Origin of the sequence: Methylomonas stagni (genome assembly GCF_050154735.1) — a bacterium.
Taxonomy (GTDB): domain Bacteria; phylum Pseudomonadota; class Gammaproteobacteria; order Methylococcales; family Methylomonadaceae; genus Methylomonas; species Methylomonas koyamae_A.
This window is the reverse complement of the sequence record NZ_CP189557.1, coordinates 4,123,774-4,180,860: the sequence shown is the minus strand read 5'-3', so window position 1 is coordinate 4,180,860 and position 57,087 is coordinate 4,123,774. Positions and strand designations below refer to the sequence as shown.

Sequence of the window (57,087 nt, the reverse complement as noted above, 5' to 3'; positions counted from 1 at the left end):
TGGTGTCGTTGTTGGACGAACAGGGGACGCCGCTGCCGGTCGAACGCGCCTTGATAAAGCCGCCGCGCTCGCGGATCGGCCCGGTCAGCGACGCCGAGCGGCGCGAGACGCTGGCCGCATCGATCATCGCCGGCCATTACGAAAAACAGATCGATCGCGAATCGGCCTACGAAATCTTGAAACAACGGGCCGGAAAGGCAGAAGCCTCGACGTCCGGCGGCGGATTCGATTGGGGCCAAGTGCTGCCGGGCGGCGGCCAATCCGGATCGCGGCGGCGCGGCGGCCAAAGCGTCCTGGAAGCCGCCGCGAAAAGCGCCGCGCGCAGCATCGGCCAGGAACTTGGCCGCCAAATCATCCGCGGCGTACTGGGCTCGTTGCTCGGCGGTCGGCGCTAGCGCTAAAACACTGCTGACACCACGCTGTCAGTAGCGCTGGTTTAGCATGACCGCTCTTTTAACTGCAACGAGGAGAGCATCATGAACAACAATCTAGCTACTTGGTTCGAACTACCCGCCGCCGATCTTGGCCGCGCCCAGGACTTTTACCGTCACGTGTTGAATTCGACGTTCAAGCTGGAAGAGATGAATGACATGAACTTGGCGATTTTCGAAGCCGAGGAAGGTGCGGTCAGCGGCATGTTGGTGCAGGGCGAGTGCTATCAACCCTCCGAGACCGGCGCGGTGGTGTATTTCAACGGCGGCGCCGATTTGAACGAGCCGCTGGCAAAGGTCGAAGCCGGCGGCGGCCGGGTGCTCGTGCCGAAAACGCCGATTCACGACGGCGACTGCGGTTACTTCGCGCTGTTCATCGACAGCGAAGGCAACCGGGTCGGCTTGTATTCGCCGGCTTAGCGAGGCCATCGACCGCACATGCGCCGAGCGGACCGCCTATTTCAGATCGTCCAGATTCTGCGCAACCGACGTTTGGTGACCGCCAAGGCGCTGGCCGAGCGGCTGGAAGTCTCGGAGCGCACGATTTACCGCGACATCCAGGTGCTCAGCCTGTCCGGCATTCCGATCGAAGGCGAAGCCGGCGTCGGCTACGCGTTACGGCACGGCCTGGATATTCCGCCGATCATGTTCAGCGCCGCCGAACTGGAGGCGCTGGTGGTCGGCGCCAGGATGGTCAAGACTTGGGGCGGCACAGAACTGGGCCGCTCCGCGCAGTCGGTGCTGGACAAGGTCGCGGCGGTCGTACCGGCCGAATTGCGCGACCGCCTGGACCGCTCCAAACTGTTCGCGCTGCGCTTCTCGCGGCGCGACGATTTGGATGTCACCTTGGACATTTGTCGCGAAGCGTTGGACGCCAAACGCGTACTACAGATCGATTACCGGCGCGGCGACGGCGAATTCAGCCAACGCCGGATTCGGCCGCTGGGCTTGTATTTTTGGGGCAACGTCTGGAGCCTGGTCGGCTGGTGCGAACTGCGCGGCGATTTCCGCAACTTCCGCCTGGACCGCATCGAGCACGCGCGGGTGCTGGACGAAGCTTTCACTGAAGATCCGGGCCAAACCTTGCAGGATTTCATCCGGCGAATGCATTGCCAGCCGCAGTGAACCGTCGCTAAAACAAAACTCATCTGCAGACTTTCTGCAAATAGACTGGTCATTCGCTATAGTAGTCCCCAGTATTTGTGTTTTATTTGCGGATTTTTTACATGTTGATAGAGTTCTCGGTCAGTAACTTTCGCTCGTTTCGCGAGAAACAGACCTTTTCGATGGTCGCGGCACCAAGATTGCGAAAGCGGGAGAATTTGATCAAACCAGCGGTCAAAGGTGAGAAATTGCCTGATTTGCTGAAAGTGGCAGCAATTTATGGGCCAAATGCTTCAGGGAAAAGTAATTTAATTAAGGCATTCGATGTTATTCGTGAAGTTTCCAATCGTCAGCCAATGGCGCATCCTGTGCCACTTCCGGTTGCTCCTTTTCGGTTTGACGCCACGTTAATTGACAAACCGACAAGAATTGATGTGCATTTTATTGTCTATGAGCAGCGCTATCAATTTGAGTTGGCATTAACTGAAAAGCGCATCATTGAAGAACGTTTAGTTATATTTCCCGAAGGTAGAGAAACTCTTTTATACGAAAGAAAGCATCAAGCTGGAGGAGATATTTATCGTTTCGGTGCGGCGTTAGAAGGTGGAATAGATTTGCATGAATTATGGCGGAAAGCGACGGGGCCTCAGACCTTATTTATTTCTCAAGCAGTTGCAAATAGTAGCGAAGAATTAAAACAACTTAGAATACCGCTCTTATGGTTTCAGGGGGATTGTCGGTTTATTTTACCCATAGCACTCCGGAATTAGCCGAAATTGCTCAGCAACGAGCCGAAACAGACGCCACATTTGCAGAAGCACTGTCATCGTTTTTGCGAGAAGTCGATGTCCCGATCACAGATATTCGATTTGATGAGCTTGAATCGGTTTCTACTAATTTATCGCGTACTTTTTTAGACTCGCCAATGGCCGGAAGACAAGCTAAAACTGTATTTACTCATCGAACTACATTAGGTGATGCTGAGTTTAATTTTGATGAGGAGTCAGATGGGACAAGAAATTTGATAGGTTTCTGGCTGCTGTGGCAATTACTTACTCTCGTTTCGGAACAAGGCTTGGCGTTAATTTTCGATGAACTCGATACGAGTTTACACCCTGAGATTGTCATCTCTCTAGTAACAAAGCATCTGTATTCCGAATCGCCAGGGCAACTCATATTTACCACCCACGACACCCACTTAATGGATGCCAAATTATTGCGCCGAGACCAATTCTGGCTAACCGAGCGCGATGCCAATGGCGCAACCCAACTGCGCTCCATCCACGATTTCGAGGGCCGGGAAGGCGAGGATCTGGAAAAGCGCTATTACGAAGGCCGCTATCGTGCACTACCGATAATCCGCCGGAGTTAAGAATGGCTCGCAACGCCGCGTCGTTTAATCGAGCCAAGCCGCGTTTCAAGCCACAACCGACGGTTTTGGTGATTTGTGAAGACAGCAAATCGGGTAAGCGCTATTTGGAAGATGCCTGTGGGTATTTTCGGATAAAGGTGCAAGTCGAAATCTGTCACTGCGGCAAAACCGATCCGACGAGTATCGTCAACGAAGCGATTGGCAGAAAAGGCAAATTCGACCGGGCGTTCTGCACGATTGATCGCGACTCTCATGCCAACTTCGAAAAAGCTTTGGATGCAGCGAAAAGCCAGCCTAAGATTGATGTGGTGGTTTCCTATCCCTGTTTCGAGTTTTGGTTGTTGCTGCATTTCGGATATAGCCGCAAGCCGCAATCGCCTGAATCTGTGATCAAGGAATTACGCGCTTATCCTGAATTCGCGGACTACGATAAAGGCAATGAACGAAATATCTTCCGGAGCCTAGAAAGCCGCTTTCCTGAAGCCAGACGTTTAGCCCCAAAAGTCTTAACCGAAGCAATCGACAGCGGCGAGATGAATCCGAGTACTCGTTTGCATGAGTTGCTGGCGTATTTTGAAGAATTATCTCAACCGCAAAAAATCCGTTAAATTCAACTTATCTCAATATCCCATGACGACAATCAACATCCAACAAATGATGGCCGACAGCGGCGTGGCGTTCGGCACCAGCGGCGCGCGCGGCTTGGTTAGCCAAATGAGCGGCGAAGTCTGCGCCGCGTATACGCTGGCGTTTATCCACGGCTTGCAGCTGACCAAGCCCGGCCAAAAAATCGCGCTGGGCATGGATTTAAGGCCGTCCAGCCCGGCAATCGCCCAAGCGTGCGTGGCCGGCATTCGCCAAGCTGGCTGCGAAGTGGATTTTTGCGGGGTATTGCCAACGCCGGCGCTGGCGTTGTATGCGCTGGCGCAAGGCTTGCCGGCCATCATGGTCACCGGCAGCCACATTCCGTTCGACCGTAATGGCATCAAGTTCTACCGGGCCGACGGTGAAATCAGCAAAGCCGATGAGACGGCGATGACCGGCGCGACCGTGGAAGTCGTAGCGGTGGACGCTGAATTGCCGGCCGTCAATCCGGCCGCGCTGGCGCAATTTCAGCAGCGCTATACCCGTTTGTTCGCCAACAATTTGTTGGCCGGCTGGCGAGTCGGCGTTTACGAACATTCCAGCGCGGCCCGCGACGTGTTGAAGGAAGTCTTGGCCGAATTGGGCGCCGAAGTCGTCGGATTGGAGCGCACCGACACCTTCGTGCCTATCGATACCGAAGCGGTCGGCGAGGCGGATCGCCAGCGCGGCCGCGACTGGGCGGCACAATACCAACTGGACGCGATCATTTCGACCGACGGCGACGGCGACCGGCCGCTGATCGGCGACGAGACCGGCGAGTGGCTGCGCGGCGACATCGTCGGCCTGCTGTGCGCGAAATTTTTGGGCGCCGATACCGTCGTCACGCCGGTCAGTTGCAATACCGCGATCGAAGCGTCCGGCTGGTTCAAGCAGGTGATTAGAACCCGAATCGGTTCGCCCTACGTAATCGCCGGCATGGAGCAGGTCGCGACGGGCGGCGTGGCGGGTTTCGAGGCCAACGGCGGCTTTTTGGCCGGCAACGGTTTATCGGTAAACGGCAAGCCCCTGGCGGCCCTGCCGACTCGGGATTCGCTGTTGCCCGCGTTGGCGTTACTGGCAATGGCGCGTGGCCAAGGCGTCAAGCTGTCCGGCTTGCTACAAGGCTTGCCGCAACGCTTCACCGCCAGCGACCGGATTCAGGAATTCCCGACCGCCAACAGTCGCGCCTTGCTGGATCGCTTGCAGGCCGACGCCAGCGCCTATCGCAGCCTGTGGGGCGATAGCCTGGGCGCGCCGGTCGATAGCGATACTACCGACGGCCTGCGGCTGACCTTCGCCAGCGGCGACATCGTCCACCTGCGGCCGTCCGGCAATGCCCCGGAATTACGCTGCTATGCCGAATCCGACTCGGTGGACCGAGCGGGCCAGTTGGTCACGGAAACCTTGCGCCGCATTGCCGGACGTTAATCGTCGGTTAAGTTGGGACGGCTAATCTGCAAGCTCCTAATAATGAACGACCAGGATAAATCCATGAAAACCAGCATCGTTGTATTGAGTTCCTTCGTATTGGCTTCTTCAGCCGCCGTGGCCGACACCGGCTTGTTGGAAGCGGTCGGCAAGCAGGCGGTCCAAAACAGCGCGAACGCCGTCGCGCCCGACGCGGTCAAGGGCGTCGAGGCGGCCGGCGCGGCGGTCGATAGTGCGAAAGCGGTCAAAGCCGGCGTCGAAAACACCCCGGCCGCCGCGAAACAGCAAGTCGAAGACGCCGCCAAACAAGCGGTCAAACAAAAAATCGAGCAAGCCACGCCGGAAGAATTGAAACAAGGCGCGCAACTCTTGAAAGAGAAAAAACAAGCCGTTAAACAATTGAAAAGCCAGGTAGAGCAAGCCCCAAACGCCGAACAAGCGATCAAGGCCGGCAAAGCCAAGGCCAAGCAAAAAGCGGCCGAGAAGGCCTTGGATTTGTTGCAATAACCGGCCAACGCCTCGGCTACGCGGAGCCCCGGTGCTTAACCACCGGGGCTTTTTTGTGTTGGATCGACCGCGCCGCTCGCCACATAGCCCCCTACCCGAGGCATAAATCCCCGCCGAAACTCGCGCGCCGAGCGCAGCCAAGAGCAACAAAGAATGTGCGGACTTGATCGATCGCGCCATCGGTCATCGTTCTGACACAATCGCCAGGCACACTTATCTGAATTACTAGACCAAGGAGATAGTTATGCGCTTGAACGGCTTATTCGTGGGACTCTTGGTTTTGTCGACGTCCACCGCCTATGCGTCGGCAACGTCCGAAGTGGAAGACGTTCAACGCTTGGACCTGCGGTCCTCAAGCAGTCGAGCGATCAACCTCGGCCCCAGTACCTCGTTGACCAGCGTCTTTCCCAGGGTAATCTTTCCTTATCAGTTGACTAAGACTGATCTAAGTCAAGCAACGCCTATAGAAATCAATCCCGCGCCGGCCGCGACCATTCTCACGGGCGGAAGTATCGATTTGACTACCGTGACGCTGACGGGCGCCAGGTCATCGGCCGGCTGGAACATCTCCGCGAGAAACGATATAGATTTGACGGCAAGGCTTGCGCCCTCGATCACGATATTCACGCCAATCTATGTCCCAGTGGGCGGCAATGTAAACCTATCACCGGAGCGGGCGATAGACTCCATCAAGATTACCCAACTCTATCCTGAAGTTCGCTTTCAAATAACCGGCTCCCCAATCACACCGACCAATATTCCGCTCCCAGCTTCGTTTTTACTGTTTTTAAGCGGGTTGACGCTGCTGAGGTCAAATTCCGGTCAGCCAATTCGCGGCGCATAACAAACGGCCTTTCGCGTTCCCATGCGACGCATGGGAACAGCCGCGCGGCTTAGTGAACCACGCTACGATTCTTCAATGCGTCGTAGATTTCGTCGATGGTTTGCCGGTCGGCATCGAAGGCCAAATCCGCATGTTCGGCAGCCAAGCCCGCACACAGGCAGATTAGGCCGGCATGCTTGATCGCGGCGGCCAGATTTACGTCGCCGTGTTCCAACACCGTTGCGGCGTGGCCGGTGTCGAACAAGCGGCGCTCCAAGTGATAAGCCATGGTTTTAGCGTCGGCACCAGTTAAAGCGACGATGCTGGCGGATTGGCCGAAACGGCTGGCGCGTTCCTCGGCGCTAACCGGCGTCCAATCCTCATCATTCGCTTCGCTGACGATCATACCGGCGCCGACCGTGACGTTGGTCAAGCGGTCTATGACGATGAACGAACCGGTGGCTTTATTACGCTTGTAAGGTTCGAAGACCACCGGCGCATTAACGGCTACCGTGCATAGGCCGATTTCGTTCAGCTTCAATTCGTCGGCGTCGTGGTGTTCCAGGGTGTTGACGTCGATGCGGTGGTGTATTGTCGCCACCGAACCGGATACGCCGCGAGTCGCCAGTTTGATCACGTATTGACGGCCGGGTAGCATGGCTTGTTCGGTCATCCACACGATATTGGCCTTGAATTTGTCGGCGACGCTGGGCGCGGTTTGCTGTCCGCCGAGCACCACGTCGCCGCGGCTGATGTCGATTTCGTCGTTCAGGGTCAAGGTCACGGCCATGCCGGCGAAAGCTTGCGGCAAGTCGCCGTCGAAGGTGACGATGGATTTGATCGTGCTGGTCTTACCGGACGGCAACACGGTAATCGCATCGCCTTGCCGAAACAGGCCGGACGCGACGGTGCCGCAGAAGCCGCGAAAATCCAGGTTGGGCCGGTTGACGTATTGCACCGGGAAGCGGGCATCGTCGAAATTGTGGTCGCTGGCGATTTCGATGCTATTCAGCAACTCCATCATCGGCAGGCCGGTAAACCAGGGCATGTTTACGCTGGGATTGACCACGTTGTCGCCGTCCAACGCCGACATCGGAATGAAATGGATGTCGTGCAGATCCAGGGTTTTGACAAAGGCCATGTAATCGTCGCGAATCTTTTCGAAAGTTTCCTGGCTGTAACCAACCAAATCCATTTTGTTGACCGCAACGATGATGTGCTTAATGCCCAGTAGCGACGCAATGAAACTGTGGCGTTTGGTCTGCGTTTGCACGCCGTAGCGGGCGTCGATCAAAATCACCGCCAAGTCGCAGGTCGAGGCGCCGGTGGCCATGTTGCGAGTGTACTGCTCATGGCCCGGCGTGTCGGCGATGATGAATTTGCGGGTCGAGGTCGAGAAATAGCGGTAGGCTACGTCGATCGTAATGCCTTGCTCGCGCTCGGCTTGCAGACCGTCGACCAGCAAGGCCAAGTCGATCTTGCCGGCGCCGGTGGTGCCGGATTTGACGCTGTCGGCCTGCACGGCGGCCAACTGGTCTTCATAGATCATTTTCGAGTCGTGCAACAAACGGCCGATCAAGGTGCTTTTGCCGTCGTCGACGTTGCCGCAGGTCAAAAACCGCAATAGCTCTTTGCGTTCGTGTTGCGCCAGATAGGCGTTGATGTCGGTGGCGATAAGGTCGGATTGGTGGGACATGGTTTTAGGTTCAAGGTAAAAGGTTCAAGGCACAAATATTTATTGGCACCACTGGCTCTCGCACGGAATGCCGTCGTTGTCGCCATCCATTTTGGTGTCCGGGCAGTGATTGATGAAGTACGTCGCCTCTTCGCACGATCTCATCTGCGAGCAATAGACGCGGCCGTCGCAAACGAAGTTCTGCGCATTGCGCTCCGTGGAACTGGCCGTTGCATTATTCGGCTCTGGTTTCGGTGCGCTTTCGAAAAGACCTTTAACTTTGTCGGTTAGTTTTGAGGAAAGTGGCTGCTCCGCTTTAACTTCCGCGAGCGGTTTCAAATCCGGTATCTTGCGATCGGCTTTGTGATCGCAAGCGGTATCGGAATAGACTACATGACCTTTTGCATCGGTACATTTGTACACACCGGCCAAGCTATCCACGGAGTAAAGCAGGATAAACAAGCACAAGAATTTCTTCACTATTCGTGTTTCCTCGTTCGCTAACGGTGTAAACCTTCAGAAGTAACCTTCGCGTTTCTTCTGCTCCATGGAGCCGGCTTGGTCATGATCGATCAAACGGCCTTGACGCTCTGAGGTAGTGGTCAGCAGCATTTCCTGGATGATTTCCGGCAGTGTGGTCGCGGTCGATTCAACGGCCCCGGTCAAGGGATAACACCCAAGCGTGCGGAAGCGCACCATCTTCATTTCGACTTTGTCTTCCGGGCCGATCGGCATGCGCTCGTCGTCGACCATGATCAGCATGCCGTCTTTTTCGACGACCGGGCGCTCTTTGGCAAAATACAAAGGTACGATGGGGATGTTCTCTAAATGGATGTATTGCCAAATGTCCAGTTCGGTCCAGTTGGATAGTGGGAAGACGCGGATGGACTCGCCTTTATCGACTTTGCCGTTGTAAATGTTCCAGAGTTCGGGGCGTTGGTTTTTCGGGTCCCAGCGGTGATTTTTATCGCGGAACGAATACACCCGTTCCTTGGCGCGGGATTTTTCCTCGTCGCGGCGGGCGCCGCCAAACGCCGCGTCGAACTGGTATTTGTTCAAGGCCTGTTTCAGTGCGTCGGTTTTCATCACGTCGGTGTGTTTCTTGCTGCCGTGAGTGAACGGGCCGATGCCTTGGGCGACGCCTTCTTCGTTGATATGCACCAACAAATCCCAACCCAGGTCCTTGGCCATCCGGTCGCGGAATTCGATCATTTCGCGGAATTTCCAGGTGGTGTCCACGTGCAACAACGGGAACGGCGGCTTGCCGGGGAAAAAGGCCTTGCGGGTCAAGTGCAGCATCACGGCGGAATCCTTGCCTATCGAATACAGCATCACCGGTTTTTCGAATTCGGCCGCCACTTCGCGGATGATGTGGATGCTTTCAGCTTCGAGCTGTTTGAGATGGGTCAGTTTATAATCGGTCATCAAATCTCGGGGCGCGGGGCCAATAGAAGTCAGGTGTCGGCGGGTATTTTACGGACAAACCCCTAGCGACGCCATCGACAAAGCTTATGAGACACTACCACGGCTTGGAAACCCTTCTGGAGCAACTCCCCGGTCGGCCGACCACCGCGCGGCTGGCCGAAGCCTTACTAGCGGATTTGCAAACCTGCCGCTGCACGATTTACGGCTGTATCGGCGACGACGACCGCATTGTTCTGGCGGAACTAACATTGGTGACCGATAGCTTGGCTTACGATTCATTCGACCGGCGCATCGATCTCAGCGTGGCCGGCCCCATTCTGCGCGCCGATTGCATACCGTTAACCTTCCGGCTGTTCGGCCGGCAATTCGCGATCACCGGTCGTTGTTCGGCCTTGCCGCACGTCTGCGGCCGGGATTTGTATCTGAGCGCTTACAGCGGCCGAATCGGCGACGTGGTTCGGCAACGCTTCGCGATACCGCTGAAATCCTTAATAAACTGATCACCGCCGCAAGCGCCGGATTTCCTCGGTATTCCGGCTAAAGTGGGGTACGATGGCGCCATGCCCCCGGACTAGACGTCGGGCCTTCCCTGGCGGTTTGCGCCAACGATGGAGTGGAACCCCGATGAAACACTACGACCGCAGCCGCAAATTATGCGAATGGGAGCGTCTGGACGAATGGCGGAACAAGGTACGGGCCAGTTTGGCCGCCAATGAAAGCAGCCGGATTTCGCCTTTCCATTTGTTGTCCTTACCCGGCATCAGTGCCGCCGAACAACGACAATGCGCCGATTTGTGGTTGCTGGCCCGGCTCGCCGCCAGTCAAGCCGAGCGGGACGACTTGGCGTTCCAATTCGTCGGCCCGGCCAGACCGAAAATTCGGCTGGGCTATTTATCCTGCGATTTCCACGATCACGCCACCGCGTATTTGTTGGTGGAAATGCTGGAAGCCCATGACAAGGACCGGTTCGAAATCTACGCTTACTCCTACGGCGCCGACGACGGCGGCGACATGCGCCAACGCCTGCTGCGTTGCTTCGACCGTTTCGTCGATTTGAGCGAGTTATCGATCGCCGACAGCGCCAAAGCCATTCATGCCGACCAAATCGACATTCTGATCGATTTAAAGGGCTATACCCGCGGCACCCGCACCGAAATCCTCACCTACCGGCCGGCCCCGATTCAGGTCAATTACCTGGGTTACCCCAGTACGCTGGGCGGCGATTTTTGCGATTACATCGTCACCGATCCCTACCTGACGCCGCCCGGCAGCGCCGCCGACTACAGCGAGGCCTTCGCCTACCTGCCGGACAGTTACCAGCCGCACGGTCGGCACGCCGAAATCGGCAAGCTATCCAGCCGCGTCGAGCAGGGCCTGCCTGAACACGGCTTTGTGTTTTGCTGCTTCAATCAGGCTTACAAGATCATGCCGGAAATTTTCGACGTCTGGTGCCGGCTGCTCTACAACACGCCGGGCAGCGTACTGTGGTTGTTGAAAAACGCCTCCGCCAAGGGCCGGCTCAGAAACGAAGCCTACCAGCGCGGCATTGTGCCCGACCGACTCATCTTCGCCGACGAGCTACCGCAAATCGAGCATCTGGGACGCTTGGGCCTGGCGGATTTGGTGTTGGATACCGCGCCCTACAACGCCCACACCACCGCCAGCGACGCACTGTGGGTCGGCGTGCCGATGATTACCTGCGCCGGCGACACTTTCCCATCACGGGTAGCCGGCAGTCTGTTGCGGGCGATAGGCTTGGACGAGTTGATCGCGACCGATCTGGATACCTATTACACGCTGGCTCACGATCTAGCCAACTGTCCCGAGCAGTTGGCCGACGTCAACCGCAAGCTGGCCGCCAATCGCCTGAACACCCCGCTATTCGATACGCTAGCCTATACGCTGCATCTGGAGGCGCTGTTTCAAGCCATGTGGCGGCGTCATCAGGACGGCCTGCAACCGATCACGATCGAAAGCCATTGATGCGCTGGACTTAGACCGGCAAGCAATGCCGGTGTGTTCCTCGAGCCGGATGTTTGACTACCCGCGTAGGCTGAGCGTAGCCGAAGCCAGCCCGACCAGCGGCGCCAACCGTCAAACCAAATGACTTCTCGTCCAGCGCAGGATGTCCTGTAGCGACATCGCGCCGGCTTCGCGCGCAATTTCTCGACCGTTCTTGAACAAAATCAGCGTCGGAATGCTACGAATGCCGAAATCCTCGCTTAGATAGCGGTGACGGTCGGTGTCCACCTTACCCAAGAGCACCGCCGGCTCCAGCATTTGGGCGGCTTGGGCGAAAGCCGGCGCCATCATCTTGCACGGCCCGCACCAGGCGGCCCAAAAGTCCACCAGCAACGGAATTTGGCTTTGGCTCAGATACTTGGGGAAATTGGCTTCGGTCAACTCCAACGGATGGCCGGTAAACAAGGCTTGATGGCATTGGCCGCACTTGGGCTGTTGGTTCAGACGTTCCGTTGGAACGCGGTTGACGGCCGAACAGTGCGGGCAAACCAGATGTAAAGCGTCGCTCATGATGTCCTCGAAAAATGAAGCTTAATGCCAAAGGCCGCCGATCCGCCAACGTGGCTGGCGCGCGACCGGTTGCAGCGGATAGGCGAATATCGGGGCGTGAATTTGCCACGGTGCGGCTGGCGCCAGGGCTTGCAACCGGCGAATCCGCTCATCGGTCGGCGGATGGGTGCGCAGCCAGGACGGCTCCGGGTTGCCCCAGCCCGGAAACAGCATCGACAACCAGCCCCGGCTGGCTTGCTCGATATGGGCCAAGGCTTGCGCCAAACCCAGCGGATCGCCGGTCAGCGTCGCCGCCCGCAGGTCGGCATCGTATTCGCGGGTTCTGGACAAACCCAACTGTATCAACACAGCCAGATGCGGCGAAAACAACAACAATATCACTCCCGGCCAATTGACCGTAAACGCCACGTCGCCGAAAAACAGAGCCGGCAGGCTCAGCAACAAGAATAATTGGCCGGCGCTGGCGAACAGCGCGGTAATCCGGCTGACCGCATCGGCCAAGCCCATCACCCGCAGGTCGTTATTGGCGATATGCGCCATCTCGTGGGCCAACACCCCGGCCAACTCGCGGGTCGACAATCGTTGCAGCAAACCGTCGCTGAGCGCGATCGCCGCCTGCTGCCGATTGCCAACCGCGAAGGCGTTGATGATCGGACTGGGCACGTAGTAGGGTTGCGGCACGGTCGGCAATTCGGCGCGTTCAGCCAGCGTTTCCAAAAGTTGCCACAACACCGGCGCCTGGCGCGGCGAGATCGGCCGGGCCCGGTAAAAACTCAAGGTCAGGCGCCAAGCGGCAGCCGGCGTGATGACCAAGCCCAACCCGGCGGCGATCAACGCCATCCAGATGCCGTCTTCACCGAGCAGCAATTGGCCGGCCAACGCGCAAATGCCCAGCAATGCCGCGATCAATAGAACGGTTTGCAGCCGATTGGCCCAGCGGTGATTGTGGACGATGGTGTTTTGCATGCTCACTCCAAACCGGCTCGACGCAAACGGCGGCGTAGTCCGTCGATTTCTTCCTGCATGTCGGCCACGAGCGCCGCCAGTTCCGGAACCGCCTCGAAATCGCGCTCCAGCGCGGCGATGCGCCGAACCCGTAGCAGCATCGCGCTGGAAAACCGCCATTCGCCACCGTGCCGCTGCGGCGCGAGTTGGCCTTCGGCAATATGCCGGCTGACCCATTCCAGATCGACTTCGCCAAGCGAAGTTAGTTGTTGCAAGGTCAGGCCGTGTTCTTCGAGAACCGCATCGAGTGGGGACAGGGCTTGAGACATAGCTTAACTCCTGTGGCTTGCGCGCGGGTCGAAGGCCAGTTCGCGCGCCATGGTTTCGTAAAGTTGCTTGGCCTTGTCAGAGTTGGCGGGCGGCAGCACGATTTGAATATCCAGCAACAAATCGCCTGGTGTGGCGCAGGGAATACCCTTGCCTCGCAGGCGCAATTGTTGGCCGCTTTGCAGGCCTTGCGGAATCCTAACCTTCAATTCGCTATCGAATAGATTAATCGTTACGACGCCGCCCAGCGCGGCTTCCCAGGGCGCGACCGGCAAACTCATGTGCAGATTGCTGCCGTCCACCCGGAAGCGCGGATGCGGATTGAAATGGACTTCCAGCAACAAATCGCCAGCCTTGCCGCCACCCAGGCCCGGTGCGCCCTGGCCGGCCAGGCGAATGATTTGGCCTTCGTAAACGCCTTTCGGGATTTTGACGTTCAACGTGCGATTGTTCAAAACCACCCGGCCGTCGGCATCCATCGTCGGCACCCGCAGGCTGATTTGCCGGGAGGCGCCGCGAAAGGCGTCTTCGACGTCCAGCAACACCTTGGCGTGATGGTCGTCGCCCTGCGCCCGAAAACCACCGGCTTGCGCCTCGAACGGCCCACCGCGCCGGCCGGCGCCCATCCGGCCGAACAATTGGCTGAAAAAGTCACCGAAATCGCCGGCATCGCCGCTGGAAAATTCGAAGCCGGCATCCCAATTCGGCGGCGGATGAAATTCCTGGCCGGACCGGTAACCGCGACCCAGTTGATCGTAGGCAGCGCGCTTTTCGGTGTCGGACAACACCGCATAAGCCTCGTTGACGTCCTTCATCCGGGCTTCGGCGTCCGGCTCCTTGGAAATGTCCGGGTGGTATTTGCGCGCCAGCTTGCGATAGGCCTTCTTGATTTCCGGCAAGGCCGCTTCGCGTTCCACGCCTAGAATCTGGTAGTAATCTTTGTATTGCACGCTGCTCTCCGTCGGCGCACAAGGCCGGCAAGGATGGATAGCTGTTCTTAATCCGAATTACTTCTACTTTGTCGGATTTGTTCAAGACCGTCATGTCCGCCGGGAAGCTGGCGCCCAGTGCCATGGATGGTATGGCTTAAATCCGTCCATAGCGTCTGGATTCGCTCCGCGCTCTAACGGGTCCAGCCATCCGTGCCGGAATGACGATGCTTATTTGTAATCCGACAAAGTAGAATTACGCAAGACATGAAATGGGCGCGTCAATCCAAAATTGCAAGCCCCAATGAGCTACCTGCCTTACCGGGCGGCACGCTAGCCGATTTATAGCGAATCGTACCGCTGAGAACAACTACAATTTCGCCAAGCGAAATTCGCGTTTGCCTCGACCGGCGGGGACTTGAATTTGCCGGACCCGCATCCATATTGTTAGCAACTGTCCCGCCGCTTTGATAGAATGACCGCTCTTGGGGGTGACATGGCTTCGACGTGGGTAGCAAAACCTCAGGTGCATGCCGAGCACAGTACCGCTCGTAAAACCTACTGAAAAAAGTATTCGCAAACGACGAAAACTACTCAGTGGCTATCGCAGCTTAAAACCTGCACCACTTCTCTGACCAGATGTACTTATGCGTCTGGAGTTCCTCTCGGGGAGCGCTCAGGGATCATATTACATAAGATCGCGCCAGGGCTTAGTTCGGAGCCTAAAGCGCTAAATCCAATCGAAATCGCTGTTGATCCTCTTGGCCCGACGGGTAGTCAACAGTTAAATTAAAAGCGCGGGATAAGCATGTAGAGCTTGTGGCGGAGTGCTTGCGGACGCGGGTTCAATTCCCGCCACCTCCACCAAATACCAAACCCCAGTCGGGTGACCGGCTGGGGTTTTTTATCGCCTGTCGCCAGCCGAATCAAATACGGTACACTCCAACCTCACCGGCGGGATTTGCAGATGATATATTGCCTCGGTTTGTTGAACGGTTAACTGAACCGCGGCCAGCAAAGAATCTGTTTGAGAGCTTCCACGACATGAAAACATCTTTCCGTGAGCGTTACTTGAAACCAGCGCTTGCTCTGGGACGGATCGAAATGACCGTTCCCGACAAAACTAACAGCCGTTCGCAACCATATCGTTTGACCGACTCTAGCTGGACATTTGCCGCCACGAAACTCGGTCAATAAATCTCGGCACGGCAACGATTGATCGACAAGGTAAACGCCGTTGGTGGTTTGGCCGGGGATAATCGGCTTTGAATATTTATAACGCACCGATATTGGCCGGTATTTATAGCGCGTGGAGAACTCGTTGAAACCCTCTTTTTCGATCTGAGTTATGCCGACTTAGAGACGATAGTCGAACGGCAGGGCTTTAATAACTCGGTGACGCCGACGCTGTTTAATTGGTATTACAAGAAAAAGCAAAATTCGCCTTGTCATAATCTAATATCCAAGCCGGCCTTGGCGTTTTTTGAACAGTATTACGACTTTTCCTTACCTGAAATCGATACGGTTTACGAATCCGAAAAAGACAGGACCGTGAAGTTTCTGTTTAAATTAAACGACGGCCAAAAAGTCGAGACGGTGCTGATTCCGTTCAATAACAAATATTCGATTTGTCTGTCGTCACAAGTCGGCTGCGCGATGAATTGCGCTTTTTGCTTTACCGGAGAACAAGGCCTTAAACGCAATTTGACCACCGGCGAAATGATCGGACAGTTCTTAAAAGCCTGGCAGTGGCTGGCCGAAAACCGGCCTGGAGAAGAACGCATATTAAATATCGTATTCATGGGTCAGGGCGAGCCCTTGCATAATTTCGATGCGGTTAAAAAAGCGTGCGAAATATTTTTATCGCAATTCGGATTTTCAGTCGGCGTTCAGAAAATCACGATTTCCACGGCCGGTTATCTTCCGGGACTTAAACGTTGGAACCAGGAAATGCCTGGCGTCAATCTGGCTCTGTCGCTGCATTCGCCGTTCTCGGAAAAACGCGACGAGTTGATTCCGATCAATAGAAAATATCCGCTCGGCGAGGTGCTGACGTATATCGACCGCATAGCATTAAACAAAAAGCAATTCGTGACTTACGAATATATTTTGATCAAGGATTTCAACGACGGCCCGCTCGATGCGGAGAAACTGGGTACCTTGCTGGCGGGAAAAAGCGCTTATATTAGTTTGATTCCGTTCAATCCCTTCCCCGGGTCGCGCTACCGGCGGCCGGATTGGCAGACCGTGGAAAGGTTTAAGGCGGTATTGGATACCTTCAGGATTCCAACTTTGATTCGCGGGGTTAAAGGTGACGACGTGCTGGCGGCGTGCGGGCAACTCAATTCCAATGGGTGATAGGATTCAGCGCCGGAACGGCGGAGGCCGTTTTATCCTGGCAGATTGAGCACTGTAAAGACCGTCATCGGCGCGACCGTATGGGCGCTAAAATTCGCCGCGATGTCACTTCATAACGACCGATTTTTTTCAAGCGACGATGCCTAAGCAGCTTTTCGGCCACCCGCCGGGTTTGTATGTCTTGTTTCTGACCGAGATGTGGGAGCGGTTTTCCTATTACGGCATGCGGACCTTGCTGGTGTTGTACATGATCCAGTATTTGATTCCGGCGGTGAACGACGGTGCCGATATATTCGGCTTCGCAAGCTTGCGGGCCGGGCTGGAATGGCTTTACGGCGGCTTGGACATCCAGCCGCTGGCTTCGCAAATCTACGGCTTGTACACCGGCCTGGTCTATCTGACTCCGCTGTTGGGCGGCTATTTGGCCGACCGTTGGTTGGGGCCACGCAACACGGTAGCGCTCGGCGCGGTGTTGATGACCGCCGGGCATTTTCTGATGGCACGGGAAGCCTGGTTCTTGCCGGCGCTGGCCTTGCTGATCGCGGGTAACGGTTGCTTCAAACCCAATATTTCGACCCAGGTCGGCAGCTTGTATCCTCCCGGCGATCCGCGCCGCGACGGCGCGTTCACGATTTTTTACCTGGGCATCAATATCGGCGGTTTTTTCGCGCCGTTGGTCTGCGGCACGCTGGGCCAGCGTTACGGTTGGCATTTCGGTTTCGCGGCGGCCGGGGTCGGCATGACGATAGGCTTGTCGATTTATTTGGCCGGCCAACGCTTTCTGGGCGGCGATGCCGCCCTGCGCGAGACTCGGGCGCCGATACCGGAAACGCCGATCAGCGGCGAGGAATGGCGGGCGATTTTAAGCTTGGCGGTGTTGGCGACGATCAACGTGGTGTTTTGGGCGGTCTACGAGCAGCAAGGCAATACCTTGCAATTGTTTGCCGAGCAGCGGGCCGATTGGCGGGTGTTGGGTTGGGATATGCCGTCCACCTGGTTTCAATCCTTGAATCCGGCCTTCATCTTTTTGTTGACGCCGCTGATGGGCGGCATGCTCTGCAAGCCCTCCAAGCCGCGTTCCAGCGTCGTGAAAATGGCTTGGGGTTGCGCTTGGCTGGCGGCCTCGTTTCTGGTGTTGATCGTCGCGGTGTCGCTACACGGCCCGGACCAAAAAATCAGCGGCCTGTGGCTGGCCTTGTGTACCCTGATTTACACGGTCGGCGAGCTATATCTGTCGCCGGTCGGCTTGTCGCTGGTCAGTAAAGTCGCGCCGGCCAAGGCGGTCGGCTCGGTGATGGGACTGTGGTTTTTGTCGGTGTTCTTCGGCAATTATTTGGCCGGCTATATCGGTAGCTTTTACTCGACGATGTCCCATGCCGGCTTCTTTCTGTTGTTGGCTGGGCTGGCCTGCGGCGCCGGTTTGGCGATATTTGGATTAAGAACGTTTTTGGAAAGCCGACTGGCCGGCAAGGACTGTTGATCCGGCCGGCATGGCATTGTGGCGGAATTGGCTTTATAGTCTGAACCGAAGACCCGCTGCCCGCGCGAGAAACCGCCGGACGCGCATCTGTATATCAAACGTTTGGCGATGACAGGAGATTCCCGTGGCGACCACAAAACCCCAAACTTGGCATAGGATCGCCCTGACCCGACACGAATACGAGTCCGGGGAGATAGGCGTTTTGTTCGGCTCGTTTCGGGCCGCGTTTATCGCCAAGAACGGGCCGGCCGGCATGGCGATGTTCGGGCATTGGACGGAAGACGGCGAGCGCTATTTCGTCTATGTTTCGCCGGCGGCGGGCCGCTATATCGTCCCGTTATTGATGGCCTATTCGGCCCATCCGACCGGCGCGCCCGACCCCGCCGGCCTGACCCTGCTCTACGGCGACGAAACCAGCCGGTCGGCGTTCATGGCGGGCTTCGAAGCTTAAAGGCCTCGACTGCCGATGCCGGCGGATCGGCCGACTGACTCGTCGGAGCAAACCGGCTCCGGCATTTTCGAGGCATTCAATTCGAAGCGATGCGCTGACCATAGCCGCGATTTTCACTTTTCCATACTCACTCAACATGCGCGAATTTACCGATAAAGAACTTTACTTGGGCTTGGAATATGCCAAAAGCCTGGATCAAAACGCCGGCCATACCATCCTGACCCGCTTTCAGAACGAGCAACCGGTATTGGCGCAAACCCTGTTTGGGGTGTTTCCTTCGCTGATTGCCGAGCAGGATCAAAACGTCGCCCACCTGTTCATGGATCTGGTGTTCGACGTTATTTGCGTGTTCGAAAAAACCTCCGGCACCCTGCCCAGCCAACAAACCCTGGGCACGGCCTGGCTACAGGAAAAAGCCGCGTTGGTGGACGCCGAAATGACCGCGATGATGTCCGGCAAACCGCATTCGGAAAGCGTGTTCGAAACCGACGAGCAAAAAGGCTTGGTGCAATTCCTCCACGATTGCATCGATGAATATCTGGCCGAACATCCGGCACCCAGCGACGCGGTGCGGATGATCAAGACCTTGATATTCGTCACCGTGCAATTGTTTTGCAGCCTGCACGACGCCGCCGGCGCCTCCAAGACGCTGCATTGAGCGGCGACGGCAACCGACATGACGAATCGATCAGCGCTCTCGCACCGCGCCCGCCTGCGGAATATCTTCAGCGGCTCGATCGGCAATCTGGTGGAATATTTCGACTGGGCCATTTACGCCGCTTTCGCCCTGTACTTTGCGCCGGCATTCTTTCCGGAAACCGACCAAACCGCCCAATTGCTAAACAACGCCGCGATCTTCGCGGTCGGCTTTGTGTTTCGGCCGCTGGGCGGCTGGTGGCTGGGCGGTTTGGCGGATCGCAAGGGCCGCAAGAGCGCACTGCTCTTGTCGGTCGGCCTGATGTGCCTGGGCTCGTTAATCATCGCCTGCACGCCGGGCTATGCGGTGATCGGCGCCTGGGCGCCGGCCTTGCTATTGCTCGCCCGGATGTTGCAGGGTTTTAGTATCGGCGGCGAATACGGCAGCTCCGCCACCTATCTCAGCGAAATGGCCAGCGCCGACCGGCGCGGCTACTACTCCAGCTTTCAATACGTCACCATCGTCTTGGGCCAAATCCTGGCGCTGGGCTTGCTGATGCTGTTACAGCGCTGCTTTTTGACCGACGCGCAACTGCACGATTGGGGATGGCGGATCGGCTTCGTGGTCGGAGGCTTGCTCGCCGTCGTCGCGGTCCGGTTGCGCGGCAATATGGCGGAAACCAGCGCTTTCGTCGAGCAACACACCGAATCGGCCAAGCAAGCCAATCCGCGCGAGTTGCTCAACTATCCCAAGCAAATCTTCACCGTCGTGGCCTTGACCGCCGGCGGCACCCTGTCTTATTACACCTTCACGGTCTACATGCAGAAGTTTTTGGTGAACACCACCGGCTTCGCGAAGGACGACGCCACGCTGATCTGCGCCATCGCGCTGTCGGTATTCATGCTGGTACAGCCGCTGTTCGGCTTGCTGTCCGACTTCGTCGGCCGCCGCTGCATGTTGATCGGCTTCGGCGTCTGCGCCAGTCTGTTCACAGCACCGATCCTGAGCGTTTTGTCACAGCCGCAAAGCCTGACTTCGGCGTTGTTCTGGTACATCTGCGCGCTGCTGATCGTTTCCGGCTACTCGTCGGTCAACGCCATCGTCAAAGCCGAACTGTTCCCGGTACACATTCGGGCGCTGGGCGTGGGATTTCCGTATGCCGTGACGGTGGCCTTATTCGGCGGCAGCGCCGAATACCTGGCGCTATCGATGAAAAGCCACGGTCATCCGGAATGGTTCGGTTACTACGTCAGCGCCTGCAGCGCACTATCGCTGGTCGTCGCGATCGCGATGAAAGAACCGATGCGGGTCTCAAGCTTGAATCGGTAAATCGCGCCGACCGCCGACCAGGTAGGGCTTGCGAAAGCGGCGCTCTAACCCGGCGGCCAATGCATTGCTCGGCCGGCCAGCAGGTGCAGGTGCAAGTGAAAAACGGTTTGACCGCCGTCGGCGTTGCAATTCAACACGGTGCGGTAACCGCTGTCGGCATAGCCCAGCTCCTTGGCGATTTTCGCGGCGGTTTGCAGCAGGTGCCCGCCCAACTCGGCATCGTCCAGATCGTTTAAGTTAGCAATGTGACGTTTCGGAATCACCAACACATGCAGCGGCGCTTGCGGGTGCAAATCGCGGAACGCCAACACCTTATCGTCTTCGTAAACCACGTCCGGCTTGATCTCGCCGGCGACCATCTTGCAGAACAAACAATCGCTCATCGTGCCTCCTAAAGTTCTCTACGCCCGTTAAAAGCCGCCGACAGCGTGCCGCTGTCGATGAATTCCAGCTCGCCGCCCATCGGTACGCCGTGGGCGATGCGGGTGGCTTGTATCCCATGTTTGGCGGCAACTTCGCCGATAAAATGCGCGGTGGCCTGGCCTTCCACCGTGGAATTGGTTGCCAGGATGATTTCCTTTAGCGTGCCGGAGGCCATGCGCTGCTCGAGCAAGTCGAAACCGAGCTGGTCGGGCCCGATGCCGTCCAGCGGCGACAAGCGGCCGTGCAACACAAAGTATTTGCCCTTGAACGTGGTGGCCTGATCGACGACCCAAACGTCGGCGGCGCTTTCGACGATACACAGCGTATCGTTCTCCCGGAGCGGATTGGCGCAGACTTCGCAAATCTCGGCTTCGGTCAGGGTGCGGCAGTCGCGGCAATAGCCGATTTCGGCAACGGCCTTTTCCAGCAACTGACCGAGCTGGCGGGCGCCTTCGCGGTTGCGCAGCAGCAAATGAAACGCCATCCGCTGCGCCGACTTGGGTCCGACGCCGGGCAGACAGCACAGGCTCTGGATCAGTTCCTTCAGCAGCCCCTGATTAGCCATGATTTAGAACGGCATCTGAAAACCGGGCGGAATCGGGATGCCGGCGGTGACGTCGGCCATTTTTTCTTTCTTCATTTTGCCAACCTTGTGGACGGCGTCGTTGATTGCCGCCGCCACCAAATCTTCCAGCATATCCTTGTCGTCGCCGACCAGCGACGGATCGATACTGACCTTACGCACTTCGCGCTTGCCGGTCATCAGTATCGTCACCAAGCCGCCGCCGGACTCGCCCAGCACCTCCATGTTTTCGAGTTCTTCCTGGGCCTTTTTCAAGTTTTCCTGCATTTTCTGGGCTTGTTGCATGATGCCCGCGAGTGCGTTTTTCATAGTGTCTCCGAAATCAATTAATAGGCTCTATGCTGCCAGGCAACACCCTGGCGCCGAAGGTATCTTTTAAGGCCTGCACGGTAGGATCGGTCTGGATGCTCTCCACCGCCGCCTGTTGGCGATCTTCCTTGGCTTTTTGCATCTGCAGCGCCGGCGTCATCAGGTCGCCGGCCCGAGCGGCGATCACCAGCTTGATCGGCCGACCGAAGTACTGTTGCAGCGAGCTACGTAAGGTATCCTCGGCCCGAGTGCCGACTTGATGAAAACTCGGGTCCAGCAACAACCGGCAAGTGTGATCGTCGATGCCTTCCAGCACGCAGTTGTTGGCCAACTCCCTGGCTCGGCCGCCGATGTTCAATGCGGCGATAATCTCCGGCCATTGTTCCGGTCGGAGCGAGTCCGGCGAAACCGAGCGCATCTCGGGCTTCGGCTCGACGGCGGCCGGTGGTTCCGCCGCAACCGGCGCCGCGGCGGGCGTCACGACAGCCGCCACCGGATCGGAAACCGACCCAGTTTCCTTGGCGGGCGTTGACGGCCGGACCGTAGTTATCACCGGACCGGGCGGCGTCTCTTGCCGCTGGTCCACCGTCTTCGGCCGGAAAGCCAGCATTCTCAGCATCGTCATTTCGAAGCCGGTACGCGGATCGGGCGCCAGCGGCAGATCGCGCTGGCCGAGCAAGCCGATCTGATAATACAGTTGCACGTCCTCGGCGGTCAGCGTCCGCGCCAACAGACCGATCAATGCTTGATCGAACTCGGCGTCGACGAAATCGGGAATTTGCTGCAGCAGCGCGACGCGATGCAGGACCCGGAGCATTTGCTGCAAGATGTCGGCGAAATCCGGCGACAGTTCGGCGATATCGCCGATCTTGGCCAGCAAGGCCTTGGCGTCGCCGGCCGCCAGAGCCTGCAACAAATCGTCGACCGGCTGTTGCGCCACCGTACCCAGCATGCCGGTTACCGCCGCATGCACGACGCTGCCGCCGCCGTAAACGATGGCCTGGTCCAACAGGCTCAAGCCGTCGCGCAAACTGCCGTCGGCCGCGCGAGCCAAGATTTTCAAAGCCGGGATTTCGAAGCCGATCTGTTCCTGCTCTAAAATGAACTGCATCTGCGCGGCGATTTGATCCGGCAGCAGACGCTTCAGATTGAACTGCAAGCAGCGAGACAATACCGTCACCGGAATTTTGTGGGGATCGGTGGTAGCCAGCAAAAACTTGACGTGAGGCGGCGGCTCTTCCAGCGTCTTCAATAGTGCATTGAAGCTGTGGCCGGACAGCATATGGACTTCGTCAATCAAATAGACCTTGTAGCGCCCCTGATTCGGCGCGTATTGGACGTTATCGAGCAAGTCGCGAGTGTCTTCGACCTTGGTGCGCGACGCCGCATCCACTTCGATCATGTCCATGAAGCGGCCCTGCTCGAACGCCAGACAAACCGGGCATTCGCCGCAGGGATTGAAATCCTGGAGGTTTTCGCAGTTTATGGCCTTGGCGAGAATTCGAGCCACCGTGGTTTTACCGACGCCGCGGGTACCGGTGAACAAATAGGCATGATGCAGGCGGTCGTGGCGCAAGGCGTGTATCAGGGATTGGCTGACATGCTCCTGGCCGACGAGCTGGGAGAAGTTGCTGGGACGCCATTTTCTGGCGAGGACCTGATAAGCCATTGGCAGCGCGGGTAGGCTAGGTTTGGGCGGCTACCGTGCCAGCCGCATCCCGGCACACGAATCCGCTGCTACCGTTGCTTCCTTCCGGACCTGGCGGGGTTTACAGCGTATCGTTGCGAGAGGACCGACACAGTAACCATAAAACATCAGCCGTGGGCTGAAGAGCTGCGCATTATCCTTAAAACCTCCGGCCAACGCAACACCCCGAACGATATTTTCCGGCAAGCCGAACCCGGCGACCGTCATTTGCAATTCAGGGACGGACGCGGTAGTGTTGGCCACCTAAACTTCGCGTTACCGCGTTCCGACCGAGGCCTCACGTGATAACTCCCGCCAGCACAGAACCCGCCACGATACTGATCGTCGACGACATGCCCGAGAACCTGCACATCCTCGGCACCTTGTTGCAGGGCGCCGGCTATCGGGTCAAGGCCGCCAATTCCGGCGCCGCCGCGCTACGCTATGCCAACCAAACCCCGAGCCCGGACTTGATCCTACTGGACGTCATGATGCCGGAACTCGACGGCTATCAAGTATTGACCCGTTTGAAAGCCTCGCCCGGCAGCGCCGACACTCCGGTGATCTTCCTGACCGCGCTCGACGACGCCCGCGACGAACAGTACGGTCTGCAACTCGGGGCCGCCGACTACATCGCCAAGCCCATCCAGCCCGCCGTGGTGCTGACCAGGGTCGCGGCCCAGCTCGAAGCCAAACGAGCGCGCGACTGGCTAGCCGATCAAAATGCCTTTCTGGAAAATGAAATCGGCAAGCGCATGGCGGAAAACGAACTGACCCAAAACGTCAGTATTCTGGCCTTGGCGCATCTGGCTGAAACCCGCGACCCGGAAACCGGCCAACATCTATTGCGCACCCAAGGCTATGTTCGAACCTTGGCCGAATGCTTGCGGGATCATCCTCGCTTCAGCCAGACGCTGACCCCGAATTATATTAAATTGTTAACGCGTTCCGCCCCGCTGCACGACATCGGCAAAGTCGGCATTCCCGACTATATTCTTACCAAACCCGGCAAGCTGACCGCCGCCGAGTGGGAAATCATGAAAACCCACGCCAAGCTCGGCAGCGACGCCATCGAACGCGCCGAACGCGACGTTCGCGCCTCGGCGGCGTTTTTGGCGCTGGCCAAGGAAATCGCCCACTGGCATCATGAAAAATGGGACGGCAGCGGCTACCCCGAAGGCCTGCAAGGCGAGGCGATACCGGTGTCGGCCCGCATTATGGCGTTGGCCGACGTCTTCGACGCGCTGATATCCCAACGCAGCTACAAACCGCCGATCGATTTCGGCGAAGCCGCCGACATCATCATGGCCGGCCGGGGTCGGCATTTCGATCCCGATATTGCCGACGGCTTCGCGCACTGTCTGGAGAACTTCAAAATGATCGCAACCGAATTCCGGGACCCGCTTTAGCGCCAACCGGCGGCCCAATCCAACCGGACAGCAGCATGCCTCCCAACGCCGCCAGACCCTTCTCGCAAACCCAACCCGCGGTGTTGAGCCGGGGCCAGATCGGCAAAATCGTCGGTTTATACGCGCTGACTGGGTTCTTATGGATACTGTTCTCGGACGAAGCCATCGTCGCGCTATTTCCGGAGCCAGCGCGATTCGCCTTCGTCAGCACGGTAAAAGGCTGGATTTTCGTGGCCTTGACCACCTTGCTACTCTACCTGCTATTGACCCGTTACGGCCGCCACGCCGACGCTTTAGCCCCCGCGCCAGCCGAGGTTCGCCCTGGAGCGCTTCGCTTAGTACTGGCCGGTTTGTTGCCGGCCCTGGCGGCCGGCGTCCAATGGAGCCTATGGAGCATCGTTTCGCCCTATGTCTGGTTTCTGATGTTTCCGGCCGTTTTCTTTTCTGGCTGGCTGGGCGGCTGGCTCAGCGGTTTACTGGCGACGCTGCTCGCGATCGGCCTGGTTTGGTACATCTTCATCCCGCCGCCATTCTCGTTCGAATTGGCCGAGCCGGCCCAATTCGTATCGATGACCTTGTTTCTGACCATGGGTGTTTTATTCAGTTACTTCCACCATCGTCTACACCAGCTGATCGCCACCAACCGCCAATTGTTAAACGCCAGCGAATCCGGCTATCTGACGACCTTGCAAAGCATCGGCGACGCGGTCGTCGCGGTCGATGCGGCCGGCCACATCGAATTGCTGAACCCCGCCGCCGAAGCCCTAACCGGCTGGCGCGCGGCCGACGCCGTCGGCAAGCCGCTGGCGGCGATCATGACCATCGTCACTGAATCCGGCCGGAGCCCGCTGAATTTGACGCCGGTGTTGACCGGCAGTGGTTTCGTCTCCGACAGCGGCGACTGGCTGCTATTCCGTCCAAACGGCGCGGATCGGCCGGTTCGCCTGTGTTGCGCACCGATTCTCGGCACGAACGGAGAACGACTGGGCGCGGTGTTGACGTTTTCCGATCAAAGCATTCAACGCGCGGCCGAACGCGAGCGCGAAGCCAAATTACGTTCTCTGCAACTGCTGGACGCGATCGCCAACGGCTCGAGCGACGCCATCTTTGCCAAGGACTCGGACGGCCGTTACCTGCTCTTCAACCGCGCGGCGGAAATCATTACCGGCAAAAGCGCGGCGGAAGTGATCGGCCGCGACGACGCGTCGATTTTTCCCGCCGACCTGGTCGCCGAACTTAAATCCAACGACCGTTTAATTCTCGACGCCGGACAGCGGGTCACGGTTACCGAACACCTACCCACCAATGACGGCGAAGCAATTTTCATGACGACCAAGGGGCCTTTGCTGGCCGACGACGGCCGAATCGTCGGCCTGTTCGGAATTGCCAGGGACATCACCGAACTGAAGCGCAGCCAGGACGAACTGCGCCAAGTACACGACCGCAACCAACGTTATTTGGATACGGTGCAAACCTTGATGCTGGCGCTGGATATGGAAGGCCGCGTCAAGATGATTAACCGGGCCGGCTGTGCGCTGCTCGGCCGCGCCGACACCGACATGGCCGGCCGCGATTGGTTTTTGGACTGCGTCCCGCAACCGCAAGGCCAACGCGATCTTTACCCGCGCTTTCGGAAGGTATTGACCGGCGTGCAAGACGCGCGCTTGGACGACGAATACCCCATTCTGACCAAAACCGGCGAAACCCGGATGATACGTTGGCATCACAAACTATTGACCGACGCGGACGGCCGGTTAACCGGCCTGCTCAGTTCCGGCGAAGACTTAACCGAGCGCTTGCAAACTCAATCGACCCTCGACGAAAAAGAAACCTTGCTGCGCAGGCTCGGCGCGATGGCTAAAATTGGCGGCTGGCGCTATACGCCGGCTTCCGGCGCATTGACCTGGACCGACGAAGTCGCCGACATCCTGGCCTTGGCGGCCGACGCAAAGCCCGAGCTGGATACCCTGTCGAGCCGTCTGGCACCGGCCGAACGGCACATCCTCGATCAAGCGCTGCGCGACGCGGCTCGGCACGATACCGCGTTCGATTTGGAGTTGGCCGCCACCGGCACCCACGGAAACACCCAATGGTTCAGAGTCACCGGCCAAGCGCTCCGCGACGGCACGCAAATCGACGGCACCCTGCAGGACATCACCGAACGCAAACACGCCGAACTACAGCTGCTCAAACTATCGCAAGCCGTCGAACAAAGTCCGGAAAGCATCGTCATCACCGACCTCAACGCCAACATCGAATACGTCAATCAAGCTTTCGTACAGGCCACCGGCTTCGAGCGCGCAGAAGTCCTCGGCAAAAACCCCAGGATTCTGCAATCCGGCAAGACCTCTCCAGCGGTATTTGGCGACCTGTGGCAGGCGCTGCAACAGGGGCTGAGTTGGCAGGGTGAATTCATCAATACCCGCAAGGACGGCAGCGAATACGTCGAGCTCGCCAGCATTAGCCCGATTCGCGACGCCAATGGTCGGATCAGTCATTATCTGGCTATCAAGGAAGATATCAGCGACAAAAAACGCCTGTCGGAGGAATTGTCGCGCCACCGCCGCAACCTGGAAGAATTGGTCGCGGAACGCACCGCCGAACTGCGGCTGACCGGCAATTACCTGCAAGCGCTGATCGACAACATTCCGCAACTGGCTTGGCTGAAAGACATAGACGGTCATCTCCTGGCCGCCAATCGCGCGTTGGCCGACTTCAGCGGCATGTCCATCGTCGACATACTCGGAAAAACCGATGCCGAACTGTACCCTCCCGAGATTGCCGAACGCAATCGCCACATGGAACAGCGGGCCATCGAAACTCGCGCCCGCCAAACGATAGAAGAATATTTACCTTGGCAACCCGGCCGGATCCACGAAACCAGTCGAGCTCCGGTCATCGATGCCGACGGCCGGGTCCTGGGTACAGTCGGATTTTCCCGGGACATCTCGTCCCAAAAAACCTGGAACGCGAACGCGAGCGAGCACGCCTGGCCGCCGAGGCCGCCAACCGCGCCAAAACTGCGTTCCTGGCCAACATGAGCCATGAAATCCGCACGCCGATGAACGCCATCATCGGCTTGACCCACTTGTTGCAAGCCGCCGAACCGACACCGAGCCAATCGGAACGGTTGACTAAGATCAACGCCGCCGCCGACCATCTGCTGAATATCGTTAACGACATTCTCGATCTGTCCAAGGTCGAATCCGGCCGGATGACGCTGGAACAAACCGAGTTTTCAGCCCACGCGCTGCTCGACCATGTCTATTCGTTGATTTACGACAAGGCCAAAACCAAGGGCTTGGCCGTTTACATCGAATGCGATCCCGTGCCGGCATCGCTGTCCGGCGACCCGACCCGGTTGCGCCAGGCCCTGCTGAACTACGCCGGCAATGCCGTCAAATTTACCGAGACCGGCCAAATTACCTTGCGTTGCCGGCTGTTGAAAACCGACGCCGACCGGGTTTTATTGCGTTTCGAAGTGGAAGACACCGGAATCGGCATCGATAGCGCCAACCCCGGCAAACTATTCGATGCATTCGAGCAGGCGGACGCCTCGACCACGCGCCGCTTCGGCGGTACGGGTCTGGGACTGACCATTACCCGCCGCTTGGCCGAGCTGATGGGTGGCGAGGTCGGGGTCGATAGCCGGCCGGGCCTGGGCAGCCGATTTTGGTTTACGGCTTGGCTGAACCTGGGGCGCGGCGTTGTTCAGCAGGAGCCCGACCAACTCAATGGCGTTCAAACCCGCCAGAAGCTCAGCCAAGTCAACGCCCGCGTATTACTGGCCGAGGACAACGCCATCAATCGCGAAGTCGCCGAGGACTTGTTGCGCGGCGCCGGACTAAGCGTCGACAGCGCGGAAGATGGCGAAGCGGTTGTCGCGAAATTCGCCGCCGCCGACTACGATTTGATCCTGATGGACATGCAAATGCCGAAAATGAACGGCCTGGAAGCCACCCGCATCATCCGCGCCAGCGACAAGGGCCGCACGGTACCCATCGTCGCCATGACCGCCAACGCGTTCAATGAAGATCGTCACACCTGTCTCGCCGCCGGTATGAACGATTTCATCGCCAAGCCGGTCGAGCCCGACACGCTGTATGCCACGCTGTCGCGCTGGCTGCGCGCGCCGCTGCCGCTACCCGACCCGACCAACGCGGAAGCGGCCGCCGACTTAGCGGCGCTTACCGACCTTGACTGGCAACGCGGCCTGGCTCTGTTGCACGGAAACTTGGAAAAATATCGGCGACTGCTGCGATTGTTCGCGGACAACCACCGCGCCGATCCAGCGGCTTTACTGGCTTGGCTGGAGGCCGGCGAAGTCGCCAAGATCGCCGATCTTGCCCATCTGTTGAAAGGCAGCGCCGGCTCTCTGGCGCTGATCGGAATCGCCGACCCGGCGGCCGACTTGCTGCGAGCGGCCAGAGCACGCGAACCGGCCGAAACCCTACTTGCGCGCATCGAAAGTTTGAACGCGGCCCTGCAGCGCTTCGTTGCCGAAGCCGACACTCGGTTACCGCCGCCGGCCATCGAGCCGACGCCAAGCAGTATCTCGGCCGCCGACTTGTTGCCCCGCTTGCGGTCGCTGTTAGCGTCCGGCGACATCCAAGCCAACGAACTGGCTCTGGAGCACCGCGCGGAGTTAAGAACCGCGCTCGGCGATCAGGTCTTACCGCTACTGCGCGCGATTGAAAACTTCGATTACGATGCGGCGTTGACACGGTTGGAAAGTTTCGACCAACCTCCGCGGGACCCGGATTAAATCCCGGCATGACGCTAGATGCCGCGCGATTGTCGCGAACGTATGCCTATAAGCTTAGCCGGAGTAGCGTCAAGGCCGACCTCAGGTGCGGCGCTTCACTTTATGAGGCGATGCGACGACGCGATAATCGATACGCTAAACGCCGGCGAATCCGCGCCATGCCCAGTGGCGCGCCGACACGCCTGAAGCAAGCGCCGCGCTGAGATCAGTGATAGTCAGTCGCCATCGCCCGCCCGACGCGCAGCGATCAACGCAGTTGCCCCAACCCCAGACTGGTCGCTATCGAATGGCCGAAATAAGCGCCCATCCGGCCGGCCAAGCGGTCCAGTAAACGCTCCTGCGGCGTGAAGTTCAGCGTGTGCTCGGTATCGAGTTGATCGCGGGCAACCGAATCGACGTTGCCGAAGTCGTCCGCCAAACCCAGTCTGACGCCCTCGGCGCCGGTCCAGACCAGCCCTGAAAACATGTCCGCCGTTTCTTTCAGTCTGTCGCCCCGCCCTTTGCGGACCGCGTCGATAAATTGCTGGTGAACCTGATCCAACATCGATTGCATGTGCTTGGTTTCCTGGCTGTTGGCCGGGGAAAACGGATCGAGCAAGGCTTTGTGCTCGCCCGCGGTCAAGGTCCGCCGTTCTATCCCCAGTCGATCGAGCACATTGGTGAAGCCGAAGTTATTCATGATGACGCCGATCGAGCCGATGATACTGGCTTGATTGACAAAAATCTTGTCGGCCGCGGCGGCAATGTAATAGCCGCCCGACGCGCAAACATCGCCGACCACCGCGTAAATCGGCAGATCGGGATGTTCGGCCTTGATCCGGCGAATCTCGTCGTAAATGTAACCGGCTTGCACCGGGGTCCCACCAGGCGAATTGACGTTCAAAATAATGCCCTTGGTGTTTTTGTCTTCGGCCGCATCCTGCAAGCCTTCGATGACTACGCTCGCCGAACTGGCCTCGCCGTCGGCAATCACGCCGACGATATCGACGACCGCCGCGTGCTGGCGATCGGAGCTCATTTTTTCCTCGAAGCTGGGATAGGTCGCGACCAGCAATACCGCCGACAAATACACAAAGGTCAAGGCCTTGAAAAAGATGCCCCAACGCCGCGCGATCTTCTGCTCGTTAATCGCGGCGAACGCCAGTTTCTCCAGCGTCTGCCGTTCCCAACCGCCTTCCTGGCCTTCCGGTTCCTGATTTTGATTTTGCGTGTCCAAGGACCTGCCTCCTTAAAGTAGACCGAGCAACTCGGTCGGAAAATTCAAACAATACAACGGCGAATAGCGTTTTAGCGTCTCTGCCGGATGCGCGCCGCAAGTCACCGCCGCAGCGGCGACGCCGGCGTTCAACGCCATTTGCAAATCGTGCACCGAATCGCCGACCATCAAGGTTCTGTCCTTGGCAACGCCCAACTCGGCGACGATTTCGTCGATCATCAGCGGATTCGGCTTGGACGCGGTCTGATCGGCGCTACGGGTCGTGCAAAAGCTTGCGGTCAAACCAGTACCGGCGATCACTTCCCGCAAGCCGGCGCTTTTCTTGCCGGTGGCCACCGCCAAACGGTAACCGGCGTCCCGAAAGCATGCCAACATTTCCGGCACGCCGGGAAACAAGTCGTCCCTGCTCATTTCCCTGGAAAAAAACGTTTGGGCGTAATCGCCGGCCAAGCGCCGGCCCTTTTCTTCGTCGAGTCCTGGAAACAACCGGGCCACGGCGTTTTCAATACTGAGCCCTATGATGTCCTTGACGGCTTGAGGTTCCGGTACCGGACAGCCCTGTCTGGCGGCGGCTTGGCGGATGCAGTGCACGATCCAGTCCACCGAGTCGGCCAAGGTGCCGTCCCAGTCGAAAATAATCAAATCAAAGCGTTTCTTCATGCTCGAGCAAGGTTTGTAAATCGGCCGGTAGCGGCGCATTGAAATGCAGCGGGGCGCCGGTCAACGGGTGTGCGAAACGCAGTTGCTCCGCGTGCAAGAATAAGCGCTTATAGCCGCGTTGCTTGAAAGCCTTGTTGACGTTGTCCTCGCCGTAGCGGTCGTCGCCGACGATGGGATGCCCGAGCCAGGCGGCATGCACCCGAATTTGATGGGTCCGGCCGGTCTTGGGCGCCGCATGCACCAGTGTCGCTTCCCGAAACGCCTTCAAGCGGGTAAACAAAGTCTCGGCCGGTTTGCCGGCCTGACTGACGACCACCATGCGTTCGCCACCTTGCGCGACGTTCTTCAGCAGCGGCACATCGACACGCTGACTTTTTCGTTTGAATTGCCCGGCCAGCAGTGCCAAATAGGTTTTTTGGATGCCGTCGCCGCGAAACATTTCGTGCAAAACCCGTAGCGCCGAGCGCTTCTTGGCGATCAATAAACAGCCCGAGGTTTCCTTGTCCAGCCGGTGCACCAGTTCCAGAAACTTCTGTTGCGGACGGATTTGCCGCAGCGCTTCGATAATACCGCCGCTGACGCCGCTACCGCCGTGCACGGCGAAGCCGGACGGTTTGTTGAGGACGATGAAGCCGTCGTCCTCGTACAGAATTTGGTTTTCCAGGCTGAACTTCAAGGCCGGCTGCACGATGACCTCGTCGGTGGCTTCGGCCACCCTGACCGGCGGAATCCTGACGATATCGCCAATGACCAGTTTGTAGCTGACGTCGACACGCCCCTTATTGACCCTGACTTCGCCCTTCCTAACCATCCGGTAGATGCGGGTCTTGGGCACACCCTTGAGAAAACCGATCAGGAAATTGTCCAACCGTTGTTCGCTGTTCGCGTCGGTGACTTCCAGCCATTGCACACTCGGGCGCGGCGTTTCGCTTACTTGATTCATGGCGGAAATAATAGCAACATCCAAGCCGGCCATGTTTAAAATTGCTGCCTCTGGTAAAGATTGCTATATTAGGCTAGTTTATCTATCGATAGACTGGGCGATGGAAATTGATTATCGGGCCACGCGGCCGTTTTCCTCGCTAAATTAATAACAAGAATTTTCGGGTTTTATCGCTCGACCCATGATGAGCGACTTGCATCCTAAAGCATAGAGTTCGGTATAACAGATTCCCCGCACGACAAGCGCCACCCTCGGTCCATCCGATATTCGCTGCTATAACTACTACTATTCATTGCAGTTTTCAGTCAGTCCGGCCGCTCACTTGGTAACGCATCGGGAACCCGCCGCCTTTATCCGCGACAAACCAGCCTGTTTAAACTCTAGGTGGGATACACAACAATAAGGATAATTTAATGAAAAGAATGCTTATCAACGCCACGCAACCCGAAGAGTTGCGAGTGGCCTTGGTAGATGGTCAAAAACTCTATGATTTTGACATCGAAGTCCCTTCCAAAGAACAGAAAAAATCCAATATCTATAAAGGCATCATCACCCGGGTAGAACCCAGTCTCGAAGCCGCTTTCGTCAATTACGGCGCCGAAAAGCACGGCTTTCTGCCGTTTAAGGAAATCGCCCCGGAATACCGCACCGGCGACGACGGCGAAGGCAAGTCTTCGAAGTCGAATATTCGGGAAGGTCAGGAAATCGTCGTCCAGATCGAGAAAGAGGAGCGCGGCAACAAGGGCGCCGCGCTGACCACTTACATCAGTCTGGCCGGCACCTATCTGGTGCTGATGCCGAACAATCCCAAAGCTGGCGGCATCTCCCGACGCATCGAAGGCGATAATCGCAGCGAATTGCGCGAAACCATGGCGGCGCTGGAAATTCCGGACAGCATGGGCCTGATCATTCGTACCGCCGGTTCCGATAAAAACGTCGAAGAGCTGCAATGGGACTTGAATTACCTGATGCAACTTTGGGAAGCGATCGATCGCTCCAGCCAGGAACAAGCCGCCCCCTTCCTGATCTTCCAGGAAAGCAACGTCATCATCCGCGCGTTGCGCGACCACTTGCGCGGAGACATCGACGAAATCCTGATCGATCAGGAAGGCGCCTTTAAACTGGTGCAAAACTTCCTGAAGCAAGTGATGCCGCACAACCTGCATAAGGCCAAGCAATATCAGGACACCGTACCGCTGTTCAGCCGTTACCAAATCGAAACCCAGATCGAGATGGCCTACAAGCGCGAAGTCTCGTTGCCGTCCGGCGGCTCTATCGTCATCGACCATACCGAGGCGCTGACGTCTATCGACATCAACTCGGCGCGCGCCACCAAAGGTAGCGACATCGAAGAAACCGCGCTGAATACCAACCTGGAAGCCGCCGACGAGATTGCCCGCCAACTGCGGCTGCGCGATTTGGGCGGCCTGTTCGTGATCGACTTCATCGATATGATGTCGAACAAAAACCAACGCGAGGTCGAAAACCGCCTGCGCGATGCGTTGAAAATCGACCGCGCCCGCATCCAGACCGGCCGTATTTCGCGCTTCGGTCTAATGGAAATGTCGCGGCAACGCTTGCGGCCGTCGCTGGGCGATTCCACCCAACTGACCTGCCCCCGCTGCAAGGGCCAGGGCACGATCCGCAACGTGGAATCGGTGACCTTGTCGGTGTTGCGCCTGATCGAGGAAGAAGCGATGAAAAAAGGCACCGAGCGCGTCATCGCTCACCTGCCTATCGACTGCGCCACCTTCCTGCTCAACGAAAAACGCGCGGCGATTCAAGAAATCGAAGCCCGCCTGCATGTCGGCATCATTGTATTGCCGAGCAAACACCTGGAAACGCCGGCCTACGATATCGAGCGGATTAAAACGGTGGAAGGCGACGACAAGGCCAGCCACCTGCAATTGAAGGAAGAGGAAATCGCGGTACCGGAATTCGCCAAACAAGCCGGCCCGAAATCGGAAAAGGCGGCGATCAAGGAATTCCTGCCCGACTCGCCGGCACCGGTACAGAGCAAGAAAAATTCCGCCAGCCTGATCCAGCGCTTCTGGCAACGCTTGATCGGCAAGGACAAAATCGCCGAAACTCCTGAAGCCACCGGCGAAGGCAAACCCGGCGAAGAAAGAAACCGGCCCAACCGCAACGTCCGCAAGGACCGCCCCGGTGCCGGCCGAAACGGTCGCCGCAACAACAACAACAATCGCCGCGGCGGCCCTAATCCGCAAGCGACGCCGGACAACGCCATCACCCAAACCGCCAGCCCGGCCGCGGAACTACCGATACCGGCGGCGTCAGGCGAACAGGAAGGCGAAGGCGCGCCGCGCCGTAACGGACAGGAGCGCAGCCGCCGCAACCGTAACCGTCGCCGTAACCCACGTAACTCGGCCGAGCGCAAAACCGAACAGAATTACAACGGCGAATCAGATCAGTCGTCCGCCGAGGCGCCCAGCAACCGCTACGTCAGCAACGACTCGATCGCCCCGGCGAATTCATATGCCAGCGAGTTTGCCGAGCGCAGCAGCAACCGCTCTCAAGAAAGTGCCGAGCCGCAACCTCGCCCGCAAAGCTCGGCCGAGGAATAAAAAAACGGAGGCCCGTCGCTTACCGGGCCTCCGTTTTCAACAGGCTAGCAGACCGATCCGTCTTAAAAACGGATCGAGCCTCGGTCAATCGATGTAACGCCTCAAAATATCGCCGTAAGCATCGATGCGCCTATCCCGCAGAAACGGCCAAATCCGCCGCACATCCTCGCTCCGTTTGGGATCGAGTTCGGCGAACAGCAAGCAATCCTCAACGTCGTCGGCGCTCGCCAGCACTTCCCCCTGCGGTCCGGCGATGAAGCTGTTGCCCCAGAACTGAATGCCCGGCGCTTGGTCCGGCGCGGCTTCGAAGCCGATCCGGTTGCAGGAAATCACCGGCAAGCCGTTGGCGACGGCGTGACCACGCTGCACAGTGATCCACGCCTGCAGTTGACGCTGCTTTTCCGCCGCCTCATCTTCCGGGTTCCAGCCTATCGCGGTCGGATAGATCAGCAGATCGGCGCCGGCCAGCGCCATCAGTCGCGCCGCTTCCGGATACCACTGGTCCCAGCAGATCAACACGCCCAATTTTCCCAGCGAAGTCTGGACAGGCTTGAAGCCTAGATCGCCGGGCGTGAAATAAAACTTCTCGTAAAAACCCGGATCGTCCGGAATATGCATTTTCCGAAACGTACCGGCAATGCTGCCGTCCTTGTCGAACACTACGGCGGTATTGTGGTAAAGGCCGGGCGCGCGCTTTTCGAATATCGTCGAGACCACGACGACCTGATTGGCTCGCGCGGCCTCCGCCAAAGGCTCGCAACTCGGACCGGGGATAGCCTGAGCCAGGTCGAAACACTCGGTGTCCTCACTTTGGCAGAAATAATGGTCCAGATGCAGCTCCGGCAACACCACCAACTCGGCGCCCTGTTGGGCGGCGGCCTGGATTTGACTCAACGAATAGGCCAGATTGGTATCCCGGCCACGGTTGCAGGGCTGCTGAACGGCGCAGGCGATTATCGATTTTTTCATGGCTGGCTAGGAATTTAAGGACTGTGGACAGAGGAATCGCGACAACGGACTTGCCGCGCGGGTCGCCGAGTTTAAAAATTCAGCTTGACGAAAGCCGGCACCTGCATGCTGGCGCAGTGCAGACTGCCGTATTGGTGCACCAAGGGTCGGCAGGGCACCGCGACCGCTTTTCGATCCGGGAAACAGGCCGCCAAACGCTCCAACGCCAACGCGTCCATCGCATCGTCATAGACCGGCACCAACACCGCGCCGTTGATCAACAGGAAATTAGCATAGTTAGCCGGCAAGCGTTGGCCATCCTCGTCGTAAATCGGTTTCGGCAACGGCAACGCCACCAATTTGTAAGGCTGGCCGGCTTCGGTACGGAAAGCTTGCAATTGCATTTCCATATTTTTCAGGCTGGCGTAGTGCGGGTCTTCGCTATCGTCGCAACTGGTGTACGCAATGGTTCCGGCATCGCAAAAACGGGCCAGGGTGTCGATGTGAGCATCGGTATCGTCGCCCGCCAGATTAGTTTGTTCGACCCATAGAATTCGTTTGGCGCCCAGATAATTTTGCACCTGCCCGGCAATCGCCGTTTCGCCTAGATCGGGATTGCGGTTCGGATTGAACAAACAATTCTTGGTCGTCATCACGGTACCCTGCCCGTCCGACTCGACGCTCCCCCTCCAGCACCAGATCGACTGTCGCGGTCGGAAAGCCCTTGAAGATCGGGTGAGCAAACAGCGCCAGATTCAACCCGTCGTCGTCAGCATGCGGGTATTTGTTGCCCCAACCGTTAAAGCGGAAATTCGCCAATTGCAATGCGGCCTTGGGGTGTTGCCATTCCAATGAGATGAACACGGTATCCCGCACCCAAATGTCGTTGTAAGCCGCTTGGACAAAATGCAAATGGGGATTGGGCGCCATAAACTGTGCCTGAATGTGCTGCTGATGCTCGCCGTCCTTGCAAATAATCACCAGCGGTTGATAGGCGCTGATCGTCGAAGCGATGAAGTGGTAGCTGTCCTCGACCGAAGACAAATTGCGAAAGTCGCCGCTAGCGTGCGGCCAGGCGATGATAACGGCCGATTGCGGCTCCCATTCGGCTGGAAAGCGAATCATGAAATACTCCCTGGATGTGGTAGCGATTGATAGTATAGGTATGGCTTATTGTATCAATGCTGACCGGATAAGACTTATCCGAGGGAAGATAATCCGGTACCGGCGACCCGGAACTGCCCAGACAGCCGGGCCAGGCCGGCGAACAATACAGGTCGCGGGGATAAGCGGACGCAATGGCTAAACTGGCGGCTTCCGAAAACGACTTCGCGCGCGCCGCTTGCTCGCCAAGCGGCGTTTCATCCCGTTCTATATCAAGTTTCACGAACACCGACTCTTGCATAAGGCCTCCTTCGAATCGACGAAACAGAAATGCCGGACGACCGGCACGGCCAACTCCAGACATATTCTAACCTCTAATCTGACCTTCCTCGTTCGAAAAATTCAAAACTTTTGCTTGTTTTTTCGTTAGTTTTTCAAGAAATATCAACTAACACGCATCAGGGTCGGCGTAATTTTAAAACCGTAACCCAGCCCCCGACAATGGTTCATTTTCTCCTTGCCTTACTCGTCGAATTCGCGACATTTCCGATGATTTCCGGCTAAAAGATTGATTTTTGGAAATTCTCGTCATACTTGTTGCGTTACGCGAATCTTTAATCAACACATTCGCCAACCGCAATCGCCGAAGCGACCAGCAGCGCTGGTCAGGCCAAAAAATAACAACAACGGAAATGACCATGCCGTCCAATCGCCGGTTTCCTCTAACCGCCCGCCACGTTGTTGGCAACTTGTTCGCCCTGGCGGCGCTCGCGCCGTTGCAATCGCCCCACGCAGCCGAGCCGCCGCCTAATCTGGAAGACTTTTCGATCAACGACTTGATGCAAATGGAAGTTTCGTCGGCATCCCGCAAATCGGAAACGCTGTCCGATACCGCCGCCGCGGCCTTCATTATCAGCCAGGAAGACATACGCCGCTCCGGCGCGACCAGCATTCCCGAAGCGCTGCGGATGGCGCCCGGCATCGACGTGGCTAGAATCGACTCCAGTGCTTGGGCTATTACCGCGCGCGGCTTCAACGGACGATACGCCAACAAGCTATTGGTCTTGATCGACGGGCGCAGTATTTATACACCACTGTTTTCCGGCGTGTTTTGGAACCTGCAGGACACCTTGATCGAAGATATCGATCGCATTGAAGTGATCCGCGGCCCCGGCGCGGTGATGTGGGGCGCCAACGCCGTCAACGGCGTCATCAACATCATCACCAAGAAAACCAAGGACACCCAAGGCAATCTATTCGCCGCGGGCGGCGGCAATCAGGAACGCGGTTTCGCCGGTTATCGCCACGGCGGCCAGTTCGGCGACGACGGCAATTACCGGGTCTACGCCAAAACCTTCGAACGGGAAAGCTTCGTCAACTCGGCCGGCGAGCGCATTCACGACGACTGGCGTTCGGTACAAGGCGGCTTTCGGATCGACGGCCGAATCTCCAACGACAACCGCTACACGCTGCAAGGCGACGTCTATCGAAAGAACGTTGGCAACACCGTCGAACCGATTACCATCGCGCCACCCTACGACACGCGGTTTTCCAACGACGACCACGCCGACGGCGCCAATCTGCTGGCGCGCTGGGAAGGCAATCTGGCCGACGGTTCCGAATTCAAATTGCAAACCTATTACGATAGGGTCGAATTCAATGCGGCTGAGCTTTCCGATTCCCAGGACATGTTCGACATCGACTTTCAGCACCGCCTACACCCTGCGGCCGACCACGATTTGATGTGGGGCCTCAACTATCGCTTCATTCATAGCGCCGTCACCAATACCGGCGCGATTTCGTACATCGATAGCGACCTTGGCTATCATAACGGCGGCGTATTCGCCCAAGACGACATCACGCTGATCGACGACACGCTGCGCTTGACCCTAGGCACCAAACTGGAGGAAAGCCACTTCGGCAACACTCAAGTCCAACCGAATGCCCGCCTGCTGTGGACGCCTAGCGCGCATCATTCGGTTTGGGCGTCGGTGTCGCGGGCGGCGCGCACCCCGTCCAGAGGCGAGGCTCAGGCCAATATCGCGCTGGGCACGACGCCGACCGGCTTGCCCGCCCCCTACGACCGCCTCCAGGTTCGCGGCCAGTACAATCCCAACCTACGCGCCGAAAAAGTCGTCGCGGCCGAAATCGGTTACCGCGCCCAATGGACGGCGCATTTCTCCACCGACGTCGCCGCGTTCAGCAACCACTACACCGACTTGATCATGTTTCGCAGAGGCAGCGTCAACCCGCTGACCCCACCGCCGCTGATCCTGCCGATGATCTGGTACAACAATAGCCGGGAAGTCACCACCCGCGGCATCGAGTTTTCGGCGGAATGGCAAGCGCTGGACTGGATGCGCTTTACCGGCAATTACAGCCACATCAAAATCGAAATGCCGTTCGACGCCAACAATCCGGACACGGCCGGCCTGTCCCCCCGCCATCACGGGTCGCTGCGCTGGCAGATGGATCTACCGGAAAACCTCAAACTCGATTTGACGCTACGTCATGTCAGCCGGCTAAACTCGGTCAGCCAGGCCATACCGGCCTACACCACCTTCGACGCCCGCTTGGCCTATCAGCCCGTGCCGGACATCGAACTGTCCTTTGTCGCGCAAAACCTGTTTTCGCCGCGCCACCCCGAATACCACGACTCATCGGCGATCTCCCTACCCGGCTCCGCGATGGAAATTCCCCGCTCGCTTTACGGCAAGATCGACTGGCGTTTTTGATTTTTCAAACTTTTCAACCCCCATTGGAGTATCTAAGATGAGTAAACACTGGAAAAAACTGCCCTGGATCATTGCCGGGATCCTGGTGCTGATAGGCCTGCTGAATCCGCCGTTGCTGCCTTGGATATTGTTGATCCTGGTCTCGGCCGCCTACTGGTTTTTGCCGCGCCGAGGCTTGATCGGCCCGGTAACCCTGCCGGCCGACGACGCGTTTTTGCCCAGCCAGCAAGTCCAGTGGTGGTATTGGACCGGTCATTTGTTCACCGACGACGGCCGCCGCTTCGGTTTCGAAGTGGTATTTTTCAGCTTCGACGCCTTCGTCATCATGCGCGACCAACTGGTGCAGGCGGCCATTACCGATGTCAACGGCCAGCGTTTCGAATTCGAAGAGTTTCTGCGCCTGCATCTGCCCAAACGGGTCAAGGACGGCTTCGATCTCAGCTCCGGCGCCGGCAACCAAGTCACCGCGGTCGGCGGCGACGGCCACGACCGCCTGCACGCGCAAATCGGCAACTACACCTTGGACTTGAAACTGGATTCGACCCAGCAGCCCGCGCTGCACTACGGCGGCGATGCCCATCCCTACCGGTTCGGCGGTTATACCTACTACTATTCGCGGCCGAAAATGGCGACCACCGGCACCTTGACGATAGACGGGCAAACCTTCCAGGTCACCGGTAACAGTTGGTTCGACCGCCAATACGGCGAACTGTTTCAAGCGATTCGCCAAGGTTGGCAGTGGTTTGCGATCGAATTGGAAGACAACCGGCAGATCATGTTGTTCGATTTCAAGGGTAACGACTCCTCGGTCGAAAAATCCGGTTCGATCACAGACGCCAACGGCCTGACCACGACGTTGGCCGCCCACGAATTCGAAGTCACCGTCACCGGCGAGTGGACCAGCCCCAATACGGGCTGCACTTACCCGTCCGGCTGGGAAATCGTGGTTAAGGGCGAAAAATTCACGGTCGCACCCTTGGTCAAAGACCAGGAACTGCGCGCCAACCACGATCTGTGGATAGGCCCGGTCTATTGGGAAGGCGCGTGCGGCGTCGGCGGCGCGGTAGCGGGCCAAGCCTACGTAGAACTGAACGGCTATTGCAAATGCCTGGCCGCCAAATTACCCTAGGAAATTCGACAAGAATGGATTTGGTGCCTAGACTACACGCCGACATTCCACATTACTAATCGTTATCACCGCCGCTTGGCCGCGACGGCGCCCGGCCGACACCGGGTCCGGCGCGAGCTGGCGGACTGCGGCTTACGCCGCGTTAGACCTTACGGAACCCGCGGCCCAAACCACTCCCCAATGAAGGATCAAGGACTTAGAACCGCGACTTACCGCGCCGGCCGGCCACGCCCGTGCCGCATTTTCGCCACCGGACCTTCCGCACGCCTCGCCGGCTGCGGCCGGCGTTGCTGGACCGGCCTGAGGACGGGCCTAATCGCGCTGACATTGCTGACATTTCCGGTCGTGCCGACACCGAAGGCCGAAGGCCTATCCGAAGCCCAAATCAAGGCCGCGTATCTCTACAATTTCGCCAAGTTCATCGAATGGCCCGCCGACACCGTGGCGGCCGACGCGACGTTAACGCTGTGCGTGGTCGGCAACAACGTGTTGGAAGGGGCCTTGCAGGCCCTGGACGGACGTAAAGCCGGCGAGCACGATCTGCGCATCGAGGTCCGCGGCTTCGCCGATTTCAATCCGACCGGCTGCCACCTGCTGTTCGTCGGCGCCACCGAACAACCGCGCTTTTTGGTGACGCTGAAAGCCGTCGGCCGCGCCCCGGTATTAACCCTATCCGACATCGCCGATTTCGCCGAAAAAGGCGGCGGCATCGCCCTATTGTTCCGCGACAACAAAGTGGTATTCGAAGTGAATTTGGAATCGATCCGAAACGCCGGTCTGCGCCTGCCGGGCCAGTTGTTGAACATCGCCACTTACGTTTACGGGAGATAAACCGATGCGTGTGTTACCCGACTTCGCGAACTGGTCGCTGCGACGCAAACTGGTCACCATCATCATGTTGAGCTGCGCGGCCTGCCTGCTGGTCAGCCTGTCGGTGATGGCAGTCAGCTCGGCGGTCAGCCGATACCGAAGCGCGTTGCAGCAAGTCTCCGGCCTGGCCGACGTGCTGGCGGAAAACGGCCAGGCCGCGCTGGTTTTTTCGGACCGGACCGAAGCCAAGCGCCTGTTGGCCTCTCTCAAGGATCACACCGAAATACTGTCGGCCTGGATGATCGCCGCCGACGGCACGATGCTGGCCAACTGGAATCCGCGCGGCGTAATCACCGCGCCACCCGCCGACTACGGCGTCCCGACACAGGAAATGCGTACCAACTTCTGGGAGAGACGCGCCGACCTGTATATTCCCGTCGTGCGCAAAAACGAACAGATCGGCTACCTGCTGCTGCAAGCCGATTTCACCCAGCAATGGAACGAACAACTGACCGATTTGGGCAAGGGCTTGGCCGGCGCCGCCCTGGCCTTGACCGTGGTGTCGCTGTTGGCGCTTCGCCTGCAACGGGTGATTTCCCGACCGATCGAAGAGCTGGCGACCACGGCCCGATTGATCGCCCACGAAAAAAACTACAGCTTGCGCGTGCCGCGACACGGTCGCGACGACATCGGCGAGTTGGTATTGGCTTTCAACAGCATGCTGGAAGAAATCCAGTTACGCGACAAAACGCTGACCGACCATCGCGACCGCCTGGAAGAAGAAGTCGCCCAACGCACCGCCGAATTACTGCTGGCCAAGGATCAGGCGGAAGCCGCTTCGCGCTCCAAGGGACTATTCCTCGCCAATATGAGCCACGAGATCCGCACGCCGATGAACGCGATCATCGGCCTCTCCGATCTGGCCTTGAACAGCAATCCATCGACCAAACTGCGCGACTACCTGCACAAAATCCATACCTCGTCGCTGGCCCTACTCTCGATCACCAACGACATCCTCGATTATTCGAAAATCGAAGCCGGCCGGATGGAACTGGTCGTCGAACCCTTTAATATCGAGGAAGTACTGGAAAACGTCCTGAATCTGTTCATCGTCCGCGCCGAGGAAAAAGAACTGGAAGTGGTGCTGGAACTCGACCCCGCCACGCCGCCTTACCTGAACGGCGACGCGTTGCGGCTCGGCCAAGTGTTAAACAATCTGGTCGGCAACGCGGTCAAGTTCACTCAACGCGGCGAAATACACATCAAGGTCACACTGGTCAGCGCCGAACCCGGCCGGGTCATGTTGAATTTCGCGGTACGCGATACCGGCATCGGCATGACCGAAGATCAGGCCGCCAACCTATTTCAAGCCTTCACCCAGGCCGACGGCTCGATTACCCGCCGTTTCGGCGGTACCGGTCTAGGCCTGACCATCAGCAAACGCCTGGTCGAAATGATGGGCGGCGATCTGTCGGTACACAGCGAAATCGGCCGCGGCAGCCAATTCGAATTCTCGCTGTGCTTCGACTATCCGCGGGAACCCGGCGCCGCGGTGTTGTCCGGCAACCTGCACAGCATGCGGGTGTTGATCGTCGACGACCTAGACATTTCCCGGCAGATGCTCAGAGAGATTCTGCAAGCCTGGGGTTTCGAGGCCGCCGAAGCCGCCAGCGGCGACGAGGCCTTGTTGTGCCTGCGCAAAGCCAACGACAGCGGCCGCGACTTCGAACTGGTGTTGCTGGACTGGAAAATGCCGGGACTGGACGGCGTTCAAGTCACCCGCGCGATCAAGGACATGGTGAAGCGTTCCGAAATCCGCCACGCGCCGGTGGTCATCATGGTGACCGCCTTCAGCCGCGAAAGCCTGTTGAACGCGGCCGGCGACGCGATACCCGACGACATTCTGGTCAAACCGGTCATGCCTTCAATGTTGTTGGATGCCGTCACCCGCCTGCAAGGCGGCAAAGTCTTTCCGACCGCCGAGCAAGCCCGGCCGCAATTGGCGACGCTGGCCGCGCCGATCCGCGGCGCCAAGCTCCTGTTGGTCGAAGACAACGAAATCAACCAGATCGTGACCTGCGAATATTTGCAAAATGCCGGCCTGGAAGTCGACGTCGCCAACAACGGCCGCGAAGGCGTCGCCGCGCTGAGCAACAAGCGCTACGACGCGGTACTAATGGATTTGCAGATGCCGGAGATGAGCGGCATCGAAGCCACCCGGCTGATTCGCCAAAACCCGGCTTACGCCGACCTACCGATCATCGCGATGACGGCCGCGGTCCAGGAGCGCGAGCGCAACGAGTGCTACGCGGCCGGCATGAACGATCACGTCGGCAAGCCGGTGCTGCCGCAGACGCTGATCGCCGCGCTATTGCGCAATATCAAGCCATCGGCGGCATCGACGCAGCCCGACGCAAAGTCGCCGGACAACTGGCCGGACGACAACCTGGCCGCCGACTTGCCTGGCTTCGACCCGGAATACCTACACTTGGCCATCGGTAGCGACGCCAAACTGCGCCGCTTGCTGGAGCACTTCGCATCGGCATTCGCCGGTGCGGCCGGCCAGTTCGATCCGCTCTGGCGGGATGACGCGACCGCCGCCGCGAATTGGTTACACCATTTGAAGGGCGCGGCCGGCGCGGTCGGCGCGATCGAATTGAGCCGCGCCGCCGGTCGGCTGGAATCCGATTTACAACAGGAAATCAAGAACGCCGCCGCCAAAGCGGAGTTCGAGCAAACCTTGGCCGCCACCTTACAAACCATTGCCGACTATCTCACCGACGAAAGCGATGCAATGAACGCGAACGGCGATTACCCTACCGCCGCCACCCTGGCCGCCCGCTTGCGGGCTTTGTTGGAGGGCAGCGATTACGTGCCGCGCGATTTGATCGAACACCTGCGCTACACGGTGCCGAGCGCCGACGGCCGCAGGCTATTGAAGCAAATCGAGAAACAAATCGAACTGATAGACTACCGGCAAGCGCTCGCCGCGCTGACCGACCTAGAAACCCTGGTCCAGCGCCATTTGACCGGAGAACATCGATGAACGCCGATACGCCCAAACCGCTAATTCTGATCGTCGACGACACCCCCACCAACATCCAGGTGCTGGCCGAAAACCTGATCGGCGATTATCGGATCAAGGTGGCGGCCAGCGGCGCGGCGGCGTTGGAAGCCGTCGCCAGCCAGGGACCGCCGGACTTGATTTTGCTGGATGTCATGATGCCGGACATGGACGGCTACGAAGTCTGCCGCCATCTGAAAGCCAATCCGCAAACCAGCCGAATTCCGGTGATCTTCGTCACGGCCTTGAACGGCGCGAACGACGAGGAACGCGGCCTGAACCTGGGGGCGCTGGATTACATCACCAAGCCGTTTTATCTGCCGGTCGTCAAGGCTAGAATCCGCAACCACATCCGGTTGAAACAAGCCACCGACCTGCTGGAAACGATGGCCTGGATCGACGGCCTGACCGGCATACCCAATCGGCGCCGCTTCGATCAAGCCTTGGAAAGCGAATGGAAACGCGCCCAACGCAACCAGACCCCATTGGCCGCCGTGTTGGTGGATGTGGACTTTTTCAAGGCTTATAACGATCATCACGGCCACGGCGCCGGCGATTTGTGTCTGAAGCGGGTCGCCGGCGAACTGGCCGACGCCACCGGCCGCTCCGCCGATCTGGTCGCTCGCTACGGCGGCGAGGAATTCGTCGCGCTACTGCCGGAAACCGACGCCGACGGTGCTCGCGCCCTGGCCGAGCATTTTCGTCAGCGTATCGAAGCCCTGCATATCCCCCACGCGCAATCGGAAACCTCGCCCTGGATTACGATCAGCGCCGGCAGCGCCGCATTAATACCGCACACCGAGCAAGCTCCGTCCGAACTGTTGGACGAAGCCGACCGCAGGCTCTACCAAGCCAAGGCCGCCGGCCGCAATCGGGCCGAGGGCGGCCCAGCGGCCTGAGTGCGATCAAGCGGCCGCAGCCCCACGCCGAGCCAATCCGCCCAACCAGGCTAGACCGACCAAGCACAGCCCGCCGGCCGCCGGCAACGGCACCGAACCGACGTAGTAATCGCGGTTGTGGTATGAATAGCCATATTGGCCGTTATAGGTTGTGTTTTCGACGTACAACTCCCGCTGCATATCGTCGGCGGCAAATTGCAGCACCCAGTTCGCGCCGTCCCACGCATAATTAACACCAACCAGATGCAAGGCTTGGTAAGTTCCGCATCCCTCGGATATGCAAACCAGAAGCGGCTCGTCGGCCACCAGATCGCCAGCTTCGACGCTACCTTCCGAATTCAGCGCCACGCTCTGATAAGCCCCGCCGGCCGCCAATGCCTGATCGTTCAACTGAAAATTCAGCACATCCGGATAGGTCGTGTCGCCAAGATGCATCAACACGGACTTGTCCGCCGGTGTCACATGCTCCAAGTACAGAGCCGCGTTCCCGCCACCCGCGCCGTAGCGCGAGGCCAGCTTCAACCAGACGGTGCCGGCCAGCGCGGTGCTTTCGTTGATTTGCGCCTGGGCCGCGGCTTCTTGAAGATTCAACACCGGATAATCCGAAATATCGACCGCGGCGGACGGCGCGATCAGCGAATAGCGCAGCAAGTAACCGTCGAAGGTACCGGCCTGATAGCGAAACGCGGCGATCCCGGCCAAATCGAAATCGCTTTGGTCGGCGACGCTGCAATCGGCCTCATCCAGGCAGTCCTGGATAGCCGACGGCAACGACTGGAGGTCGCCGAGCGTGGCCGCTTGCAGCGGCGCGTGCAGCCAGCAAAATCCGGCGACAATTGATAATTTCTTAAGCATGTTCCACTCCTGTTGATGTCCTTGTTCGAATCGGTATGCCCACCGCTGTGTTCGGCGCCCGCCGATCGCTCTAGCAGGCCAGACCAGTGTAGAGTCATTCCGGGCATTCCGCCAGCGCCCCGCGAACATCCGGTTCCATCAAGAATCGGCCACGATGAAAAACCGGGCAGGGAGGGAGTTTGGCCGGGATTATCGGCGTTCCGGCGCGGGACATCCGCGCCATGTCCGACGCCGTCCATGACAAGGGCTTAGCCGCGATAGGTGGACGCGTGATTAAAGAAGTCGAAGCAGGTTTTCAAGCCGTTAACCGCCGCCGGCGATAGCGATTCCGGGAACTTGACGCCGTAATGATGTTCGTCGTCGACGACTTTATACCAGACGATCCGGCAATCCAATTCCAGCGGCGCCTGGTGCGCGTACTGATCGATGTTGTCGTACGGAATACGCAGCTGAACGGCGATGGTTTCATTCTCCCCGCACGGCAGCGGCAGCGGTAAACGCAGACAAGCACCACTCATGCTGAAATCGGCGGTTACCCCGTCCAGACTTCTATTCTTCGCATCGATATGCGCCAGTAGATAATGGCTGGTGCGAGGAAACCGGCGGTGTTCATTGGGGATGGGCGTCGTTTTCCTGTTGGCATCGAAACTGAAATGCTCCAGCATGGCCCGCAATTTTTCGGTGACCACATACAGATCGTCGCTGACGGTGCGGGTGATATGCACTTTGGATTCGTTTTGACCCAAGGCTTCGAACAAAGCCTCGACGCGGGTCTGCAACCGGGACACGTTGTCCAGTTGATTGCGGGTGACGTCGGATATTTGTTGCGCGGTCGACGCGTTTTCCTCGATCTGGCCGACAATCCGGTGTATCACCACGCTGGTCGACTCGGCTTTTTCCATGCCTTGCTGAGTCGCCTGAATGATCGACGTCATCGCCAGCGTGTTTTCTTCGATGATCTGGGTCAGTTCGGCGATGATGCCGGCGATTTCGGCGGTCGCGCCGGACGCGTTTTGCGCCAACTTCCGCACCTCGTCGGCGACGACGGCGAAACCGCGGCCGTACTCTCCGGCCCTGGCCGCTTCGATCGCGGCGTTGAGCGCCAACAGATTGGTTTGCTCGGTGATGTTGCGGATGGTCGTGGTAATGTCCTGAATTTGCCGATTAGCCTGACGCAACGCATGGGTTTTGGCCTCGGCGCTTTCCACTTCGCTGACGACCCGCCGCATCTCGTCGAGATTTTCGCTGACCGCCAATAGCCCTTGTTGCGCGGTGTCTTGGGTTTCCAAGGTGCGCTGGCGAATGGTAAGCGTAAAGCGCTCCACTTCCTCGGTGGAAGAGCGCAACGCATCGGTCGCCTGCCGTACTTCGGTCGAACGGGCCTGCTCGGAACGATTGGCGTTGGAAATATCGCCGGAGATGTTGGAAATCTGATAGGACGATTGGCCTATCTGCTTACTGGCCATGCTGATTTCCCGCATGTGACTGGCCAGGGAGGCGCCCATCATCTTCATGACCGCCAACAAACTCGCGCTATCGTGTCGCGCGGTTCGCACCTCGATATCCAAATGGCCGCCGGCAATCGTCCGGGCAATGTCCGTCGCGTAGCTGGGTTCGCCGCCCAGCACCGCGAACAGTCTGCGCATCAGCCAATAATTGGCCAGTACGATCAGCAACAAGGCCAGTCCGGCCACCGTCGCGCTGACGGCGAACATGCGGCTTTGCATGTCCCTTTGCCGTACCGATGCGGCATTGACGCTTTGTTGCAAGCGCTCAGCCAACTGGTCCAGACTCGTGGCCAAACTGGCCGAAGCGGCATCGAAGCCGTCGTTCGGCGCTTTCATGATCAGATTGCCGGCTTCGCGGCCATCGCGAAAATAGGCATTGGCCATGCGTTCGCCGGTGGCATACAGATTTTCGACCGAGCGATCGGCATCGGCGATCGCCGCGCGCAACTCCGGCAGCATCGTCGATAACTCGGCAAGTTCGGCATGCGCGGCGGATTTTTCTTCCCGCGCTACGCCGTAATCGTCTTCACCGACCACCGACGCATCGGTCAGGAATTGTTGTATTTGCACGACGTGGTAACGCACATCCTTGAACGCCAACGACGCACGCATCAAGCGCTGGTTGTCGGTTTCGGCGCTTTGCAGTCCCTCGTGGGTGATCCAGACCACGGCATTCCCAACGATTAGAATCAACGCGACGCCGGCGGTCATCGCCACCAGCAATTTGCGCAACGAAAAAGCTTCGGTCCCGGAATGGCCGTTCCCAGTCATAGTGCAGAGCCCAATTAAAATGCGTCGAGAATATCAGCGAACAAGTGTAGTCCGAGAAAGCCGAGTCGCTAAAGCGACCTGCCGACGCACTAAGGGCTTAGTCCGCCGAACCGGGCTAAGCCTAGCCGAGCGCTGTTAACGCGGCAGCGGTTTAACGATGCCGAGCCTTTCCATTCGCGAGCGTAGCGTCGTGGACGGCACGCCGAGAATTTTGGCGGCGCCCTGATTGCCGGCGATCCGCCACGAGGTAGCGTCCAGCGCGCGCAGAATATGGGCGCGCTCGGCGTCGTCCAGCGTCGCGATCGGCGCGTTGGCCTGCACCGCACCGCCGCTAGCGTGCACGCATTCGACGTTGGCCAGTTGCGAACCGTTGGTCAGGATGACCGCACGCTCGATGATGTGTTGCAATTCGCGGATATTGCCGGGCCAAATGTAGCTTTGCATATCCGACATCAAACGCTCCGGAATCGCGGTGATTTTCTTGCCGAACTTGGCCGCGTATTTGTTGATGAAATGCTTGACCAACGGCGGTATGTCTTCCTTGCGTTCGCGCAGCGGCGGCAAATGGATCGGGAACACGTTCATCCGGTAATACAAGTCGGCTCGGAATTTCCCTTCCTGGGAAAACTGGGCCAGATCGCGGTGGGTCGCGGCAATCACCCGCACATCGCACTTCAAGGTTTGAGTGCCGCCGACCCGCTCGAATTCGCCCTCCTGCAACACGCGCAGCAGTTTGGCCTGAATTTCCAGCGGCAATTCGCCGATCTCGTCCAAAAACAAGGTACCGCCGTTGGCCAGTTCGAAACGCCCCAATTTGCGGTTGATCGCGCCGGTAAACGCGCCTTTCTCATGGCCGAACAATTCGCTTTCGGCCAAATTTTCCGGGATCGTCGCGCAATTCAGTTTGACCAGCGTCTTGGATTTGCGACCGCTCAGATTATGAATGGCCCGGGCGATCAACTCCTTGCCGGTACCGGTTTCGCCGGTAATCAACACCGTCGCGTCGGTGGCGGCCACCTGCTTGACCAACGCCATCGCTTGGCGCAAGCCGACCGAATTGCCGATCAACTCCTCGCCGTCACGACTGGCCAGCACTTCTTCCTGCAAGTACAGATTAATGCCGCGCAAGGTGTTGCATTCGGCTTCGGCCTCCTCGCGGGCCTTGCGCTCGTTAATGTCGCGCAGAATCAGGATATACAACTGCTGGCCGGCGGCTTCCACCCGCGATATCGTCGCTTCGATCGGGAAATTGCCGCCATCCGCCCTGACCGCCGCCATCCCTTCGGAAAGCCAGATGGCCTGCTTGTCCGGTACGCCGTTACGAAAATTGGTCAGGGTTTTGTTCAGTTCCGGCGCTAAAAACCGGTCGACCGAGCGGCCTATCGTATCGGCGGCCTGACAGCGAAACATTTGTTCGGCGGCCGCATTGAACAGCGTGATTCGGCCCGCCTGGTCCAGCGTCAGAATCGCATCCATCGCATTTTCGAAGATGCGCGACAAGCGCTCTTCCTTTTCCTGCAACTCCAGTTTCAGCTTTTGCAGCGTCAGATGGGTTCGCACCCTCGCCAGCACTTCTTCGTGCTGAAACGGCTTGGTGATGTAATCGACCGCGCCGACGTGAAAGCCTTTGACCTTGTCGGCGGTATCGGCCAGCGCGGTCATGAACAGCACCGGAATATCCCTGGTCGCCGGAATCGCCTTCAAGTTTTCGCAGGTAGTGAAGCCGTCGATGCCTGGCATCAACACGTCCAGCAGAATCAAATCGGGGCGCTTGGCCACCGCCTGATCGACCGCCGCGTCGCCGGTTTCGGCGCTCAACACTTGGTAGCCGGCGTCCTCCAGCAATGCCGCCAATTCAACCAAGTTGATCGGATTGTCGTCCACCAACAGCACGCAAGTGGCGGCCGCTAGATCGTTGTTCATGTCAATCCCCCTGCGCCCACCGTTTACCCGCCGGGCCGGCGGCTCGCCGAGGAATCGCTCGGCGCGTTTCGATGAACGTATCTTCAAACGTAAGCCTCATTGCGGATTTTCGCTCAAGTATTCCCGAATGGCGGGCTCCAATCGCGCGCCGGCCTGTTGCAACAACGCGAAATGGGCGGCCGCGTCGGCAAACTCTGCCGCCTGACCCTGGAGTTCCAGTTGCTGAGCGATCTTACCGAAACCGAACGCGCCGATGCTGTTGGCCGAGCTTTTCAAGGTATGCGCCGACATCCGCAACTTGGCGGCGTCCTGGCTGTGAATCGCGCTTTCGACGTCGGCCAACAATTGCACCGATTGTTCCTGGAACATCGTCATCATTTTGCCCAGCAAGTTCTGGCGACCGCTGACGCGCTGCAGCGCTTCCCGCCATTCCAGGGCCGGTTCGGCCATCGGCTCGGCCACGGCGACCTCGCCCTCTTGATCGGTTTGCGCCAAATCCCAACGCTCGACCGTCGCCAACAATTCCTGCTCCTGCACCGGCTTGGAAATATAGTCGTCCATGCCGGCGGCCAGACAGCGCTCGCGGTCGCCCTTCAACGCGTGGGCGGTCATCGCCACGATGCGCAGGTGCCGGCCGCTGTCGCGTTCGGATTCGCGAATCGCCGCCGTGGCCTGAAAACCGTCCATGACCGGCATTTGTACGTCCATCAACACCAAATCGAAGGGCTTGCCGGTCGCCAGGATGTCCAGCACTTCACGGCCGTTGTTGGCGACTTCCAACTTATGACCGCGCTCTTCCAGCAGCACCACCGCCATGTATTGATTGACCGGATTGTCCTCGGCCAACAGGATGCGCAGCGGCCGGGGCGGTTGGGCCAGCGCCGGCGGCGCGCTATCGGCGAAACGGGCTTCGGTTTGACTCAGCGCGGACTGGATCGCGTTCCACAGCTCGGAATGCTTGACTGGCTTGCGCACGTATAAATTGACGCCCAAGTCGCGGCAGCGCTCAAAGTCGTCCGGCCGGTCCGCCGACGACAGCATCATGATCGTGACCGGGTCGAAGCGGTGATCCTCGCGGATGCGTTGGGCCACGGTAAAACCGTCCATCATCGGCATCATCGCGTCCAGCAGTACCATCGCGTAGCGTTGACCGCTATCGGTGGCCCGCGAGCAGCGGAGCGCATCGATCGCCGCCTGGCCGTTATCGACGGTAGTCGGCAGCATGCCCCAATGGCTCAGGGTTTCCGAGAACACCCGCAAATTGATCAGGTTGTCATCGACAATCAGCACCGGCAAGCCCTTAACGTCGATTTCCGGCACTTGGACGTCGTCAGCCGCCCGAACGTGGCGCTCGAATACCGCCGTGAAAAAGAAGGTGCTGCCGCGATCCAGTTCGCTTTCCAGCGACAGATGGCCGCCCATCAACTCCACCAGCCGCGATGAAATCGACAAGCCCAAGCCGGTGCCGCCGAATTTGCGGGTCGACGACGCGTCGATTTGGGCGAAGGCCTCGAAAATCAAGCGTTGCTTGTCGGCCGGGATGCCGATGCCGGTATCCTGCACCGCGAAGTGCAGACAAACCCGCTCGGCGTCGTGGTGCTCGGGCTTGACCTGAACCACGATTTGGCCGTGCTGGGTAAATTTGATCGCGTTGCCGACCAAATTAATAATGACCTGGTTCAAGCGGCCGGTGTCGCCGATCAAATCGTCGGGCACTTCCGGATCGATGCGCAGCATCAACTCCAGGCCTTTTTCGTGGGCGTGGCCGGCCAGCAACTTCAAGGTATCGCCCAGACTTTCCCGCAAGCGGAACGGCGCGTGGTCCAGCTCCAGTTTGCGGGCGTCGATTTTGGAAAAGTCCAGAATGTCGTTGACGATGCGCAGCAAGGCATCGGCGGAACTGTTGGCCATCGCCAAAAACTCGCGCTGGCGGGGCGTCAAGTCGGTCCGCAGCGCCAAGCCTATCATGCCGATGATGCCGTTCATCGGCGTGCGGATCTCGTGACTCATATTGGCCAAGAACTCGGTCTTGGCGCCGGCCGCCTGCAAGGCCGCGTCACGGGCCGACAACAGCGCCTGGCGCATTTTTTCCAGATGTTCGGCCAAGGCCGCGACTTCGGTGATCCGGGTACCGGTGCTGAAACTGCCGGTATGATTGCCTTCGGCGATTTGCTCGGCTTCGTCGCGCAACCGCTCTAGCGGCAGCACCAGCTTGCGGCCGAACAAACCGACCACCAGCAAGGTTAAGCCCATGTAAGCCGCGACAAAATACCCGCTGCGCTGGTAAATCGTGTAAATCTCGCGACGAATCTGACTTTCGTCGAAACCCAGCCGCAAGGTCGCCGATTGGCCGCTGTCGGCGCTGACCGGCACCGCGACGAAGTAAATTCCGTCGCCGTGTTCGCCGAAGAAAAAATCCTCCTGAAACGCCTGCCGCGCGTTCAAAGCCACGTCGGCATGGACCTGCCCCTGTTCGGTGGCGATTTCGGCATAGGCCAGCCGGCCGTTCAGCAAAAATTCGCCCAGCAAGCCCTGCAATTCGCCGATGTCGCCGCGCGACAATCGCGGCGAAACCAGATTGCCGAACATCAATGCGTCGGAGCGCACCTGGTTGACGAATTGGGCTTCCATGCTGGGCTTGATGACCCGATAAATACCGAACAACAAAATCGGCACCAGCAATAAATGAATGCCGACCACCGCGACGATCATTCGACCGTTAAAACTATTAAAAAAGCGGCCTACTCGAGAGATCCTTGCCATAGTACGTTAACGGATTTGATGCGTTGGTTGGCCTTCACCTGATCTTCCCACAAATAAGTCACGGTGCCGGGGTGTTGTTGCAAAGCCTCGACCAGATGCTGGTAATCGTCGTAGCGCTCCGGCCGTTTGCCGCCCAGGCGGAACACCACCGAGATGGTTTGGTTTTCGTAGGCGGTCGCCGACATGAACGCGACTTTTTGCAGAAAGACTTGATAAATCAAAGGATCGCTGGCGTTCACCAATGGCACCGGATGCTCGCCGTCTTTCTCCAACGGCACCCCCAGAAATAATTTACGCGCTTCCTGAACCGTCAGAGACGGCATCGCCGAATCGACACTGGTCGCCAATACCAGGGACTGCCGGCTGATCGCGCCGGACCGCGCCGCGCCGAACAGCAGCGCCGCCGCCAAACTCGACCAAAATAAAGCGCGCCGGAGTCTCATGGGAATACCGCGCTCCACTGAAACATCACCTGGCCGTAACGGTCGTCGCGGATATGATCCTGCGAAGCTTCCACCTTCAGCGCCATATTGCTGTTGACCCGGTAGCGCAAGCCGCCCAGCAGCCTGTCCCGCACGTAGCGCGGAAACAGCGCCAAATAAGGATCGTTTTGACCGCCGCGCGTGCCTTCGATCCGGCCGATCAAGGTCCAATCGTCGGCGAACGCCCATTCGGCTTGCGCGTAGGCGTTAAAGAAACTGCCGCCGTTACGCAAGCCGGCATCGTGTTCCAGGCGGCTGTTGGCATAGACCACTTCACTCAACAGATGCACGCTGTCCTGTTGCCAGTTGGCATAAGCGCCGGCCACGAATTGCTTCACTTCGCGCACGTCGTTGAGGTCGGACGGTATCTCGGTATAGGCACCGGAAATGCCGAACTCGTTGACGCCGAAACTGACCGGCTGATACCCCAAGCGGAAAGTGGCGCCCGGCCGATGCGAACCGCCCGGCTCGATCACGTTGAAGGCCGACAAACCGCGCTTCAGATACGGCCCGGCGCCGGCGCCGACCGAGTAATACAGGCCGGCTTCGTCGAATTGATGCACGCCTTCCCAGAACAAACCGGTCAAATGATTGGGGATCACGCCGCCCTGAGTTTCGAAGGCCATGATGCCGGGCCGGCTGGCGGTGTTCTGCAGAAAAGCGCCGTGATGGTACTGCATGTTCCAATAGCCGATCGGGTTGTGAAAGCGGCCCAGCCACAAACTGGACTCGCCTAAGTGCAAACCGAACTGAATCCGCTCCAGGTTGTGGGTCTTGGTCGACACCAGCCACTCGCCGAGAAAGCGGAATTGCTGGTAATCGGCGGTGTAAAAGAAGTTCATCTCCGGGATCACTTCGCTGTTGGCCGGTTTCTTTTTCGGGCCTTGGTCGTAGCGGTCGATCACCGTCACGGCCGGGAATAACAGCATCTCGCCCCGGAAATCGCTGGAATCCGGAATCGCCAATTGTTCGGCATGACTGTGCCCGGCGGCTCGGGCTGTCTGAGGAAACCCGCTCGGGCCGGCCAACAACAGTAGTCCGGTGTAACACCAGGCTAGGCGGATTCGAGTGATGAACGATCGGTTTCGCATGCGTTTTTGTTATTAGGCGGGTAATCCGGCATTCCATTGCTGGCGTTCTGTACGGCACCTGATTTTAAAGTCAATAGAATTTAGCACAATTCGCTAACAACTCGACGATATTTCGTAGCTCGCCGAGCCAATATCCTAACGAGCACGCTCTCTTTTCGTCCCGAAACTCAACCTCAAGGCTGAGGGAATAGTTTTAGCCGCGATAGCCGGCGTTGCGAAATCGAAGTATCGGTACCAAGTCCACCGACTTTCAGCGTAAAGTGGGCGATGGATTTCGCCGAATCGCGTTTGCCGAGGCCGAATCGCATTGGCTGAGCGGAGTCGCGTTGGTTCAGCGAAGTCGCGTTGGCTGAGCGGAGTCGAAGCCCACGCATTCGCGATCGAGCGGTTTCAGCGACCCTCGGCCGCAACCCAGTCGAACCCGACGACTTCATAGCCCGGACCGGAGCAGGTCGCCCTCCGGCGAAAATTCGGCGCAATCGGCATCGACGGGACACGATATTTCGTATGCGTTACGAAATCCGGTAACCCTTTTCTCCGTCGACAAGCGTTTTCATCTAACCCGGCCACCCACACAAACACACAAAATACAAAAATATCAAACAGTTAAAAAATACCCAGCATTTCGGTCAAATTTGGCACTCGTCTTGCGATAACAGTACCGACAGACTTAACCAGTCTTCCAGACTATCGACAAACCGACATCGAGAGAGAAACCGCCATGAAAACCCAAGCCAAAACCAAATGCTGCCGCCGTTGCGGCACCCGTTTATCCCGCTGCGAACAAATCTACCTGGAAGGCGATCTGTGCGCGCTGTGCGACCAAATTCTCAGCGAAGCCATGGACATCTTCACCGCGCCGCGTCCCAAAACCAAGGGCGTGCCGCTACGCCACCTGTAACGCGCCCTATCCGGCGCTCGCTGCCACCAAACCATTTTCGGAGAACAACCATGCCGCTCGACAAAATAGCCAAGACCGCCGCTCTTGCATTCAAACGCTACGGGATTACCGCCATCATGATCGTGATCGGCGTGTTTCTGGCGACGATGAACGCCCCGGCCGCCACGGCAGACCAACCGACTGGCCAGAAGAATGTGAAAACCAGCACATAAACCGGCAAAATTTAACGAATTCAAGCGAGTAGACCTAACGATTGAAACGGGTCCGGCTACACTCTAACTCAAACGGCACATCGCACCGGCCCAGGTCGGAGCGTCACCGGCCCGAGGCAACATCCACCGATTCATCCAAGGACGACAGCCTTAAGGCGACCACCCACCGGCGGCCGCCTTTTTTGCGCCTGCTTCGCCTGCCCCCCATCGCACGACAGCCATTCGCCACGCGTGGTCGGAGTACAAACCTAGGTTTGTACTCCAGTGCGCCAACCCGGTCGGCGCGTCTAAACCTCGGCTCGGAGCTCGCTCCGCTGGCCCGGCCCGGCGATCCCGCCGGGCCACCCGCTGCCTCAACGGGCCGGATGGACATCAGGCATAGCCGAAAGCCTTGGTTGCTCCTAACATAGGCGGGGTGAACACCACGGAGGCCGCCTTTTTTAACGCCCGGTTTGCGTGGGCCGGTCGCCATCCCACAGCGCACGACGGCCATTCCCATCGCGCCGCCGGAGTACAAACCTAGGTTTGTACTCCAGTGCGCCAAACCGGTCAGCGCGTCTAAACCTCGGGGCTCGCTCCGCTCGCCCGACCCGGCGATCCCGCAGGGCCACCCGCTGCCTGACCGGGCCGGATGGACCTCAGGCAAAGCCGAAAGCCCAGGTTGAGGTAGACGTGGACGGGCAGGAACGCGTAGCGGAAGGCCGAGCGCGAACCCCCGGCGTTGCGCCAGGAGCCGCCGCGAATCACACGGGGTAAATCTTGGCCCGTCGGCCCGAGCGGATCGATCTGCACTTTTGCACTGTAGTCGCGCCGCCCATCCTTACACCACTCCCAAACATTGCCGTGCATTTCGTACAAACCCCACGGGTTGGCCGGCAGGCTTTTGACCGGCACGGTCCGTTCCCGGTACTCGCCTGGCTCTCCGCCGGCATACG

At 58.4% G+C, this 57,087-nt stretch carries 51 protein-coding genes, 2 other RNA genes and 1 pseudogene (2 of these 54 cut by a window edge); 29 read left to right on the top strand and 25 right to left on the bottom strand.

Annotation, left to right across the window (positions count from 1 at the left end; translation table 11 throughout):
• The 9 genes from ACP4CD_RS19285 to ACP4CD_RS19245 form a co-directional block, all read left to right on the top strand.
• A protein-coding gene (locus ACP4CD_RS19285; protein WP_426992160.1) for a helicase HerA-like domain-containing protein crosses the window boundary here: on the top strand, nucleotides 1-395 show its 3' end. It extends 1,081 nt beyond the left edge of the window; only the last 395 of its 1,476 coding nucleotides appear in the window; its start codon lies off the left edge, out of view; it ends in the stop codon at nucleotides 393-395.
• A gap of 81 nt (nucleotides 396-476) precedes the next feature.
• On the top strand, nucleotides 477-851 hold the full coding sequence (locus ACP4CD_RS19280) for a VOC family protein (RefSeq protein ID WP_064030748.1): 375 nt from the start codon (nucleotides 477-479) through the stop codon (nucleotides 849-851).
• Nucleotides 852-869: 18 nt separating this feature from the next.
• The gene (locus ACP4CD_RS19275) at nucleotides 870-1,556 is read left to right on the top strand and encodes a helix-turn-helix transcriptional regulator (RefSeq protein ID WP_426992159.1); all 687 of its coding nucleotides are present in this window, start codon (nucleotides 870-872) and stop codon (nucleotides 1,554-1,556) included.
• 101 nt (nucleotides 1,557-1,657) lie between these two features.
• Nucleotides 1,658-2,305, top strand: coding sequence for an AAA family ATPase (locus tag ACP4CD_RS19270; RefSeq protein ID WP_426992158.1), 648 nt, complete (start codon nucleotides 1,658-1,660; stop codon nucleotides 2,303-2,305).
• On the top strand, nucleotides 2,269-2,907 hold the full coding sequence (locus tag ACP4CD_RS19265; RefSeq protein ID WP_426992156.1) for an AAA family ATPase: 639 nt from the start codon (nucleotides 2,269-2,271) through the stop codon (nucleotides 2,905-2,907). Before ACP4CD_RS19270 ends, ACP4CD_RS19265 begins: the two co-directional genes overlap by 37 nt.
• A gap of 2 nt (nucleotides 2,908-2,909) precedes the next feature.
• Complete coding sequence (locus ACP4CD_RS19260; protein ID WP_426992154.1) at nucleotides 2,910-3,515, top strand: RloB family protein; 606 nt, start codon at nucleotides 2,910-2,912, stop codon at nucleotides 3,513-3,515.
• 22 nt (nucleotides 3,516-3,537) lie between these two features.
• Nucleotides 3,538-4,959: a phosphomannomutase gene (locus tag ACP4CD_RS19255; RefSeq protein WP_426992152.1), complete on the top strand. Its 1,422-nt coding sequence runs from the start codon at nucleotides 3,538-3,540 to the stop codon at nucleotides 4,957-4,959.
• A gap of 63 nt (nucleotides 4,960-5,022) precedes the next feature.
• Entirely contained in the window at nucleotides 5,023-5,466 is a 444-nt protein-coding gene (locus ACP4CD_RS19250) for a hypothetical protein (RefSeq protein WP_426992150.1), read from the top strand.
• A 244-nt stretch (nucleotides 5,467-5,710) separates the two neighbouring features.
• The gene (locus ACP4CD_RS19245) at nucleotides 5,711-6,310 is read left to right on the top strand and encodes a hypothetical protein (protein ID WP_426992148.1); all 600 of its coding nucleotides are present in this window, start codon (nucleotides 5,711-5,713) and stop codon (nucleotides 6,308-6,310) included.
• Nucleotides 6,311-6,359: 49 nt separating this feature from the next.
• Here ACP4CD_RS19245 and cysN read toward each other — a convergent pair whose 3' ends face one another.
• Genes cysN through cysD form a run of 3 tightly spaced genes read right to left on the bottom strand, consistent with a single transcriptional unit; the run spans nucleotide 6,360 to nucleotide 9,389 of the window.
• Entirely contained in the window at nucleotides 6,360-7,985 is a 1,626-nt protein-coding gene (gene cysN / locus ACP4CD_RS19240; RefSeq protein ID WP_426992146.1) for a sulfate adenylyltransferase subunit CysN, read from the bottom strand.
• Nucleotides 7,986-8,024: 39 nt separating this feature from the next.
• Nucleotides 8,025-8,444, bottom strand: a complete 420-nt coding sequence (locus tag ACP4CD_RS19235) for an excalibur calcium-binding domain-containing protein (protein ID WP_082885637.1) — start codon at nucleotides 8,442-8,444, stop codon at nucleotides 8,025-8,027.
• Between the two features lie 36 nt (nucleotides 8,445-8,480).
• Entirely contained in the window at nucleotides 8,481-9,389 is a 909-nt protein-coding gene (gene cysD, locus ACP4CD_RS19230) for a sulfate adenylyltransferase subunit CysD (RefSeq protein WP_071158927.1), read from the bottom strand.
• An 86-nt stretch (nucleotides 9,390-9,475) separates the two neighbouring features.
• On the opposite strand from cysD, the gene ACP4CD_RS19225 reads away from it, so the two are divergent.
• Together ACP4CD_RS19225 and ACP4CD_RS19220 are read left to right on the top strand one after the other, a co-directional pair.
• Complete coding sequence (locus tag ACP4CD_RS19225; RefSeq protein WP_426992143.1) at nucleotides 9,476-9,889, top strand: hypothetical protein; 414 nt, start codon at nucleotides 9,476-9,478, stop codon at nucleotides 9,887-9,889.
• A 124-nt stretch (nucleotides 9,890-10,013) separates the two neighbouring features.
• On the top strand, nucleotides 10,014-11,372 hold the full coding sequence (locus tag ACP4CD_RS19220; protein WP_064030757.1) for a UDP-N-acetylglucosamine-peptide N-acetylglucosaminyltransferase: 1,359 nt from the start codon (nucleotides 10,014-10,016) through the stop codon (nucleotides 11,370-11,372).
• Between the two features lie 111 nt (nucleotides 11,373-11,483).
• On the opposite strand, the gene trxC is transcribed toward ACP4CD_RS19220, so the two are convergent.
• From trxC to ACP4CD_RS19200, 4 genes are read right to left on the bottom strand one after another with little or no spacing between them, the layout of a single operon-like run.
• Entirely contained in the window at nucleotides 11,484-11,921 is a 438-nt protein-coding gene (trxC, locus tag ACP4CD_RS19215) for a thioredoxin TrxC (RefSeq protein ID WP_426992142.1), read from the bottom strand.
• Between the two features lie 21 nt (nucleotides 11,922-11,942).
• The gene (locus ACP4CD_RS19210; protein WP_426992140.1) at nucleotides 11,943-12,887 is read right to left on the bottom strand and encodes a zinc metalloprotease HtpX; all 945 of its coding nucleotides are present in this window, start codon (nucleotides 12,885-12,887) and stop codon (nucleotides 11,943-11,945) included.
• Nucleotides 12,888-12,889: 2 nt separating this feature from the next.
• Nucleotides 12,890-13,195 (bottom strand): chaperone modulator CbpM, encoded by a 306-nt coding sequence (locus ACP4CD_RS19205; protein ID WP_064030760.1) that lies wholly within the window; start codon nucleotides 13,193-13,195, stop codon nucleotides 12,890-12,892.
• Nucleotides 13,196-13,198: 3 nt separating this feature from the next.
• Nucleotides 13,199-14,143: a DnaJ C-terminal domain-containing protein gene (locus ACP4CD_RS19200; protein WP_064030761.1), complete on the bottom strand. Its 945-nt coding sequence runs from the start codon at nucleotides 14,141-14,143 to the stop codon at nucleotides 13,199-13,201.
• A gap of 466 nt (nucleotides 14,144-14,609) precedes the next feature.
• On the opposite strand from ACP4CD_RS19200, the gene ssrA reads away from it, so the two are divergent.
• The 7 genes from ssrA to ACP4CD_RS19165 all read left to right on the top strand — a co-directional run bounded on the left by ssrA (nucleotide 14,610) and on the right by ACP4CD_RS19165 (nucleotide 20,377).
• Nucleotides 14,610-14,989, top strand: a transfer-messenger RNA (tmRNA) gene (ssrA, locus tag ACP4CD_RS19195).
• Between the two features lie 177 nt (nucleotides 14,990-15,166).
• Nucleotides 15,167-15,319: a Fic family protein gene (locus ACP4CD_RS19190; RefSeq protein WP_426992137.1), complete on the top strand. Its 153-nt coding sequence runs from the start codon at nucleotides 15,167-15,169 to the stop codon at nucleotides 15,317-15,319.
• 78 nt (nucleotides 15,320-15,397) lie between these two features.
• Complete coding sequence (gene rlmN / locus ACP4CD_RS19185; RefSeq protein ID WP_426994711.1) at nucleotides 15,398-16,480, top strand: 23S rRNA (adenine(2503)-C(2))-methyltransferase RlmN; 1,083 nt, start codon at nucleotides 15,398-15,400, stop codon at nucleotides 16,478-16,480.
• A gap of 139 nt (nucleotides 16,481-16,619) precedes the next feature.
• On the top strand, nucleotides 16,620-17,960 hold the full coding sequence (locus ACP4CD_RS19180; RefSeq protein WP_426992136.1) for a peptide MFS transporter: 1,341 nt from the start codon (nucleotides 16,620-16,622) through the stop codon (nucleotides 17,958-17,960).
• A 124-nt stretch (nucleotides 17,961-18,084) separates the two neighbouring features.
• Entirely contained in the window at nucleotides 18,085-18,411 is a 327-nt protein-coding gene (locus ACP4CD_RS19175) for a hypothetical protein (RefSeq protein WP_071158938.1), read from the top strand.
• Between the two features lie 136 nt (nucleotides 18,412-18,547).
• Nucleotides 18,548-19,069 (top strand): hypothetical protein, encoded by a 522-nt coding sequence (locus tag ACP4CD_RS19170; protein WP_426992134.1) that lies wholly within the window; start codon nucleotides 18,548-18,550, stop codon nucleotides 19,067-19,069.
• 18 nt (nucleotides 19,070-19,087) lie between these two features.
• Entirely contained in the window at nucleotides 19,088-20,377 is a 1,290-nt protein-coding gene (locus tag ACP4CD_RS19165; RefSeq protein ID WP_426992133.1) for an MFS transporter, read from the top strand.
• Between the two features lie 44 nt (nucleotides 20,378-20,421).
• Here the strand turns inward: ACP4CD_RS19165 and ACP4CD_RS19160 are convergent, their stop codons facing one another.
• The 5 genes from ACP4CD_RS19160 to ffs form a co-directional block, all read right to left on the bottom strand.
• On the bottom strand, nucleotides 20,422-20,760 hold the full coding sequence (locus tag ACP4CD_RS19160) for a histidine triad nucleotide-binding protein (protein WP_426992132.1): 339 nt from the start codon (nucleotides 20,758-20,760) through the stop codon (nucleotides 20,422-20,424).
• 8 nt (nucleotides 20,761-20,768) lie between these two features.
• Nucleotides 20,769-21,365, bottom strand: a complete 597-nt coding sequence (recR, locus tag ACP4CD_RS19155; RefSeq protein ID WP_168028270.1) for a recombination mediator RecR — start codon at nucleotides 21,363-21,365, stop codon at nucleotides 20,769-20,771.
• Between the two features lie 3 nt (nucleotides 21,366-21,368).
• Nucleotides 21,369-21,692 (bottom strand): YbaB/EbfC family nucleoid-associated protein, encoded by a 324-nt coding sequence (locus ACP4CD_RS19150; protein ID WP_064030769.1) that lies wholly within the window; start codon nucleotides 21,690-21,692, stop codon nucleotides 21,369-21,371.
• Nucleotides 21,693-21,705: 13 nt separating this feature from the next.
• Nucleotides 21,706-23,361, bottom strand: a complete 1,656-nt coding sequence (gene dnaX / locus ACP4CD_RS19145; RefSeq protein ID WP_426992130.1) for a DNA polymerase III subunit gamma/tau — start codon at nucleotides 23,359-23,361, stop codon at nucleotides 21,706-21,708.
• Between the two features lie 33 nt (nucleotides 23,362-23,394).
• An RNA gene (ffs, locus tag ACP4CD_RS19140) (signal recognition particle sRNA small type) lies at nucleotides 23,395-23,491 on the bottom strand.
• 190 nt (nucleotides 23,492-23,681) lie between these two features.
• On the opposite strand from ffs, the gene ACP4CD_RS19135 reads away from it, so the two are divergent.
• From ACP4CD_RS19135 to ACP4CD_RS19125, 3 genes are read left to right on the top strand one after another with little or no spacing between them, the layout of a single operon-like run.
• Complete coding sequence (locus tag ACP4CD_RS19135; RefSeq protein WP_426992129.1) at nucleotides 23,682-24,788, top strand: HD domain-containing phosphohydrolase; 1,107 nt, start codon at nucleotides 23,682-23,684, stop codon at nucleotides 24,786-24,788.
• Nucleotides 24,789-24,823: 35 nt separating this feature from the next.
• Entirely contained in the window at nucleotides 24,824-27,829 is a 3,006-nt protein-coding gene (locus tag ACP4CD_RS19130; protein ID WP_426992128.1) for a PAS domain S-box protein, read from the top strand.
• The gene (locus ACP4CD_RS19125; protein ID WP_426992127.1) at nucleotides 27,826-29,553 is read left to right on the top strand and encodes a response regulator; all 1,728 of its coding nucleotides are present in this window, start codon (nucleotides 27,826-27,828) and stop codon (nucleotides 29,551-29,553) included. Before ACP4CD_RS19130 ends, ACP4CD_RS19125 begins: the two co-directional genes overlap by 4 nt.
• A 247-nt stretch (nucleotides 29,554-29,800) precedes the next feature.
• On the opposite strand, the gene sppA is transcribed toward ACP4CD_RS19125, so the two are convergent.
• The 3 genes from sppA to rluC are packed head-to-tail and all read right to left on the bottom strand — an operon-like array spanning nucleotide 29,801 to nucleotide 32,372.
• Nucleotides 29,801-30,769: a signal peptide peptidase SppA gene (gene sppA, locus ACP4CD_RS19120; protein ID WP_064024908.1), complete on the bottom strand. Its 969-nt coding sequence runs from the start codon at nucleotides 30,767-30,769 to the stop codon at nucleotides 29,801-29,803.
• Nucleotides 30,770-30,781: 12 nt separating this feature from the next.
• Nucleotides 30,782-31,429 carry an HAD-IIIA family hydrolase gene (locus ACP4CD_RS19115; RefSeq protein WP_426992126.1) on the bottom strand — a complete coding sequence of 216 codons (648 nt, stop codon included), beginning with the start codon at nucleotides 31,427-31,429 and terminating at the stop codon, nucleotides 30,782-30,784.
• On the bottom strand, nucleotides 31,413-32,372 hold the full coding sequence (gene rluC / locus ACP4CD_RS19110; RefSeq protein WP_426992125.1) for a 23S rRNA pseudouridine(955/2504/2580) synthase RluC: 960 nt from the start codon (nucleotides 32,370-32,372) through the stop codon (nucleotides 31,413-31,415). Before rluC ends, ACP4CD_RS19115 begins: the two co-directional genes overlap by 17 nt.
• A 413-nt stretch (nucleotides 32,373-32,785) precedes the next feature.
• On the opposite strand from rluC, the gene ACP4CD_RS19105 reads away from it, so the two are divergent.
• Nucleotides 32,786-34,957 carry an Rne/Rng family ribonuclease gene (locus ACP4CD_RS19105; RefSeq protein WP_426992123.1) on the top strand — a complete coding sequence of 724 codons (2,172 nt, stop codon included), beginning with the start codon at nucleotides 32,786-32,788 and terminating at the stop codon, nucleotides 34,955-34,957.
• Nucleotides 34,958-35,041: 84 nt separating this feature from the next.
• On the opposite strand, the gene ACP4CD_RS19100 is transcribed toward ACP4CD_RS19105, so the two are convergent.
• The 3 genes and pseudogenes from ACP4CD_RS19100 to ACP4CD_RS19090 form a co-directional block, all read right to left on the bottom strand.
• Nucleotides 35,042-35,926, bottom strand: coding sequence for a carbon-nitrogen hydrolase (locus tag ACP4CD_RS19100; RefSeq protein WP_071158956.1), 885 nt, complete (start codon nucleotides 35,924-35,926; stop codon nucleotides 35,042-35,044).
• A gap of 71 nt (nucleotides 35,927-35,997) precedes the next feature.
• A pseudogene (locus ACP4CD_RS19095) lies at nucleotides 35,998-37,030 on the bottom strand (agmatine deiminase family protein).
• Nucleotides 36,966-37,373: a hypothetical protein gene (locus ACP4CD_RS19090; RefSeq protein WP_426992122.1), complete on the bottom strand. Its 408-nt coding sequence runs from the start codon at nucleotides 37,371-37,373 to the stop codon at nucleotides 36,966-36,968. Before ACP4CD_RS19090 ends, ACP4CD_RS19095 begins: the two are co-directional and overlap by 65 nt.
• A 334-nt stretch (nucleotides 37,374-37,707) precedes the next feature.
• Between ACP4CD_RS19090 and ACP4CD_RS19085 the strand changes: the two genes are divergently transcribed.
• The 5 genes from ACP4CD_RS19085 (at nucleotide 37,708) to ACP4CD_RS19065 (ending at nucleotide 45,646) form a co-directional block, all read left to right on the top strand.
• Nucleotides 37,708-39,744: a TonB-dependent receptor plug domain-containing protein gene (locus ACP4CD_RS19085; protein ID WP_071159270.1), complete on the top strand. Its 2,037-nt coding sequence runs from the start codon at nucleotides 37,708-37,710 to the stop codon at nucleotides 39,742-39,744.
• Between the two features lie 37 nt (nucleotides 39,745-39,781).
• Nucleotides 39,782-40,873, top strand: a complete 1,092-nt coding sequence (locus tag ACP4CD_RS19080) for a lipocalin family protein (protein WP_426992121.1) — start codon at nucleotides 39,782-39,784, stop codon at nucleotides 40,871-40,873.
• A gap of 327 nt (nucleotides 40,874-41,200) precedes the next feature.
• Nucleotides 41,201-41,704, top strand: coding sequence for a YfiR family protein (locus ACP4CD_RS19075; RefSeq protein ID WP_254786809.1), 504 nt, complete (start codon nucleotides 41,201-41,203; stop codon nucleotides 41,702-41,704).
• 4 nt (nucleotides 41,705-41,708) lie between these two features.
• On the top strand, nucleotides 41,709-44,729 hold the full coding sequence (locus ACP4CD_RS19070) for a response regulator (RefSeq protein ID WP_426992120.1): 3,021 nt from the start codon (nucleotides 41,709-41,711) through the stop codon (nucleotides 44,727-44,729).
• Nucleotides 44,726-45,646, top strand: a complete 921-nt coding sequence (locus ACP4CD_RS19065; protein WP_064024921.1) for a diguanylate cyclase domain-containing protein — start codon at nucleotides 44,726-44,728, stop codon at nucleotides 45,644-45,646. The genes ACP4CD_RS19070 and ACP4CD_RS19065 overlap by 4 nt, the downstream gene beginning before the upstream one ends.
• Nucleotides 45,647-45,652: 6 nt before the next feature.
• Here ACP4CD_RS19065 and ACP4CD_RS19060 read toward each other — a convergent pair whose 3' ends face one another.
• From ACP4CD_RS19060 to ACP4CD_RS19035, 6 genes are all read right to left on the bottom strand, one after another.
• Complete coding sequence (locus ACP4CD_RS19060) at nucleotides 45,653-46,501, bottom strand: hypothetical protein (RefSeq protein WP_426992119.1); 849 nt, start codon at nucleotides 46,499-46,501, stop codon at nucleotides 45,653-45,655.
• Between the two features lie 248 nt (nucleotides 46,502-46,749).
• Nucleotides 46,750-48,780 (bottom strand): methyl-accepting chemotaxis protein, encoded by a 2,031-nt coding sequence (locus ACP4CD_RS19055; RefSeq protein ID WP_168028290.1) that lies wholly within the window; start codon nucleotides 48,778-48,780, stop codon nucleotides 46,750-46,752.
• Between the two features lie 135 nt (nucleotides 48,781-48,915).
• Nucleotides 48,916-50,703 carry a sigma-54-dependent Fis family transcriptional regulator gene (locus ACP4CD_RS19050; protein ID WP_313730387.1) on the bottom strand — a complete coding sequence of 596 codons (1,788 nt, stop codon included), beginning with the start codon at nucleotides 50,701-50,703 and terminating at the stop codon, nucleotides 48,916-48,918.
• A gap of 96 nt (nucleotides 50,704-50,799) precedes the next feature.
• Nucleotides 50,800-53,466, bottom strand: coding sequence for a response regulator (locus tag ACP4CD_RS19045; RefSeq protein WP_426992116.1), 2,667 nt, complete (start codon nucleotides 53,464-53,466; stop codon nucleotides 50,800-50,802).
• Nucleotides 53,445-53,909, bottom strand: coding sequence for a hypothetical protein (locus ACP4CD_RS19040; RefSeq protein ID WP_064024931.1), 465 nt, complete (start codon nucleotides 53,907-53,909; stop codon nucleotides 53,445-53,447). Before ACP4CD_RS19040 ends, ACP4CD_RS19045 begins: the two co-directional genes overlap by 22 nt.
• Nucleotides 53,906-55,039, bottom strand: a complete 1,134-nt coding sequence (locus tag ACP4CD_RS19035) for a hypothetical protein (RefSeq protein ID WP_064024933.1) — start codon at nucleotides 55,037-55,039, stop codon at nucleotides 53,906-53,908. The genes ACP4CD_RS19040 and ACP4CD_RS19035 overlap by 4 nt, the downstream gene beginning before the upstream one ends.
• Before the next feature lie 721 nt (nucleotides 55,040-55,760).
• Between ACP4CD_RS19035 and ACP4CD_RS19030 the strand changes: the two genes are divergently transcribed.
• Both ACP4CD_RS19030 and ACP4CD_RS19025 read left to right on the top strand, forming a co-directional pair.
• Complete coding sequence (locus tag ACP4CD_RS19030) at nucleotides 55,761-55,940, top strand: hypothetical protein (RefSeq protein WP_064027360.1); 180 nt, start codon at nucleotides 55,761-55,763, stop codon at nucleotides 55,938-55,940.
• 50 nt (nucleotides 55,941-55,990) lie between these two features.
• A complete protein-coding gene (locus ACP4CD_RS19025; protein ID WP_157197825.1) occupies nucleotides 55,991-56,152 on the top strand; it encodes a hypothetical protein in 162 nt (53 codons plus the stop codon).
• Nucleotides 56,153-56,710: 558 nt separating this feature from the next.
• Here the strand turns inward: ACP4CD_RS19025 and ACP4CD_RS19020 are convergent.
• Nucleotides 56,711-57,087, bottom strand: partial view of a formylglycine-generating enzyme family protein gene (locus tag ACP4CD_RS19020; protein ID WP_426992114.1) — the 3' portion only. Its footprint extends 514 nt past the window's final position; only the last 377 of its 891 coding nucleotides appear in the window; the start codon falls outside the window, past its right edge; it ends in the stop codon at nucleotides 56,711-56,713.

What these genes read in the sequence shown, in the direction of transcription:
- ACP4CD_RS19115 (WP_426992126.1), bottom strand. Translation starts at nt 31,429, where the DNA reads ATGAAGAAACGCTTTGATTTGATTATTTTCGACTGGGACGGCACCTTG.
- ACP4CD_RS19070 (WP_426992120.1), top strand. Translation starts at nt 41,709, where the DNA reads ATGCGTGTGTTACCCGACTTCGCGAACTGGTCGCTGCGACGCAAACTG.
- ACP4CD_RS19080 (WP_426992121.1), top strand. Translation starts at nt 39,782, where the DNA reads ATGAGTAAACACTGGAAAAAACTGCCCTGGATCATTGCCGGGATCCTG.
- cysN (WP_426992146.1), bottom strand. Translation starts at nt 7,985, where the DNA reads ATGTCCCACCAATCCGACCTTATCGCCACCGACATCAACGCCTATCTG.
- recR (WP_168028270.1), bottom strand. Translation starts at nt 21,365, where the DNA reads ATGGCTAATCAGGGGCTGCTGAAGGAACTGATCCAGAGCCTGTGCTGT.
- ACP4CD_RS19210 (WP_426992140.1), bottom strand. Translation starts at nt 12,887, where the DNA reads ATGCAAAACACCATCGTCCACAATCACCGCTGGGCCAATCGGCTGCAA.
- ACP4CD_RS19250 (WP_426992150.1), top strand. Translation starts at nt 5,023, where the DNA reads ATGAAAACCAGCATCGTTGTATTGAGTTCCTTCGTATTGGCTTCTTCA.
- ACP4CD_RS19255 (WP_426992152.1), top strand. Translation starts at nt 3,538, where the DNA reads ATGACGACAATCAACATCCAACAAATGATGGCCGACAGCGGCGTGGCG.
- ACP4CD_RS19190 (WP_426992137.1), top strand. Translation starts at nt 15,167, where the DNA reads ATGAAAACATCTTTCCGTGAGCGTTACTTGAAACCAGCGCTTGCTCTG.
- ACP4CD_RS19045 (WP_426992116.1), bottom strand. Translation starts at nt 53,466, where the DNA reads ATGGCAAGGATCTCTCGAGTAGGCCGCTTTTTTAATAGTTTTAACGGT.
- rluC (WP_426992125.1), bottom strand. Translation starts at nt 32,372, where the DNA reads ATGAATCAAGTAAGCGAAACGCCGCGCCCGAGTGTGCAATGGCTGGAA.
- trxC (WP_426992142.1), bottom strand. Translation starts at nt 11,921, where the DNA reads ATGAGCGACGCTTTACATCTGGTTTGCCCGCACTGTTCGGCCGTCAAC.
- ACP4CD_RS19165 (WP_426992133.1), top strand. Translation starts at nt 19,088, where the DNA reads ATGACGAATCGATCAGCGCTCTCGCACCGCGCCCGCCTGCGGAATATC.
- ACP4CD_RS19040 (WP_064024931.1), bottom strand. Translation starts at nt 53,909, where the DNA reads ATGAGACTCCGGCGCGCTTTATTTTGGTCGAGTTTGGCGGCGGCGCTG.
- ACP4CD_RS19270 (WP_426992158.1), top strand. Translation starts at nt 1,658, where the DNA reads ATGTTGATAGAGTTCTCGGTCAGTAACTTTCGCTCGTTTCGCGAGAAA.
- ACP4CD_RS19025 (WP_157197825.1), top strand. Translation starts at nt 55,991, where the DNA reads ATGCCGCTCGACAAAATAGCCAAGACCGCCGCTCTTGCATTCAAACGC.
- ACP4CD_RS19260 (WP_426992154.1), top strand. Translation starts at nt 2,910, where the DNA reads ATGGCTCGCAACGCCGCGTCGTTTAATCGAGCCAAGCCGCGTTTCAAG.
- ACP4CD_RS19275 (WP_426992159.1), top strand. Translation starts at nt 870, where the DNA reads ATGCGCCGAGCGGACCGCCTATTTCAGATCGTCCAGATTCTGCGCAAC.
- ACP4CD_RS19280 (WP_064030748.1), top strand. Translation starts at nt 477, where the DNA reads ATGAACAACAATCTAGCTACTTGGTTCGAACTACCCGCCGCCGATCTT.
- ACP4CD_RS19065 (WP_064024921.1), top strand. Translation starts at nt 44,726, where the DNA reads ATGAACGCCGATACGCCCAAACCGCTAATTCTGATCGTCGACGACACC.
- dnaX (WP_426992130.1), bottom strand. Translation starts at nt 23,361, where the DNA reads ATGGCTTATCAGGTCCTCGCCAGAAAATGGCGTCCCAGCAACTTCTCC.
- ACP4CD_RS19125 (WP_426992127.1), top strand. Translation starts at nt 27,826, where the DNA reads ATGAGCCATGAAATCCGCACGCCGATGAACGCCATCATCGGCTTGACC.
- ACP4CD_RS19130 (WP_426992128.1), top strand. Translation starts at nt 24,824, where the DNA reads ATGCCTCCCAACGCCGCCAGACCCTTCTCGCAAACCCAACCCGCGGTG.
- ACP4CD_RS19105 (WP_426992123.1), top strand. Translation starts at nt 32,786, where the DNA reads ATGAAAAGAATGCTTATCAACGCCACGCAACCCGAAGAGTTGCGAGTG.
- ACP4CD_RS19220 (WP_064030757.1), top strand. Translation starts at nt 10,014, where the DNA reads ATGAAACACTACGACCGCAGCCGCAAATTATGCGAATGGGAGCGTCTG.
- ACP4CD_RS19030 (WP_064027360.1), top strand. Translation starts at nt 55,761, where the DNA reads ATGAAAACCCAAGCCAAAACCAAATGCTGCCGCCGTTGCGGCACCCGT.
- ACP4CD_RS19170 (WP_426992134.1), top strand. Translation starts at nt 18,548, where the DNA reads ATGCGCGAATTTACCGATAAAGAACTTTACTTGGGCTTGGAATATGCC.
- ACP4CD_RS19050 (WP_313730387.1), bottom strand. Translation starts at nt 50,703, where the DNA reads ATGAACAACGATCTAGCGGCCGCCACTTGCGTGCTGTTGGTGGACGAC.
- ACP4CD_RS19160 (WP_426992132.1), bottom strand. Translation starts at nt 20,760, where the DNA reads ATGAGCGATTGTTTGTTCTGCAAGATGGTCGCCGGCGAGATCAAGCCG.
- ACP4CD_RS19150 (WP_064030769.1), bottom strand. Translation starts at nt 21,692, where the DNA reads ATGAAAAACGCACTCGCGGGCATCATGCAACAAGCCCAGAAAATGCAG.
- ACP4CD_RS19090 (WP_426992122.1), bottom strand. Translation starts at nt 37,373, where the DNA reads ATGTCTGGAGTTGGCCGTGCCGGTCGTCCGGCATTTCTGTTTCGTCGA.
- ACP4CD_RS19100 (WP_071158956.1), bottom strand. Translation starts at nt 35,926, where the DNA reads ATGAAAAAATCGATAATCGCCTGCGCCGTTCAGCAGCCCTGCAACCGT.
- ACP4CD_RS19035 (WP_064024933.1), bottom strand. Translation starts at nt 55,039, where the DNA reads ATGCGAAACCGATCGTTCATCACTCGAATCCGCCTAGCCTGGTGTTAC.
- ACP4CD_RS19085 (WP_071159270.1), top strand. Translation starts at nt 37,708, where the DNA reads ATGCCGTCCAATCGCCGGTTTCCTCTAACCGCCCGCCACGTTGTTGGC.
- ACP4CD_RS19225 (WP_426992143.1), top strand. Translation starts at nt 9,476, where the DNA reads ATGAGACACTACCACGGCTTGGAAACCCTTCTGGAGCAACTCCCCGGT.
- ACP4CD_RS19060 (WP_426992119.1), bottom strand. Translation starts at nt 46,501, where the DNA reads ATGCTTAAGAAATTATCAATTGTCGCCGGATTTTGCTGGCTGCACGCG.
- ACP4CD_RS19245 (WP_426992148.1), top strand. Translation starts at nt 5,711, where the DNA reads ATGCGCTTGAACGGCTTATTCGTGGGACTCTTGGTTTTGTCGACGTCC.
- ACP4CD_RS19055 (WP_168028290.1), bottom strand. Translation starts at nt 48,780, where the DNA reads ATGACTGGGAACGGCCATTCCGGGACCGAAGCTTTTTCGTTGCGCAAA.
- ACP4CD_RS19205 (WP_064030760.1), bottom strand. Translation starts at nt 13,195, where the DNA reads ATGTCTCAAGCCCTGTCCCCACTCGATGCGGTTCTCGAAGAACACGGC.
- cysD (WP_071158927.1), bottom strand. Translation starts at nt 9,389, where the DNA reads ATGACCGATTATAAACTGACCCATCTCAAACAGCTCGAAGCTGAAAGC.
- ACP4CD_RS19180 (WP_426992136.1), top strand. Translation starts at nt 16,620, where the DNA reads ATGCCTAAGCAGCTTTTCGGCCACCCGCCGGGTTTGTATGTCTTGTTT.